Annotated in this window: 48 protein-coding genes and 3 pseudogenes; 40 read left to right on the top strand and 11 right to left on the bottom strand. The window is 73.1% G+C overall.

Annotation, left to right across the window (positions count from 1 at the left end):
* From CHB94_RS26400 to CHB94_RS26390, 3 genes and pseudogenes are all read right to left on the bottom strand, one after another.
* Positions 1 to 421 (bottom strand): transposase (locus CHB94_RS26400; protein ID WP_254920826.1); only part of this gene is annotated, 421 nt, incomplete at its 3' end.
* Between the two features lie 17 nt (positions 422 to 438).
* Positions 439 to 627 (bottom strand): annotated as a pseudogene (locus CHB94_RS26395) (IS1380 family transposase); the annotation flags it as partial.
* Positions 584 to 1,153: a transposase gene (locus CHB94_RS26390; RefSeq protein WP_254920825.1), complete on the bottom strand. Its 570-nt coding sequence runs from the start codon at positions 1,151 to 1,153 to the stop codon at positions 584 to 586. The pseudogene CHB94_RS26395 and the gene CHB94_RS26390, both read right to left, overlap by 44 nt.
* Before the next feature lie 602 nt (positions 1,154 to 1,755).
* On the opposite strand from CHB94_RS26390, the gene CHB94_RS26830 reads away from it, so the two are divergent.
* The 7 genes and pseudogenes from CHB94_RS26830 (at position 1,756) to CHB94_RS21130 (ending at position 10,809) form a co-directional block, all read left to right on the top strand.
* Positions 1,756 to 2,358, top strand: a complete 603-nt coding sequence (locus CHB94_RS26830) for an SRPBCC family protein (protein ID WP_368073874.1) — start codon at positions 1,756 to 1,758, stop codon at positions 2,356 to 2,358.
* 625 nt (positions 2,359 to 2,983) lie between these two features.
* Positions 2,984 to 5,587, top strand: coding sequence for a hypothetical protein (locus tag CHB94_RS21155; protein ID WP_141137591.1), 2,604 nt, complete (start codon positions 2,984 to 2,986; stop codon positions 5,585 to 5,587).
* Between the two features lie 237 nt (positions 5,588 to 5,824).
* Positions 5,825 to 7,096, top strand: a pseudogene (locus CHB94_RS21150) (YifB family Mg chelatase-like AAA ATPase); the annotation flags it as partial.
* Positions 7,093 to 8,349 (top strand): DNA-processing protein DprA, encoded by a 1,257-nt coding sequence (dprA, locus tag CHB94_RS21145; protein WP_089338531.1) that lies wholly within the window; start codon positions 7,093 to 7,095, stop codon positions 8,347 to 8,349. The pseudogene CHB94_RS21150 and the gene dprA, both read left to right, overlap by 4 nt.
* 31 nt (positions 8,350 to 8,380) lie before the next feature.
* A complete protein-coding gene (locus CHB94_RS21140; RefSeq protein ID WP_089338530.1) occupies positions 8,381 to 9,316 on the top strand; it encodes a tyrosine recombinase XerC in 936 nt (311 codons plus the stop codon).
* A gap of 91 nt (positions 9,317 to 9,407) precedes the next feature.
* Positions 9,408 to 10,223, top strand: a complete 816-nt coding sequence (gene whiG / locus CHB94_RS21135; protein ID WP_089338529.1) for an RNA polymerase sigma factor WhiG — start codon at positions 9,408 to 9,410, stop codon at positions 10,221 to 10,223.
* A 28-nt stretch (positions 10,224 to 10,251) separates the two neighbouring features.
* Complete coding sequence (locus CHB94_RS21130; RefSeq protein ID WP_089338528.1) at positions 10,252 to 10,809, top strand: GrpB family protein; 558 nt, start codon at positions 10,252 to 10,254, stop codon at positions 10,807 to 10,809.
* 157 nt (positions 10,810 to 10,966) lie between these two features.
* On the opposite strand, the gene CHB94_RS21125 is transcribed toward CHB94_RS21130, so the two are convergent.
* A complete protein-coding gene (locus tag CHB94_RS21125) occupies positions 10,967 to 11,479 on the bottom strand; it encodes a M23 family metallopeptidase (RefSeq protein ID WP_089338527.1) in 513 nt (170 codons plus the stop codon).
* A gap of 300 nt (positions 11,480 to 11,779) precedes the next feature.
* On the opposite strand from CHB94_RS21125, the gene rpsB reads away from it, so the two are divergent.
* The 5 genes from rpsB (at position 11,780) to CHB94_RS21100 (ending at position 16,338) form a co-directional block, all read left to right on the top strand.
* A complete protein-coding gene (gene rpsB, locus CHB94_RS21120; RefSeq protein ID WP_089338526.1) occupies positions 11,780 to 12,712 on the top strand; it encodes a 30S ribosomal protein S2 in 933 nt (310 codons plus the stop codon).
* A gap of 96 nt (positions 12,713 to 12,808) precedes the next feature.
* Positions 12,809 to 13,624, top strand: coding sequence for a translation elongation factor Ts (tsf, locus tag CHB94_RS21115; protein WP_089338525.1), 816 nt, complete (start codon positions 12,809 to 12,811; stop codon positions 13,622 to 13,624).
* A 174-nt stretch (positions 13,625 to 13,798) separates the two neighbouring features.
* Positions 13,799 to 14,569: a UMP kinase gene (pyrH, locus tag CHB94_RS21110; RefSeq protein WP_254920824.1), complete on the top strand. Its 771-nt coding sequence runs from the start codon at positions 13,799 to 13,801 to the stop codon at positions 14,567 to 14,569.
* Positions 14,570 to 14,658: 89 nt separating this feature from the next.
* Positions 14,659 to 15,216 (top strand): ribosome recycling factor, encoded by a 558-nt coding sequence (gene frr, locus CHB94_RS21105; RefSeq protein ID WP_089338524.1) that lies wholly within the window; start codon positions 14,659 to 14,661, stop codon positions 15,214 to 15,216.
* Between the two features lie 21 nt (positions 15,217 to 15,237).
* Positions 15,238 to 16,338, top strand: coding sequence for a phosphatidate cytidylyltransferase (locus CHB94_RS21100; protein ID WP_089338523.1), 1,101 nt, complete (start codon positions 15,238 to 15,240; stop codon positions 16,336 to 16,338).
* A 2-nt stretch (positions 16,339 to 16,340) separates the two neighbouring features.
* On the opposite strand, the gene CHB94_RS21095 is transcribed toward CHB94_RS21100, so the two are convergent.
* A complete protein-coding gene (locus tag CHB94_RS21095; protein WP_089338522.1) occupies positions 16,341 to 17,477 on the bottom strand; it encodes a GNAT family N-acetyltransferase in 1,137 nt (378 codons plus the stop codon).
* A 28-nt stretch (positions 17,478 to 17,505) separates the two neighbouring features.
* Between CHB94_RS21095 and CHB94_RS21090 the strand changes: the two genes are divergently transcribed.
* Positions 17,506 to 18,477, top strand: a complete 972-nt coding sequence (locus CHB94_RS21090) for a DUF2332 domain-containing protein (RefSeq protein WP_217899418.1) — start codon at positions 17,506 to 17,508, stop codon at positions 18,475 to 18,477.
* A 1-nt stretch (position 18,478) separates the two neighbouring features.
* Here the strand turns inward: CHB94_RS21090 and CHB94_RS21085 are convergent, their stop codons facing one another.
* On the bottom strand, positions 18,479 to 19,252 hold the full coding sequence (locus CHB94_RS21085; protein ID WP_089338521.1) for a polyphosphate kinase 2 family protein: 774 nt from the start codon (positions 19,250 to 19,252) through the stop codon (positions 18,479 to 18,481).
* Positions 19,253 to 19,410: 158 nt separating this feature from the next.
* Complete coding sequence (locus CHB94_RS21080; RefSeq protein WP_089338520.1) at positions 19,411 to 20,058, bottom strand: TrmH family RNA methyltransferase; 648 nt, start codon at positions 20,056 to 20,058, stop codon at positions 19,411 to 19,413.
* Between the two features lie 33 nt (positions 20,059 to 20,091).
* Between CHB94_RS21080 and rlmN the strand changes: the two genes are divergently transcribed.
* Together rlmN and CHB94_RS21070 are read left to right on the top strand one after the other, a co-directional pair.
* Complete coding sequence (gene rlmN / locus CHB94_RS21075) at positions 20,092 to 21,267, top strand: dual-specificity RNA methyltransferase RlmN (protein ID WP_176445679.1); 1,176 nt, start codon at positions 20,092 to 20,094, stop codon at positions 21,265 to 21,267.
* 73 nt (positions 21,268 to 21,340) lie between these two features.
* Positions 21,341 to 22,057, top strand: a complete 717-nt coding sequence (locus tag CHB94_RS21070; RefSeq protein ID WP_089338518.1) for a VIT1/CCC1 transporter family protein — start codon at positions 21,341 to 21,343, stop codon at positions 22,055 to 22,057.
* Between the two features lie 60 nt (positions 22,058 to 22,117).
* On the opposite strand, the gene CHB94_RS21065 is transcribed toward CHB94_RS21070, so the two are convergent.
* Positions 22,118 to 22,405 carry a DUF2631 domain-containing protein gene (locus CHB94_RS21065; RefSeq protein ID WP_089338517.1) on the bottom strand — a complete coding sequence of 96 codons (288 nt, stop codon included), beginning with the start codon at positions 22,403 to 22,405 and terminating at the stop codon, positions 22,118 to 22,120.
* Between the two features lie 176 nt (positions 22,406 to 22,581).
* On the opposite strand from CHB94_RS21065, the gene dxr reads away from it, so the two are divergent.
* The 5 genes from dxr to CHB94_RS21040 all read left to right on the top strand — a co-directional run bounded on the left by dxr (position 22,582) and on the right by CHB94_RS21040 (position 29,268).
* Positions 22,582 to 23,778, top strand: a complete 1,197-nt coding sequence (gene dxr / locus CHB94_RS21060) for a 1-deoxy-D-xylulose-5-phosphate reductoisomerase (RefSeq protein ID WP_089338516.1) — start codon at positions 22,582 to 22,584, stop codon at positions 23,776 to 23,778.
* Position 23,779: 1 nt separating this feature from the next.
* Entirely contained in the window at positions 23,780 to 25,138 is a 1,359-nt protein-coding gene (locus CHB94_RS21055; protein ID WP_089338515.1) for a M50 family metallopeptidase, read from the top strand.
* 112 nt (positions 25,139 to 25,250) lie between these two features.
* Positions 25,251 to 26,411 carry a flavodoxin-dependent (E)-4-hydroxy-3-methylbut-2-enyl-diphosphate synthase gene (gene ispG, locus CHB94_RS21050; protein ID WP_089338514.1) on the top strand — a complete coding sequence of 387 codons (1,161 nt, stop codon included), beginning with the start codon at positions 25,251 to 25,253 and terminating at the stop codon, positions 26,409 to 26,411.
* 22 nt (positions 26,412 to 26,433) lie between these two features.
* A complete protein-coding gene (locus CHB94_RS21045; protein ID WP_089338513.1) occupies positions 26,434 to 27,285 on the top strand; it encodes a GNAT family N-acetyltransferase in 852 nt (283 codons plus the stop codon).
* Positions 27,286 to 27,363: 78 nt separating this feature from the next.
* A complete protein-coding gene (locus CHB94_RS21040; RefSeq protein ID WP_254920823.1) occupies positions 27,364 to 29,268 on the top strand; it encodes a penicillin-binding transpeptidase domain-containing protein in 1,905 nt (634 codons plus the stop codon).
* A 155-nt stretch (positions 29,269 to 29,423) separates the two neighbouring features.
* On the opposite strand, the gene CHB94_RS21035 is transcribed toward CHB94_RS21040, so the two are convergent.
* Together CHB94_RS21035 and CHB94_RS21030 are read right to left on the bottom strand one after the other, a co-directional pair.
* Positions 29,424 to 29,897: a ferritin-like domain-containing protein gene (locus CHB94_RS21035; protein ID WP_089338512.1), complete on the bottom strand. Its 474-nt coding sequence runs from the start codon at positions 29,895 to 29,897 to the stop codon at positions 29,424 to 29,426.
* Between the two features lie 12 nt (positions 29,898 to 29,909).
* Positions 29,910 to 30,398 (bottom strand): hypothetical protein, encoded by a 489-nt coding sequence (locus CHB94_RS21030; RefSeq protein WP_089338511.1) that lies wholly within the window; start codon positions 30,396 to 30,398, stop codon positions 29,910 to 29,912.
* 286 nt (positions 30,399 to 30,684) lie between these two features.
* Here CHB94_RS21030 and rimP point away from each other — a divergent pair, with 286 nt between their 5' ends.
* From rimP to larE, 12 genes and pseudogenes are all read left to right on the top strand, one after another.
* A complete protein-coding gene (rimP, locus tag CHB94_RS21025; protein WP_089338510.1) occupies positions 30,685 to 31,344 on the top strand; it encodes a ribosome maturation factor RimP in 660 nt (219 codons plus the stop codon).
* Positions 31,341 to 32,459: a transcription termination factor NusA gene (gene nusA, locus CHB94_RS21020; protein WP_089338509.1), complete on the top strand. Its 1,119-nt coding sequence runs from the start codon at positions 31,341 to 31,343 to the stop codon at positions 32,457 to 32,459. The genes rimP and nusA overlap by 4 nt, the downstream gene beginning before the upstream one ends.
* Before the next feature lie 8 nt (positions 32,460 to 32,467).
* A complete protein-coding gene (locus CHB94_RS21015) occupies positions 32,468 to 32,815 on the top strand; it encodes a YlxR family protein (RefSeq protein WP_089338508.1) in 348 nt (115 codons plus the stop codon).
* Between the two features lie 154 nt (positions 32,816 to 32,969).
* A pseudogene (locus CHB94_RS26385) lies at positions 32,970 to 33,113 on the top strand (translation initiation factor IF-2 N-terminal domain-containing protein); the annotation flags it as partial.
* A gap of 1,056 nt (positions 33,114 to 34,169) precedes the next feature.
* The gene (infB, locus tag CHB94_RS26380) at positions 34,170 to 36,005 is read left to right on the top strand and encodes a translation initiation factor IF-2 (RefSeq protein WP_254920827.1); all 1,836 of its coding nucleotides are present in this window, start codon (positions 34,170 to 34,172) and stop codon (positions 36,003 to 36,005) included.
* A gap of 107 nt (positions 36,006 to 36,112) precedes the next feature.
* The gene (locus CHB94_RS21005) at positions 36,113 to 36,409 is read left to right on the top strand and encodes a DUF503 domain-containing protein (RefSeq protein ID WP_089338506.1); all 297 of its coding nucleotides are present in this window, start codon (positions 36,113 to 36,115) and stop codon (positions 36,407 to 36,409) included.
* 180 nt (positions 36,410 to 36,589) lie between these two features.
* Positions 36,590 to 37,105: a 30S ribosome-binding factor RbfA gene (gene rbfA / locus CHB94_RS21000; protein ID WP_089338505.1), complete on the top strand. Its 516-nt coding sequence runs from the start codon at positions 36,590 to 36,592 to the stop codon at positions 37,103 to 37,105.
* Positions 37,106 to 37,172: 67 nt separating this feature from the next.
* Positions 37,173 to 37,418, top strand: coding sequence for a hypothetical protein (locus CHB94_RS20995; RefSeq protein WP_089338504.1), 246 nt, complete (start codon positions 37,173 to 37,175; stop codon positions 37,416 to 37,418).
* A gap of 3 nt (positions 37,419 to 37,421) precedes the next feature.
* The gene (locus CHB94_RS20990; protein ID WP_089338503.1) at positions 37,422 to 38,429 is read left to right on the top strand and encodes a DHH family phosphoesterase; all 1,008 of its coding nucleotides are present in this window, start codon (positions 37,422 to 37,424) and stop codon (positions 38,427 to 38,429) included.
* Positions 38,426 to 39,727, top strand: a complete 1,302-nt coding sequence (locus tag CHB94_RS20985; protein ID WP_254920822.1) for an MATE family efflux transporter — start codon at positions 38,426 to 38,428, stop codon at positions 39,725 to 39,727. The genes CHB94_RS20990 and CHB94_RS20985 overlap by 4 nt, the downstream gene beginning before the upstream one ends.
* Before the next feature lie 31 nt (positions 39,728 to 39,758).
* Positions 39,759 to 40,697: a tRNA pseudouridine(55) synthase TruB gene (truB, locus tag CHB94_RS20980; RefSeq protein ID WP_089338501.1), complete on the top strand. Its 939-nt coding sequence runs from the start codon at positions 39,759 to 39,761 to the stop codon at positions 40,695 to 40,697.
* Positions 40,694 to 41,530 carry an ATP-dependent sacrificial sulfur transferase LarE gene (larE, locus tag CHB94_RS20975; RefSeq protein WP_089338500.1) on the top strand — a complete coding sequence of 279 codons (837 nt, stop codon included), beginning with the start codon at positions 40,694 to 40,696 and terminating at the stop codon, positions 41,528 to 41,530. Before truB ends, larE begins: the two co-directional genes overlap by 4 nt.
* A gap of 10 nt (positions 41,531 to 41,540) precedes the next feature.
* Here the strand turns inward: larE and larB are convergent, their stop codons facing one another.
* Complete coding sequence (gene larB / locus CHB94_RS20970; protein WP_089338499.1) at positions 41,541 to 42,215, bottom strand: nickel pincer cofactor biosynthesis protein LarB; 675 nt, start codon at positions 42,213 to 42,215, stop codon at positions 41,541 to 41,543.
* Between the two features lie 59 nt (positions 42,216 to 42,274).
* Between larB and CHB94_RS20965 the strand changes: the two genes are divergently transcribed.
* From CHB94_RS20965 to dapB, 8 genes are all read left to right on the top strand, one after another.
* Positions 42,275 to 42,613: an antibiotic biosynthesis monooxygenase family protein gene (locus CHB94_RS20965; protein WP_089338498.1), complete on the top strand. Its 339-nt coding sequence runs from the start codon at positions 42,275 to 42,277 to the stop codon at positions 42,611 to 42,613.
* 114 nt (positions 42,614 to 42,727) lie between these two features.
* A complete protein-coding gene (locus tag CHB94_RS20960; RefSeq protein WP_089338535.1) occupies positions 42,728 to 43,867 on the top strand; it encodes a branched-chain amino acid aminotransferase in 1,140 nt (379 codons plus the stop codon).
* Positions 43,868 to 43,889: 22 nt separating this feature from the next.
* On the top strand, positions 43,890 to 44,852 hold the full coding sequence (locus CHB94_RS20955; RefSeq protein ID WP_089338497.1) for a bifunctional riboflavin kinase/FAD synthetase: 963 nt from the start codon (positions 43,890 to 43,892) through the stop codon (positions 44,850 to 44,852).
* A gap of 261 nt (positions 44,853 to 45,113) precedes the next feature.
* Complete coding sequence (gene rpsO / locus CHB94_RS20950) at positions 45,114 to 45,383, top strand: 30S ribosomal protein S15 (protein ID WP_089338496.1); 270 nt, start codon at positions 45,114 to 45,116, stop codon at positions 45,381 to 45,383.
* A 279-nt stretch (positions 45,384 to 45,662) separates the two neighbouring features.
* The gene (locus tag CHB94_RS20945; protein ID WP_176445678.1) at positions 45,663 to 47,915 is read left to right on the top strand and encodes a polyribonucleotide nucleotidyltransferase; all 2,253 of its coding nucleotides are present in this window, start codon (positions 45,663 to 45,665) and stop codon (positions 47,913 to 47,915) included.
* On the top strand, positions 47,912 to 49,273 hold the full coding sequence (locus CHB94_RS20940; protein WP_089338495.1) for a M16 family metallopeptidase: 1,362 nt from the start codon (positions 47,912 to 47,914) through the stop codon (positions 49,271 to 49,273). The genes CHB94_RS20945 and CHB94_RS20940 overlap by 4 nt, the downstream gene beginning before the upstream one ends.
* Before the next feature lie 13 nt (positions 49,274 to 49,286).
* The gene (locus CHB94_RS20935; protein ID WP_141137590.1) at positions 49,287 to 49,652 is read left to right on the top strand and encodes a VanZ family protein; all 366 of its coding nucleotides are present in this window, start codon (positions 49,287 to 49,289) and stop codon (positions 49,650 to 49,652) included.
* Positions 49,653 to 49,700: 48 nt separating this feature from the next.
* Positions 49,701 to 50,504, top strand: coding sequence for a 4-hydroxy-tetrahydrodipicolinate reductase (gene dapB, locus CHB94_RS20930; RefSeq protein ID WP_217899417.1), 804 nt, complete (start codon positions 49,701 to 49,703; stop codon positions 50,502 to 50,504).
* The last annotated feature ends 374 nt before the right edge of the window (positions 50,505 to 50,878 follow it).

Below are 50,878 nucleotides of genomic sequence, written 5' to 3'. Positions count from 1 at the left end.
TCTGGTTCTGCGCGAAGTCGTGCAGCGGCAGGTTGGAAAGCCCGGTGTCCTTGGCGCAGCGGATGCGGTCCTCGGCGCGGGCGCGGCGGCGGTGCTGCAGCTCGAGGTCGGCCAGCTGGCCCCGGGTGGTGTTGGTGACGAACGCGGTGATCCGCATGCCGTCGAGGTCGGTGATCCGCAGCTGCGCGCCCGGGTGCGGCCGCTCCTTGCGGACGATCAGCCGCATGCCCGGCGGCCACCCGGAGGGGTCGAACAGGCCGGTGACCTCGGCGACCCAGGCACCGGGGCGGACCTGGCCGTCGGCGTCGTAGGCCGGCGACCAGGCCCCCGCCGGAATGCCGGCAAGGGTCTTCTGGATCGAGGCCAGGTCGCAGGGAGCGAGAATCCGACCGAGTAGGACAGCCGGCGGCGGGTGAGCCACTCGATCAGGCCGTGGGTGCCGCCGGCCCCGTCCACCCGGACCAGCACGTTCTTCCCCGGCCGCCGAGCGCCGTCATAACCGGGCAGCTGGGCGAGCGCGGCGCGGATGACCGCCTTGTGGTCGGCCACGGTGTTGCCCGCGCGCAGCAGGAACGCCGGCGGCTCACCGGTGCCCTCGGCCCCGTGATCGACGAACGCCCACAGCGGATGGTGTCCGAACCCGCGCTTGAACGTCGGCGCGGCCTCTTCCTTCTCCGAGTGCGCGGTTTCCCAGGGTGGCGTCCACGTCGATCACCAGCGGTGCGGCCGCGCCACTGTCGTGATCTGGGGCGTGCGCGCCGGCCAGCGCCCACGCCTTCCCGCGGGCGACGGCACGGGCGGCGCCGATCGCGGCCAGCGCCTCGGTCGCATCACCAGCGAGGGTGTCGACCAGCCGGGACACCGTCGGGTCCGACGCCACCGGGGCCGAACAGCTCCGGTGCGGCGCGCAACTGGCCGATGTCGGCCAGGCAGTCCCCCCGATCGCCAAGGCGACGGCCAGGTTCAGCAGCACCTTGCCCGGTCGATGCCGAGCCAACGGCCGCTGCCACGGCCCCAGCGCTTGGGTCAGGGCCAAGATCAGACCAACCGTCTCCGCGTTACGCAGCAGCAGTACCGCGCCGGCGTTCGGCACCACGCTCGCGCCGTGCTCGTCGACGACCAGAGGCGGGTAGAGCCCAGTGGTCTTCTTCACCAGAAAGGTGCTCCCGGCTCCGCGTTGATCAGGACCTAGACAACCCAGATCCTCGCAGGTCAGGAGCACCTTTCGCGTTCCCGATCAGCCTCAACCGATCACGCGGCGTGAAAGCCCCGGGCTAGAGCTGGGCTACATGCTCGGCCGGCGGAAGCGCTGCGTGATCCTCAAGGAACAGCGCCTTCCCAACTTGCCTGCCGACGTCATCCATCGCCTCTACAAGCCATTTGACGTCTTCGACATCAAGTGGGACTGCCCCCAGTTCGGTTGACTCCTCTGTCTGTGAGGCTGCGGCCTCGCTGGCAGGGCGAGATGCGCGCGGGCACGAAACGTTCCTGTGGCGGTGGGGCCAGCCAGTTCTAGACGTGTCCTGATCATCACTTTGGCCTCGCGTTGGCCGCCCGCGGTGCTCGCGGCCTCACTGAACCTGGGCTCCGGTCGCCGTTCTGGACGCCGCGGATTCTGCAGGGAGTCGCCGTGTCCGTCGCCTTAGTTCTCGGCCTTCCCTCACCGGCCGGCGAGCCGGAGACTTCCTCCCCTGCACCCGCGGTGGGAAGGGCGAGGGCCGGTTCTCGTCCCGGTGCGGCGGGCCGCGCCTGGAGGTGGCCGTGCATACGGACTTCACGGTGGATATCAGCGCCGCGCCGGAGGTGGTGTGGGCGGTCATCTCCGACGTGGAGTCCTGGCCGGAGTGGACGGCGTCGGTCACCTCGGTGCGCCGGTTGAGCTCCGCGCGCCTGCAGGTGGGCTCCCGTGTGCGCCTCCAGCAGCCCCGGCTGCCGGCGACGGTGTGGACCGTCGCCGACCTGGTGGCGGGGGAGCAGTTCACCTGGACCGCCGACAGCCCGGGGGTGCGGACCCGCGCCTTCCACCGCGTCGTCGGACGGGCCGACGGGCCGACGGGTCGCAGGCGACGCTCCGGATTGATCAGGGGGTGTCCTCGGGTCGGTGGTGGGGCTGCTCTGCGGGGGCCTCGCCCGGCGCTACCTGCAGAGGGAGGCTGCCGGCCTCAAGCAGCGCTCCGAGGAGTCCGCAGCGCGCCAGCGGGTCTGAGCCGCCCCAAATCCCTTACGCGGCTGCCCGAGCCGCGGACGAGCGTGACGGGATCCTGGGCGGGGCGTTGCCGGACGAGAGTCGGGAGGTCAGCCCCCCCGGTGACCACGCGAGACCTGAAGTCCGGGGGATGGCGAGTATCGCGGAGCTGACCGAGTGTGCGCGGTGCAGCGCGATGGTCGATCGCCTGGCCCGGCATGAGCGGTGGCACCGGCAGGTCGAGGGGACCAGCGACCGCTGCCGCCGGATCCCGGCGACACGGCGGGAGAAGGTCTACTCGTACCCCTGACGCCCCTGAGACACGCCGTCGTGGTGACCGGCTGACGATCCGCGTCGGGCGTGTCCGCCGGACCGTAGGAAGGCCGACGGCGCGGAGCGCGGTCGATGTCTGCGCGCCGTCTCCGCGCGCCGACGTGCCGGAGACCGACGAGCCCCGGGACACATCGGCCAACTGTTGTCCTCCCGGTGACGACGATGGACCGATGAGCTCATGTGGTCGCGAGGCTGCCCGCGCCGTGCTCGGCCACGTCGCCCCCGGCGGCACCCAGACCGGGCAGACGACCCCCGCTATCTGCCTAGCGCAGATAGCGGGCCGACCTGTCCATCACCCTCATCGTCAGCGCATGACATGTCCGCGCGGCACCGTCCCGCCCACGCTCCGGTTCACTGGACCGCCCGGCTGTCCGCAGTCCGCTCGCGCACTGAACGTACGGCGGTGCAGATCCCCGCCGTTACCGTGGCACGGGCGAATGCCTCTAGCTGTCCTGCGGGGTCGACGTGCCTGTACAGCGCTTCAACACCGGACCGGTGGACCGGCCCTCGGGCCTGGTGGAGCCCGGGGTGCCGCTGAGCGGAGTGACCGAGCTCCGGGTGCATGGAGTGGGCGGGGCAACTCCGGAGGACTTGCTGGGAGACCTCGCACCGCAGCAGGTGTCCGGCGATCGCATCGCCGGCTTCTACCGCACCGCCGACCTGCCCAGGACCTGCCAGCGGCGGCGCCGCCACGTGGAGGCGTACTCCTGGGGCGGGCTGACCTCGCGCAGCGGATCGCGGGCACTGTGGGTGCTGCTTTTCCCGTTCGCCTTGGCCAACATGGCTGGCTGGATGTGCAGTCAGTGGACCCACCGGTGGCCGCAATGGTTTCGGTGGCATCGGGCGGCGGTGCGGTGGGCCGCGCTCGGCCTGACAGTGAACCTGGTGCTGTTCACCGCGATGACCTCGATGGACCTGATCGCCTACCAGTGTGGCGGCCAGCCGGCCTGTGCCGGGAACACGTGGGCGCTGCGGCTGCTACGCGCCTCGCCGTTGGCCGAGTTTCCGGCCCGGCGGATCCTTCTCGGTGCACTTCTGCCACTCGCGGCCATCGCTATCCTGGCGCTGTTGACCGGACGCTCGATCGGCCGCTATGAGCGGGTCCGCCCGCCATTTCGGGGCCAGCGTGAGCCTGACCAGCTCTCGTCCAGTGCTGCCTCGGCGAACGTCGGCCTGACGGAGCCCACCTTCTGGGACGGCCAGCGCAGCGCCGCGAATCTCGGCGTGGCGCACCTGGCCGCGGGCCTGGCGTTTGTCGCGCTCGCCATGGTCCACACCGTTCAGACCACTTTGCACGCGGCCGGGACGGACAGCGCCAACCCGTGGAACACCCGCCAGGTGGCCTGGCTTGCGGCAGGCCTCGCGATAGCCGCCGCCCTTGTCTGCGCCGCCCGCAACTCCTTCGGCAAGCTGTGGTTCTGGCTGCTGCCCCTCTTGGCGCTCGTCGGCTGTGTCGCCGCGGCGGGGTTCGCCTGGGCGCAACCGCTGGTCCCCGGCCCCCAGGCGGTCGGTCCGCTGCCCGGCATGCGCAACACGATCAACGTCGCCTTCGTCGGCATCCTCGCCCCCGTGGTGCTGGTGCTGGTCGTGTCGGTGCTGGCGCTGATCGCGTCGGCTCGGCACGACCGCAGAGCCGACCCGCGCCCGAAGGAGGCCACGTTCCGCTGGGTCGGCCCGTTGGCCGCGCTCATCGTGGCCGTGCTCGCGCTCAACGCGGTCATGTTGGGTGTCATGATCCGGCTCGCCGACTGGTTGGGCGAGGTGTCCACCGCGACTCCCAGCGGCGCGCCGAAGACCCCCACGCTCTACCTCTTTCCGGTGGTCAGTGACCTCACGTCGTACCTGACCATCGGGCCCCTCGCGTTCGTGGTGCTGGTCGCGGCCATCGAGGGGACCACCTGGTGGGTGGCCGGCCGCCGGCAGGCCGCCAGGGACATCCGAAGGCACTACCAGGACCGCGAGGCCTTCCCCCGCCCGGACACGGAGACGGCGTGGCAGTACACCGCCGCCCCTGCCACGAACGCCGCTGCCGGCGCGGAGCCCTCCGCGGAGAGGGTCGTGAAGCGGTGGGCGGGCCGGGTGGCACGCGCCCGCCGGGCCGCTCGTATCCCCCGCGAGACGGACCTGGTGCTCAGTGCCGCCGCCGCGGTCGCGCTCGTGCTGCTCGGCTGGGTGCAGTTCCGCGTCTGGGTTCAGCACGAGGAGCCGTGGAACGAGCCGTGGATGATCACAGCAGGGAGCTGGATCGCCGCGTGGCTGCCGGTCGTGTTGATCGTGCTGCTGCGCCGCGGGTGGCGTGATCTGTCCGCCCGACGCCGCATCGGGATTCTCTGGGACGTCCTCACGTTCTGGCCGCGCGCCTACCACCCGCTCGCCCCACCCTCCTACGCCGAACGGGCCGTGCCCGAGCTGCGGCGGCGTCTGTGGCGCGTGTACGACAGCGACGGCTCGATCGTGATGGTCGCGCACAGCCAGGGCACAGTCCTCGCCGCGGCCGCTCTCCTGCAACAGCTGGCCCCGCCGTCCCCACAGCCCGGTCAGTGGTCCGACGTGGCGGTGTCGGACGAGACGACACCAAAGAAGGGATCGGCGCCGCAGGCGGCAGCGCAACAGGCAGCGTTGCTGAACAGGGTGGCTCTGGTCACCTTCGGCTCGCCGCTGCGCACCCTCTACAGCTGGGCGTTCCCCGCCTACTTCAACAGCACTGTGCTCAGCCGGTTGCGGCCCGCCACCGCATCTGGGACCGGCATTCGTGCGTGGCGCAATCTCTACTACCAGACCGACTACATCGGCCGGGAGATAGGCACCGCCGCCGCGGATCAGGAGCTTCCGGACCCGATCACCTGCTGGTACGTCTACGGCCAGCCCGAACCTGCCCCCGGCCGACACTCCGGCTACTGGACCGATCCGAAAGTCTGGGTCAACGTCGACGAAGTCGCCGAGCAGTTGGTCGACGCGGCGGCTCCCGTTGACGATTGCGATACCGCCACACCGGCGCCAGACACTGCTCTACCGGCTATCCCTGCGCCGGTGAAGGAGCGGCACCCGAGGGAAACCCCTCGGTCGTAGCCGGCCGGAGCTGGAGCAGCGCCTGCCGCGACGCCTTCGGGCTCCTTCGGCATCGCTGAGCCCCGGCTGATCCTCCAGCAGTGGCCCTGTGCGCTGCCGCGCTGGTTTCCCACCGACGCGTCGGTGTCCTGGTTCGAGCGTATGAGCGTCGCTGGGCGCCGCGGCTCCCGGGAAGTCACCGAGGCAAGCAGCTCGGCTGGTCAGCTCTAGACGTGTCCTGACCGTTGCTTTGACCTCGCGCTCGCCGCGGCGGTGCTCGCGGCCTCGGGCGCGGTACCCCAGCAGTCGATCGACCAGCTGGTGCTCCTGGGCGAGCTCGGGCTCGACGGATCGGTGCGGGGCATCCGCGGGGTGTTGCCGGCGGTGTTGGCGGCTACCCGCGCCGGACATCGGCAGGTCGTCGTGCCGACGGCCAACGCCGAGGAGGCCGCGCTGGTCGACAGCGTCGACGTTCTCCCGGCGCGCACTCTCGGCCAGGTCCTCGCCCACCTGGCCGGACGCGAGCCGCTGACCCGGCACGTCCGGGGCCCACTGCCCGAGCCGGCGCCACCTCCCGACCTCGGGGACGTCGTCGGCCAGGCCGCGGGGCGCCGGGCCGTCGAGGTGGCGGCCGCGGGAGGGCACCACCTCTTCCTGGCCGGCCCGCCGGGGGCAGGCAAGACGATGCTCGCCGAGCGGCTACCCGGTCTCCTCCCGCCCCTGGACGAGCAGGCGGCGCTGGAGGTGACCGCCATCCACTCCGTCGCGGGCACGCTGCCCTCAGGGGCGCCACTGGTCACCCGGCCGACGTTCGAGGCTCCCCATCACTCGGCCACCATGGCCGCGCTGATCGGTGGCGGCTCCGGTCAGATCCGGCCGGGCGCGGTGTGCCGGGCCCACCGCGGGGTGCTCTTCTTGGACGAGGCTCCCGAGTTCCCGCGCGCGGTGCTCGACACGCTGCGCCAACCGCTGGAGCGCGGACAGGTGACCATCCATCGCGCGGCCGGTTCGGCGACCTTCCCGTGCCGGGCGCAGCTCGTGCTTGCCGCCAATCCGTGCCCGTGCGCCAGCGCCGCCGGCGACACCGCGTGCACGTGCAGCTCGCTCGAGCGGCGCCGGTACCGATCGCGGTTGTCGGGGCCACTGCTGGACCGCATCGACCTCCGGGTGGACCTCCCACCGGTGACGCGCGCCGCGTGGCTCGACGGCCTGGGGCCACCCGAGACGACCGCGGAGGTGGCCCGTCGGGTGGCCGTGGCGCGCGCCGCGGCGGGGGAGCGGCTGGCGGGCACCGGGCTCACGGTCAACAGCCAGGTTCCCGGGCGGCTGCTGCGCGAGCGGTGGGCGGTGCCGCGCTCTGCCCTGGGGCTGGTGGAGCGGGCGTTGGAGCGCGGGGCGCTGTCGGTCCGGGGATTCGACCGCGTCATGCGCGTGGCCTGGACGCTGGCAGACCTGGCCGGGCACTCGGTGCCCGGCAGCGACGAGGTCGCCGAGGCGCTCGGCATGCGCCTGCAGAGGACGGCGGCATGAGCCTCGACGAGGATCTCGAGGAGGCGGCCGGCGGGCCGGCGACCGGCCTGCCGGTCCACCCCGGTCTGCGGCGCGCGCGGGCCTGGCTGAGCCGCGCGGTGGAGCCGGGCACGATCGACCTCTGGCGCTACGTGGAGGACGTCGGCCCCGTCGAGGCGGTGCGCCGGTTGCGCTCCGGCCGGGCGCCCGAGCGGGTCCGGTCCCTGGTCGGGGCGCGCGCCGAACAGGACGCCACCCTGGCCGACCTGGCGCGGGCCGAGCGCTGCGGAGCCCGGCTGGTGATCCCGGAGGACGACGAGTGGCCGGCGCTGCCGCTCCATGCCCTGACCGTCGCGGTGAGTGCCGAGCCCGGGAACCGCAGGGATCAGTCGGACCGCACGAAGGCCCCCGTCCCGCCGATGGGGCTGTGGGTGCTGGGCGCCCAACGGCTCGACGAGCTGGTCGACCGGTCGGTGGCGATCGTGGGGTCACGGGCGTCCACGGCCTACGGCGAGCACGTGGCCGCGGAACTGGGCCACCAGCTGGGGGAGCGGGGCTGGACGGTGGTCTCGGGAGGGGCCTTCGGGATCGACGCCGCCGCCCACCGCGGAGCGCTGGCAGCCGGGGCGCCGACGCTGGCGGTGCTGGCCTGCGGGGTCGACCGGCCCTATCCCGCCGCCCACGGCGCGCTCTTCCACCGGATCGCCGAGACGGGGCTGCTGGTCAGCGAGTGGCCACCGGGCTGTGCGCCGCTGCGGCACCGCTTCCTCGTTCGCAACCGGCTGATCGCCGCACTCACCCGGGGCACCGTCGTCGTCGAGGCCGCGGCGCGCTCGGGGGCGCAGGCGACTGCTCAGCGGGCCCGTCGGCTGGGCCGCGGGGTCCTGGTCGTGCCGGGCCCGATCACCAGCGCCATGTCGGTGGGTTGCCACGAGCTGCTGCGCGACGAGCAGGCGGGCGCGACGTTGGTCGCGTCGGCCGACCACATCATCGAGGCGGTGGGTGGGATCGGCACGGATCTGGCCGACCTGCCGGAGCGGCCGTCCGGGCCGCGGGACGGGCTCAGCGACCTCGCGGCACGGGTGCTGGACGCCTGCCCCGTGCGCAGCGGGGTGACTCCTGAACGGCTGGCCGCGATCGCCGGCTGCGACGTCCTGGAGGTGCTGCGGGTCCTTCCCGCGCTCGAGCTGGCCGACCTCGTCGAGTGGACCGGCACCGGCTGGCGGCTCCATCCACCTCCCCGGCGGCCCGGAGGCCCCGGCGCGGCGGCTTGACGGTCGGGAAACGCCGTCGGACGGTTCCGGGGTGACCGCGGGGACAGCAGACGTGCGTGCGGCGCTGCCGTCGCCGCTGGCCGCTGCCCTCGACGGGTACGAGGAGCACCTGCGCACCCAGCGGGATCTGTCGGACCACACCGTGCGCGGATACGTCAGCGATGCGGTCGGCCTGCTCGACCACCTGGCGCGGCGGGGCGGCGGGCAGGTGCACGACCTGGACCTCGCCGCGCTGCGCAGCTGGCTGGCCCAGGGCCGGACCAAGGGACACAGCCGGGCGACCATCGCGCGGCACGCCGCGTCGGCGCGGTCCTTCACCGCGTACCTGCGCCGCGCCGGGCTCAGCCCGGAAGACGTCGGCCAGCGGCTGGTCAGCCCCAAGGCGCACCGCGTCCTGCCGGGAGTGCTCGCCCCCGACCAGGCGCGCGCGCTGGTCGAGGCCGCCGCCGGCGCCGAGGAACCGGTGGGCCTCCGCGACGCCGTGGTGCTGGAGCTGCTCTATGCCAGCGGCATCCGGGTGAGCGAACTCGTCGGCCTCGACGTCGACGACGTGGACCGCGGCCGGCGGTTGCTCCGGGTGCTCGGCAAGGGGCGCAAGGAGCGCAGCGTCCCCTACGGCGTCCCCGCGGACCGCGCGCTCGATGCCTGGCTGACCCGCGGCCGGCCCGCGCTGGCCACGCCGGACTCCGGCCCGGCCCTCCTGCTGGGTGCCCGGGGACGACGGCTGGACGCGCGGGAGGCCCGGCGGACCGTGCACGCCGCCGTCGCCGGCACGCCGGGGGCCCCCGACATCGGACCGCACGGGCTGCGGCACTCCGCAGCCACCCACGTGCTGGAGGGCGGCGCGGACCTGCGCTCCGTCCAGGAGTTGCTCGGCCACGCTAGCCTCGCGACGACTCAGATCTACACGCACGTGACGGTCGAGCGGCTCCGTGCGGTCCATGCGCAAGCGCATCCGCGCGCCTGAGAGGGTGGCTGCGTGCCGGGACGACCAGCCGCAGCAGTCACGGGGCAGGACCACAGGGCGGGACCGACCATCAGCACCGAGGAGCGCGAGCGTGCCTGAGGCCACGATCGACCGGCTGGACGAGTACGACGAGGAGTCCCGTGCGGACGCCGACGCACTCCTGGCGCAGTTGTGGGCCGACTACGTCGCCGACCGTGACCCCGGACTGCGGGACCGGCTGATCCTCCACTACGCGCCGCTGGTCAAGTACGTCGCCGGCCGCGTGGGCAGCGGTCTGCCGGCCCACGTCGAGCAGGCCGATCTGGTCTCGTACGGCACCTTCGGCCTGATCGACGCGATCACCCGCTTCGAGCCCACCCGCGAGGTGAAGTTCGAGAGCTATGCGATGGCCCGCATCCGCGGTGCGATCATCGACGAGCTGCGCAACACCGACTGGATCCCGCGCTCGGTCCGCATGAAGGCCCGCCAGTTCGAGCGCACCGTCGCCGACCTCGAGGCCAGGCTCCACCGCAGCCCGACCGACGAAGAGGTCGCGGACGAGATGGGCATGGACGTCGAGGAGATCCGCAAGTTCCTCGGCCAGCTGTCCCTGGTCAACGTCGTGGCCCTCGACGAGCTGCTCACCGACGACGACGGCGGCGCCTCGCCGCGACTGGGCGACACCCTGCAGGACTCGAGCGCGCTCGACCCGCAGGCCATGGCCGAGCACGGCGAGGCGCGCCAGCTGCTCGCCCGTGCCGTCGAGCAGCTGCCGGAACGGGAGAAGGTGGTCGTGAGCCTCTACTACTTCGAGGGGCTCACCCTGGCCGACATCGGCCGGGTGCTCGGGGTGACCGAGAGCCGCATCTGCCAGCTGCACACCAAGGCCGTCCTGCACCTGCGCACCAAGCTCGCCGACATCGCGTGACGGTGTGCCGGGACGCGGTCGTCGAGCCATGGGCACCGAACGTGATCACTGTCTCGACTCCGTCCTGATCGGTGGCCGGGAGCCCGTAAGGGTGGTCGTGTCGAACTACGAGCCGGCCTGGCCGGCACGGTTCGCTGCGGTGAAGGCTCGTATCCACGCGGCCCTGGGGGAGACTGCTCTCGCAGTCGAGCACATCGGGAGCACCGCCGTGCCGGGGCTTGCCGCCAAGCCGATCATCGACGTGCTCGTTGTCGTGTCGGACGTCGAGGACGAGTCGTCATACGCCAGCGCGCTGGAAGGCGCCGGCTTTGCCTTGCGGGTCCGTGAGCCAGGTCATCGGATGCTGCGCACGCCCGGCAAGGACGTGCACGTCCATGTCCACGAGCCCGACGCCCAGGCCGTGACGGACTACGTGGACCTGAGGGACTGGCTGCGAGTGGACCCGGCCGACCGGAGTCGGTACGCGGCTGTGAAGCGCGACCTGGCCCAGAGGCCGTGGCCCGACATGAATCACTATGCGGACGCCAAGTCAGAGGTGATCCAGCAGATGCTCGGCAGAGCGAGGGTCTGGCGGGCCGAACACTGACGCGGAAGGCACCTGGCTTACGCGAGGGCGGAATGCATCCGCGATGTCGTCCTGAAGCGGCCCGAGCGGCCCTGACCGACCTACAGGACGCCGACTCCGCCGGGGTCGCCGACGACCTCCGCGAGCGATGCGTGGCAACCATCCGCAACACGTCCGATCATCGCGCCGGGAGCAGTCGGACCCGGGGCGGGCGCAGGAGCAGCAGCGGGTCCAGGTAGGTCTCGTCCCGCCGCAGCCCCCAGTGCAGGCAGGCCTGGACCGGGCACCCCGGATGGCCGGCCTGCAGCGTGCCGATGGGAGAGCCGCGTGCCACGGTCTGCCCGGCGGCCACGGAGGGGTCCACCGGCTCGTACGTCGTCCGCAGGCCGCCGGGATGGTCGATGCTCACCACGGGCCGGCCCGCGACCATGCCCGCGAACACGACGATCCCGTCCCCAGCGGAGAGCACCGGGCTCCAGGGCATGCCCTGCAGGTCCGTCCCGCGATGCCCTGCCGCGAACCGGTGGGGGAGCTGCTCGAAGGCGCGGGTCACCGTGAGGCCGCCGGCCATCGGCGCAGTCCAGTGGGCGGTCGACGGCGTCGGGGCGGGAGGAGCTTCCGCAATGGCCGGCGCTGGTGCGAACGCGACGGTCACGGCGAGGAGCAGCAGGGCCAGGAGTCGGGCACGCATGCGGGCAGAGTCGGCTCGCGCGGGTGCCGGTGGAGCCGGGTGGGCGGATCTGTGGACGGCCTCGACCGCGGGGGAAAGCCGCCGCCCGGCCTGGCGTATGCTGTCCGGTGCGGCCCGTTCCGATGGGTCGACTTCGCGCGTCCTCCTCCCGCCGGATCAGGCGGGGCAGTCGCCACCTCGGTCCCGACGGGCAACCGCCGGGGGTGTGGCGCCGTCGGACGCCAGGGCGGTGCACCACCCGGTGCCCGCGACGAACCGAGAAGCGCGGCCGGTGGCCGCGCGCACACGAGAGAGGCTGCAATGGCAGTCGTCAGCATGAAGCAGCTGCTCGACAGCGGCGTCCACTTCGGGCACCAGACCCGCCGCTGGAACCCGAAGATGAAGCGATTCATCTTCACCGAGCGCAACGGCATCTACATCATCGACCTGCAGCAGACGCTGGGGTACATCGACAACGCCTACGAGTTCGTCAAGCAGACGGTCGCGCACGGCGGTTCGATCCTGTTCGTCGGCACCAAGCGTCAGGCGCAGGAAGTCGTCGCCGAGCAGGCCACGCGCGTGGGCATGCCCTATGTCAACCAGCGCTGGCTGGGCGGCATGCTCACCAACTTCCAGACCGTGCACAAGCGCCTCCAGCGCCTCAAGGAGCTCGAGGACCTCGAGCAGACCGGCGCCCTGGTCAGCCTCTCCAAGAAGGAGCAGCTGGTCCTCAGCCGCGAGAAGGCCAAGCTCGAGCGCAGCCTCGGCGGTATCCGCGACATGCAGAAGGTGCCCAGCGCCATCTGGATCGTGGACACCAAGAAGGAGCACATCGCCGTCGGCGAGGCCCGCAAGCTGAACATCCCGGTGGTGGCGATCCTCGACACCAACTGCGACCCCGACGAGGTCGACTACAAGATCCCGGGCAACGACGACGCGATCCGCAGCATCACGGTGCTGACCCGGGTCATCGCCGACGCCGTCGCCGAGGGCCTGATGGCCCGCTCGGCCGCTCAGGCCGACGCCGGCCGTGGCGACGCCGCCGAGCCCGTCATCGGTGGCGACGAGCCGCTGGCCGACTGGGAGCGCGAGCTCCTGACCGGTGGGGACGCCCCCGCCGCGCCGGCTGCCGATGCCACCGCCACCCCGCTGCCGGAGACCCCGGCCGAGCCGCCCACGGTCACCGCGGGCGAGGTCGCCCCGGTCGAGGGCGTGCCCGCCACCACCGGTGGCAAGGACCGTCCCGCGGTCTGATCGGAGCGCGCCGCATCTCCCGTGGCCGGGAGGTGCGGCGCACCCGCATGTCCGCACCGCACGCCAGCACCACCGACAGACCACAGAGGAAGTGACATGGCTGAGTTCACTGCAGCCGACGTCAAGCGTCTCCGCGACGCCACCGGCGCCGGCATGATGGACTGCAAGAAGGCGCTCACCGAGGCCGACGGCGACTACGACAAGGCCGTCGAGTTCCTGCGCGTCAAGGGCGCCAAGGATGTGGGCAAGCGCCTCGAGCGCTCCACGACCAACGGTGTCGTCGTCAGCAAGGACGGCGCGCTGCTGGAGCTCGACTGCGAGACCGACTTCGTCGCCAAGAACGCCGACTTCGTGACGCTCGCCGAGCGCCTGCTCGACGTCGTCCTCGCGCAGAAGCCGGCCGACGTCGACGCGCTGCTGGCCGCCGACGTCGACGGCCAGACCGTCGCCGCGCTGGTCGAGTCCGAGTCCGCCCGCATCGGCGAGAAGCTCGTGCTCAGCCGGTTCGCCGCCTTCGAGGGCACCACCGCGACCTACCTGCACAAGCGGGCGACCGACCTGCCCCCGGCCATCGGTGTCGCCGTGCAGTACACCGGCGGCAGCGAGGAGGCCGCGCGCAGTCTGGCGATGCACATCGCCGCCGCACGTCCGCGCTTCCTCACCCGCGAGGAGGTCCCGGCCGAGGCGGTCGAGACCGAGCGTCGCGTCGCCGAGCAGACCGCGAAGGAGGAGGGCAAGCCCGAGCAGGCGATCGCCAAGATCGTCGAGGGTCGCGTCAACGCCTTCTACAAGGACTTCGTCCTGCTCGAGCAGCCGTCGATCACCGAGCCCAAGCGCACGGTGAAGCAGATCGTCGACGAGGCCGGCATGACCGTCGAGCGGTTCGCCCGCTTCGAGGTCGGCCAGGCCTGAACTGGCCCGCCTGCAGGGTCCCGCCGCGAGCGTGCGAGCGGTGGGGGGCAGGGGGTCCTTGGTGTCGCGGCGGCCCCGCTCCCTTCCCGGGAGCGGGGCCGTTCGTTCGTCCGCATGGGCTCATCGACCCATGCGGCAGGATCAGACAACCGATGTCGAGCGAGGGATGACGCGTTGACCGACACCACACCGCCGCTGTCCGCCCCCACTGCCTTCCAGCCGGCCGACGGCAACGGCTACCACCGGGTGCTGCTCAAGCTCTCCGGCGAGACCTTCGGGGGCGGCAAGGTCGGCGTCGATGCCGACATCGTCCGCGGCATCGCCGAGCAGCTGGCCGAGGTGGTCGCCAAGGGCACCCAGGTCGCGGTCGTCATGGGCGGTGGCAACTTCTTCCGCGGTGCCGAGCTCAGCCAGGCAGGCATCGACCGCACCAAGGCCGACTACATGGGCATGCTCGGCACCGTCATGAACTGCCTGGCGCTGCAGGACTTCTGCGAGAAGGCGGGCCTGGAGACGCGCGTGCAGTCGGCGATCACCATGGGTCAGGTCGCCGAGCCCTACATCCCGCGCAAGGCGATCCGGCACCTGGAGAAGGGCCGGCTGGTGATCTTCGGCGCAGGCGCCGGCATGCCGTACTTCTCCACCGACACCGTCGCCGCCCAGCGGGCGCTCGAGATCGAGTGCCAGGTCCTCCTGATGGGCAAGAACGGTGTGGACGGCGTCTACGACGACGACCCTCGGAGCAACCCCGACGCGGTCATGTACGAGGACCTCGACTACGCCACCGTGCTGGCCAAGCAGCTGAAGGTCGCCGACGCGACGGCCATCAGCCTGTGCATGGACAACCGGATGCCGATCGTGGTGTTCAACCTGTTGCGCGACGGCAACATCGCGCGGGCCACCGCAGGTGAGAGGATCGGCACGTTGATCAGCCAGCCGTCGTGAGCACGGACTGACCGGCCAGCACACCGAGACGACAAGCAGTTGAGCCGACGGCCGATGAATCGGGCCGCCTGCCGATGGAAGGAAGACCCGTGATCGACGACACCCTGCTCGATGCCGAGGAGCGGATGGACAAGGCTCTGTCGGTCGCCCGCGAGGATCTCGGCTCGGTGCGCACCGGCCGCGCGGCCCCGTCGATGTTCAACAAGATCATGGTGGACTACTACGGCGCGTACACCCCGGTGCCGCAGATGGCGTCGATCACCGTGCCCGAGGCGCGGATGGCCGTCATCAAGCCGTACGACATGAGCCAGCTGTCCGCGATCGAGCGGGCCATCCGCGACAGCGACCTGGGCGTCAACCCGACCAACGACGGCCAGATCCTGCGCGTGGTGTTCCCTCAGCTCACCGAGGAGCGGCGCCGCGACCTGGTCAAGCAGGCGCGGGCCAAGGGCGAGGACGCCAAGATCGCCATCCGCAACATCCGCCGCCGGGCGAAGGACGAGCTGGACCGCATCGCCAAGGACGGCGAGGCCGGCGAGGACGACGTGCGTCGCGCGGAGAAGGAGCTCGACCACCTCACCGAGCAGCACGTGCACGGCATCGACGAGGCCATGAAGAACAAGGAGAGCGAGCTGCTCGAGGTCTGACCCCGACGGCCCGTCCGCCCCATGACCACGCCCTCCGCCGCCGACCGTCCCGGGATCTCCGGGCCGGGCACCGAGCCGTTGCCCCGCTACGGCTCGCGGGCGGCACAGACCTCCGACACCGTCGGTCCACCCGGGCCGGCGGGGCAGCATCCCGTCGCGTGGTCCGACCGCACCGACGGCGACACCGGTCCGGTGCCGATCGTCGGCGACCGGCCGTCCCCGCCGCCGCCTCCCGCGGACCAGGTCCCCACCGCGACGGCGATGCCCCTTCCCGGCGAGGTCGAGGAGCTGCCCACGACGGAGCGCCCGGCCGGGGGCCGTGCCGGCCGTGACCTCCGGGCCGCGATCGGGGTGGGCGTCGGCCTGGTGGCCGTCATCGTGGCTTCCCTCCTGCTGTGGCGCCCGGCCTTCCTCGCCGTCCTCGTCACCGCGATCCTCGTCGCGGTCGTGGAGCTCACCCGGGCCCTGCGCGCCGGTGGGTTCAGCGCCCCGCTGGTCCCGCTGCTGGTCGGCGCGCTCGTCATGGAGGGCCTGGCCTGGAGCCGAGGGCCCACCGGGCTGGTGGTCGGGTTCCTGCTCACCGCGCTGGCCGTCCTGCTGTGGCGGCTCGGGCACGGCCCGGCCGGCTACCTCCGGGACGCCGCGTCCGGCGTTCTCGTCGCGATCTACGTCCCGCTGCTGGCCGGCTTCGCCGTCCTGCTCCTGGTGCCGGACGACGGCGCGGCGCGGGTTCTGGCGTTCATCGCCACCGTCGTGGCCAGCGACGTCGGCGGTTACGCGGCGGGCGTCCTCTTCGGCAAGCACCCGATGGCGCCCTCGATCAGCCCGAAGAAGTCCTGGGAGGGCATGGCCGGCTCGGTGCTGGCCTGCATGCTGGTCGCCACCCCGTTCGTCGTGCTCTGGCTCGACGGTCCCTGGTGGGGTGGGCTCGTCTTCGGCGCGGCCCTCGCGGCCTCGTCGACGATCGGCGATCTCGGGGAGTCCCTGATCAAGCGCGATCTCGCCATCAAGGACATGGGCAACCTGCTGCCGGGCCACGGCGGGATCATGGACCGGCTGGATTCCCTACTGCCCTCGGCGGCGGTGGCCTACCTGCTGCTGTCGGTCCTCGCGCCGGTCTGAAGTCACGCCGGCCGGTGGGCCCACCAGGTCGACCCCACCACCTCGAAGCCGCGCCGGGCGTACCAGTGCCGGGGCCAGTCGTCGGCCGCCGCCTCCAGCATCACGAGGTCGCAGCCTGCCTCCGTGGCCAGGCCCAGCGAGCGCGCCAGGACGGCATCGGCGTACCCGCGGCCCCGGGCCGCCGGATCGGTCATCACCGACTCCACCGCGGCGGTCGCACCGTCGACCCGGAGCTGGCCGGCGGCCACCACCCGGCCGTCCTCCCGGACCACGATGTCACTGACCGCGACGACCCGGTCGTTGAGCTGCTCGCGGCCGATCAACTGGGGCACCACCTGATCCAGCCGAGGGCCGAGGGCCGCCAGGTCCGTTCGCCAGGAGCGGTCCCAGAGCTCGTGCACCTCGCGCTGCTCGACCACCTCGGCCCGCTCCCCGCCCGGCAGCGGCCCCACGGGACGGGCCATCAGGAGCTGTTCCTCGATGTCGTAGCCGAGCCGGGCCAGGTCGGCGGCCACCTCCGCCGCGCCCGGCCACATCAGCGTGGCGACCCGGTCGGGCAGGCCCGCGTTGCCGGCGACCTCGTCGGCGGTGGCCGTGATGGTGGCGGCGTCCACGGGCTCGGTCAGGACGAGCCGGTTGTTGTCCCGGGAGTGCGGGAAGTCCGGGTCCGGCACGGCCACGCCGCCGGGGACGTCACCCACTCGCACGGCCCGCCGAACCGGCAGCGACGAGTAGAAGGCGATCGCCCGGCCGAGGACGCCGTCGGCGGCCGGGAGCACCGGTGCGACCGGCGGCCGGTACGGCACGACCGCCACGACCGCGCTCGTGGGGAGCGGGCCGTAGAGAAGGACCCCGTCCTCCCCACCCTTCGCAGGCTCAGGACGGGACCCGGGACGGGGGCCGGCCGGTACCCCGGCCTCCATGCGCACCGGGCCGGTCAGGCGGCCCGGGTCGACCACGAGCAGCACCAGGTCGCGCCGTCCGGGATGGAGCCGCTCGGCCGAGAGGTGAACCTGCCCAGGCGGGGAGGGGCGGACGAACCCGACGGCGTCCAGGGACGGCGGTCGGACGGCGCCGAGGGACAGGGCCCTCCGCCACTCCGCCGGCTCGATGAGGTGCAGGAGCACGGCCTCGGTCATGTCACAAAACTTCCTGCACGATGGGTGAGTGACGGGCGACAAGGTGCTCGTACGGACCGCCCAGCGCTACCGGGCATTCGTCGACGAGGCGGCCGAGGAGTCGCCCACCTATTCCACGCTGGCGGCTGCGGTGGCGCAGGACCGCGACATCCTGCGCTTCCTGGTGGGCCTCCCCGAGGCCAAGCGCCAACCGAACCTGCTCCTCGCGGCCGTCCGGTTCCTCGGGGGCGTGCCGGCGGACGGCGCGGAGCTGCACGACCGGGTCCTGGCCGGCGCCGACCTGCTGCGGGACACCATGCTGGCCCGCGCGACGCAGACCAACGAACCGGCCGGGTGCGCCGCCCTCCTCCCGGCCCTGGCCGTGCTCGACGGTCCACTGGCGCTGGTGGAGGTGGGTGCCTCCGCGGGGCTCTGCCTGTACCCGGACCGGTACAGCTACGAGTTCGATGGGCAGCCGGTCGGGCCCCGGCAGCCGGTGCACCTGCGGTGCAGCACCAGTGGCGGCGTGCCGGTGCCGTCCCGGCTGCCGGAAGTCGTCGCGCGCATCGGCATCGACCTCAACCCCCTCGACGTCACGGACTCCGACGACCTCGCGTGGCTGCGCGCCCTCGTCTGGCCGGGCCCCGCCGAGGCCGGGCGGCTGCAGCGCCTGGACACGGCCGCCGCAGTCGCCGTGCAGGAGCCGCCGACCATGCTGGCCGGGGACCTGGTGGAGCGGCTGCCCGACGCCCTCGACCTCGTCCCGGACGGCGCCACGCCCGTGGTTCTGCACACCGCCGTCCTGCCCTACGTCCCCGAGCCCCACCGCAGCACCTTCGTGGAGCGGGTGCGGAGCCTGCCGGTCCGCTGGATCGCGCAGGAGAGCGCCGGCATGGTGCCGGGCACCGGCCGGACGCACGCGGGCGGCTGGTCCCCCTCCTTCGTGCTGTCGCTGGACGGGCGGCCGCTGGCGCACACCGCGCCGCACGGCGGCCGCGTCGAGTGGCTCGCCGGGAGGTGAGTCAGGCTCCGGCCGCCAACGGGGGATCGGCGTCGATGCCGCGAGCTCGGAGGGCCGACTCGATCGCTTCGCACACCGTACGGACCACCGCGACGCGGGCCCACCGCTTGTCCTCCGCCGCGACGACGTGCCATCGACCGGCGGGATGGTCGGTGCGGTCGAGCATGTCGTCGACGGCGTCCTCGTAGGCCGGCCGCCTCTCCCGGTTGCGCCAGTCCTCAGCGGTGAGCTTCCACGCCCTGTACGGGTCGGCCTGTCGCGACTCGAACCGGCGGAGCTGCTCCTCGGGGGAGAGGTGCATCCAGAACTTGACCAGGATCGTGCCCTCGGCGGCCAGGGTCGTCTCCAGGTCCACGATCTCGGCGTAGGCCCGCTGCCATGCCTCCTCGGGGGCGAAGCCCTCCACCCGCTCGACCAGCACCCGGCCGTACCAGGTGCGGTCGAGCACGGCCATGCCTCCCCACCCCGGCAGCACCGGCCAGAACCGCCAGAGGAAGTGGTGCCGCTTCTCGTCGAACGTGGGTGCGGCGAACTGTGCGACCCGGACGTGCCGGGGGTCCAGCTCGCCGACGAGACGTTTGATCGCCCCGCCCTTGCCCGAGGCGTCCCAGCCCTCGAACAGCACGAGCAGCGGCGGACCGAGCTCACCGGGGCCGATCTGCCCGCCGAGCAGCAGACGTAGGTGCACCAGCCGCTGCTGGGCCTCGACCAGCTGCTTCTTGGCGTCTTTCTTCGACAGGCTGACGGAGAGGTCGGCGTCCGCGAGACGGCTCATGCGCGAAGCCTGGCCGGGTTGCGGCGAAACCGCAGCTCGGCGGGCGCTCAGCGAGCCGGACCCGCCCCGCCGCCGCTCGACCGAGCAGTTGTGGTCGTCCGCGTCGGCGTGTCCGGGCGTGTCGTTGACCGCAACTGCTCAGTCGACCCCAGGGCGGGTCATTCGCCCATCCCGTGCTGCCTCACCCAGGCGTGCATGGCGATGCCGGCGGCCACCCCGGCGTTGATCGACCGGGTGGACCCGAACTGAGCGATGGACAGGACCCCGTCGGCGGCGTGGCGTGCCTCGTCCGACAGGCCGCTGCCCTCCTGACCGAAGAGGAACACACAGGCCCTCGGGAGCTCGGCCGTCTCCAGCGGCCGGGCTCCCGGCAGGTTGTCCACGGCCAGCAGCGGGAGGCCCCGCTCCCGCGTCCAGGTGACCAGCTCGGAGATCCCGGGGTGGTGCCGCACGTGCTGGTAGCGGTCGGTGACCATGGCGCCCCGCCGGTTCCAGCGCTTCTTCCCGACGATGTGCACGGCCTCGGCCAGGAACGCGTTCGCGGTCCGGACGACGGTGCCGATGTTCAGGTCGTGCCGCCAGTTCTCGATGGCCACGTGGAAGGGATGCCGTCGGCGGTCGAGGTCGGCGACGATCGCCTCGACGGTCCAGTACCGGTAGCGGTCGACGACGTTGCGCCGGTCGCCGTGCGCCAGCAGCTCGCGGTCGAACCGCGGGTCGGCCGGCCACGGACCGGGCCAGGGACCCACCCCGACGGAGTCGAGGACGGCCTCCGGCGAGGTGAGTTCGCTCTCCGTGTCGGCCATCGCAGCCAGGCTAGTGGGACCATGGACGACGCCATGACTGCCCTCCCGCTCGTCTTCGACGCCCCCCGCCGGGGGATGCCCCCGCGCCACCTCGCCGACCTGACCCGCGAGGAGGCCCGCGCGGCAGTCACCGAGCTCGGCCACCCGGCGTTCCGCGCCGACCAGCTGGCCCGGCACTTCTACCGCGGCGTGACCGACCCCGCACAGATGACCGATCTCCCGGCCGGGGCCCGCGAGGCGCTCACCGAGGCGCTGCTGCCCGGCCTGCTCACCGTCGTCCGGCACCAGACCGCCGACAACGGGCGCACGCGCAAGACGCTGTGGCGGCTGCACGACGGCGCGCTGGTCGAGAGCGTGCTGATGCGCTACCCCGACCGTGCGACGGTGTGCATCTCCAGCCAGGCCGGCTGCGGGATGGCCTGCCCCTTCTGCGCGACCGGGCAGAGCGGCCTGACGCGCAACCTGTCCGCTGCCGAGATCATCGGCCAGGCGGTCGCCGCCGCCGCGGCCATGGCGAACGGCGAGATCGAGGGTGGGCCGGGGCGGCTGTCCAACGTCGTCTTCATGGGCATGGGGGAGCCGCTGGCCAACTACGCCCGCGTCCGCAAGACCCTCGACGCCCTGCTTACCCCGGCGCCGCACGGGCTCGGCCTCTCGCAGCGCTCGGTGACGGTGTCCACGGTGGGCTTGGTGCCGGCCATCCGGCGGCTGACCGACGAGGGCCGCAACGTCACGCTCGCCGTCAGCCTGCACGCGCCGGACGACGAGCTGCGCGACACGCTGGTGCCGATCAACACCCGCTGGAAGGTCGGCGAGGTCATCGACGCCGCCGACGCCTACGCACGGAAGACCGGCCGCCGGTACTCGGTCGAGTACGCCTTGATCCGCGACGTGAACGACCAGCCGTTCCGTGCCGACCTCCTCGGCACGCTGCTCGCGGGCAAGCTCGCGCACGTCAACCTGATCCCGCTGAACCCGACGCCGGGCAGCCCCTGGGACGCCAGCCCGCTCCCGGCGCAGCGCGAGTTCGTCGCGCGGCTGCGCGCCGCCGGGGTCGCGACGACGGTCCGCGACACCCGCGGTCAGGACATCGACGGTGCCTGCGGTCAGCTGGCCGCCGCCGACCGGGTCGAGGGCGTCCCCAGCGTCGCCGTGCCGGTGCCCTCCGTCGAGCCCCCGGTCGAGCTGGGCGCGGAGGGCGATTCGTGAGCCGGCTCGCGAGCTCACGCCTGGGTACGGCAGTTCCGCGACCGGGGTCGACGAGCGGCGGCGAGGAGGACTCGTGAATTCGGCTCCGCCGGAGGCCGAGGCGCACGAGCACAGTCACGCCGACGTCTCCGGCGGGTGGCTGCGGGCGGCCGTCTTCGGAGCCATGGACGGCCTGGTCACCAACACCGCGCTCGTCGCGGGCGTGGGCGGCGGCGGTGCGCCCCCACGGGCGATCGTGCTGGCCGGTGGCGCCAGCCTCGTGGCCGGGGCCATCTCGATGGCGCTCGGCGAGTACACGTCGGTCAGGACGCAGAACGAGCAGCTCGACCTCGAGGTCGAGAAGGAGCGCCGGGAGCTCGAGCGCAACCCCGAGGGAGAGCTCGCGGAACTGGTCCAGATGCTGCGGGTGCGCGGTGTGGACGAGGCCCTGGCCCACGACGTCGCCGTGCAGTTGTCGCGCGATCCCGCGACGGCGCTGCGGCTGCACGTCGTCGCCGAGCTCGGGCTCAACCCGGAGGACAAGCCGTCCCCGCGCGTCGCTGCGGTCTCCTCGTTCCTGACCTTCGCGACGGGTGCCCTGATCCCGTTGCTGCCCTACCTCTTCGGCGTCTCGCTGCTGTGGGTCGCGCTCCTCTGCGGCGGGCTGGGACTGCTGGTCGCCGGTGCGCTGTCGGCGCGGTTCACGCCGCGGCCGTGGTGGTACGCGGCGCTGCGCCAGCTGCTGTTCGGCGTGGCCGCGGCGGGGATCACCTATGCCGTCGGCTCACTGATCGGCGTCACGGTCGCCTGAGGACGGACCTCCTCCTCCCCACCCCTCGCAAGCTCGGGGCGGTGCCCTGGAGGAGGCCGGTCAGCGGCTGCGCCAGGCGTTCTTCCGGCGACGGATGTCCCACAGCAGGATGAGCACCATGATCAGGGCGATGCCGAACAGCCAGAGATCCTCCATCCGGCCCTCGTGGTTGCCGTAGAGGTAGCTCAGGAGGATCACCACCGAGATCCACGCGCCGATCCGGCCCTTCCTGCCGGTCTCGCCGTGCCAGCCCCAGTCCTCGGGCCGCTCGTGCTCCACCGGGTGGTCACCGACGCGGACGACGCCCTCTTCACGACCGGGCTGGTTGACCCGCTGCGTCTCGCTCACGCGTTACTCCTCGCTGGCGCTCGTCGACCGCCTTCGCGGCGCTGCCCTGTCCTGTCCTGTCTCGCGCGTTCGCGAGCAGCGACATTCTGGCAGCAGCCGGCGTCGAGCACCGGAGGAGGTGGCCGAGCTACGGCGTGCCGTGATGCGGGCGAGCGGCCTCGGGAAGGATGCAGCGCGTGAGTTCACCCCGCCAGGTCACGCTCCTCGGCTCCACCGGCTCGATCGGCCGGCAGGCGATCGCTGTCGCGGAGCAGAACCCCGACCGGCTGCAGATCACCGGCCTGGCCGCCGGGGGCGGGGATGTCGGGCTGCTCGCGGAGCAGGCGCTGACCCTCGGCGTCCGCACGGTCGCCGTCGCCCGCGCCACGGCCGCGCAGGATCTGCAGCTGGCCTTCTACGCCGCCGCCAGCAAGCGCGGCTGGTCGAAGGGGGAGTACTCGCTGCCGGAGATCCTGGCCGGGCCCCGGGCGGCCGAGGAGCTCGCCGCCCGCCCCGCCGACGTCGTCCTCAACGGCATCACCGGCTCGATCGGGCTGCGTCCCACGCTCTCGGCACTCGGGGCTGGGCGCACCGTGGCGCTGGCGAACAAGGAGTCGCTGATCGCCGGCGGCGCCCTGGTGACCGCGGCCGCCGCCCCGGGCCAGCTGGTGCCCGTCGACTCCGAGCACTCCGCCCTGGCGCAGTGCCTGCGCAGTGGTGCCCGTGGCGAGGTGGGGCGGCTCGTCCTCACCGCCAGCGGCGGTCCCTTCCGCGGCCGCACCGCCGAGCAGCTCACCGGCGTGACCGTGGAGGAGGCGATGGCCCATCCCACGTGGGACATGGGGCCGGTGATCACCATCAACTCCGCGACCCTGGTCAACAAGGGCCTGGAGCTGATCGAGGCCCACCTGCTCTTCGACGTGCCCTACGCCGACATCGACGTCGTGGTCCATCCGCAGTCGATCGTCCACTCGATGGTGACCTTCGTCGACGGCGCGACGATCGCCCAGGCGAGCCCCCCGGACATGCGCCTCCCGATCGCCCTCGCCCTGGCCTGGCCCGACCGCCTGCCCGTCGTGCAGCCGGCCCTGGACTGGACGGCCGCGAGCACCTGGGAGTTCGCCCCGCTCGACGAGGTGGCGTTCCCCGCGGTCCGGCTCGCGCGCCTCGCGGGCGAGGCCGGCGGCGTCGTCCCGGCGCTGTACAACGCGGCCAACGAGGAGGCCGTCGCCGCCTTCGTGGCGGGTCGGCTGTCCTTCCGCGGCATCGTCGACCTCGTCGCGCGTACCCTCGACGACGCGCCGGACTTCGGCGTACCGACCTGCGTCGAGGACGTGCTGGCCGCCGAGAAGTGGGCCCGGGAGCACGCCCGGGGCGTCATCTCCGGAGGCTGAGCTGAGCGCGACCCTGCTGACCGTCCTCGGCGTCGTCGCCTTCGCGATCGGCCTCCTCTTCTCCATCGCCTTCCACGAGGCCGGCCATTTCTTCTGGGCGCGGAAGTTCGGCATGCGCGTGCCGCAGTTCATGGTCGGCTTCGGCCCGACGGTGTTCTCCCGGCGACGCGGTGAGACCGAGTACGGCATCAAGGCGATCCCGCTGGGTGGCTACATCCGCATCGTCGGCATGATCCCGCCGGTCGAGGAGGGCGAGAGCAAGCGCGCCACCCGCATGCGCAGCTTCATCGCCGAGGTGCGCGGCCAGGCGCTCGACGACGTCCTGCCCTCGGACGACGGCCGGGTCTTCTACGCCAAGCCCTGGTGGCAGCGGGTCATCGTGATGTTCGCCGGCCCCTTCCACAACCTGGTGCTCGCGGTCGTGTTCTTCACGGTCCTGCTGACCACCGTGGGGCCCGCGGTGTCCACCACCACGCTGCGGACGGTCCCGGAGTGCGTGCTCCCCGCCGGTGCGGCCCAGGACGCCACCTGCAGCACGCCGGTCGACGAGCAGGGCCAACTGTGCGAGGCGGGCGCCGATGCGTGTGCCCGTCCCGAGCAGAGCCCGGCGGCGAAGGCCGGCCTGCGCCCCGGGGACACCCTCGTCGCCATCGACGGACAGCCGCTGGACCGTACGGCCTACGACAGCTGGACCCTCGTGCAGGAGGCGATCCGGGGTTCGGCCGGCGAGCCGATCGACCTGACGATCGAGCGTGACGGCGAGCGGCGCCAACTGACCGTCACCCCGATCGAGAACACCGTCTACACCGACGCGTCCGGCCGGGAGACCGCCACTGCCGGCTACCTCGGCATCAGCCCGGTCCAGGAGTTCGCCCGCCAGTCCGTGAGCGACGTGCCCGGCTACTTCGGCATGGTCGTCGCGCAGTCGGTGGCGCGGTTGGTGGAGATTCCCGAGCGCATCCCGCAGCTGTTCCGGGCGGCGTTCCTCGGGGAGGAGCGGGACGTGAACGGGCCGATCGGCGTCGTCGGCGTCGGCCGGATCTCCGGTGAGGTGTTCGCCCTCGAGGACTTCTCGACCGAGCAGAAGCTGAGCATGTTCCTCAGCCTGCTGGCGAGCATCAACCTCGTGCTGTTCCTCTTCAACCTGCTGCCGATCTATCCGCTGGACGGCGGGCACATCGCCGGGGCGCTGTACGAGAAGGCCCGCTCCACGGTCGCCCGACTGCGGGGCCGGCCGGACCCGGGCCCCTTCGACATCGCCCGGTTGATGCCGGTGGCCTACCTAGTCGCCGGTGTGTTCCTGGCCCTGTCCGCGCTGCTGTTGGTCGCCGACATCGTCAACCCGATCACCCTGGGCTGACGCCGCAGCCGGTCGGGAGAGGGATCCCCGGTCCGACGCCGCCCGCCGTTCCCCGGCGCACGTCACAGCCGGGTCACCGGCACGGTCGCGGGCGCAGGGGATACTGGCTGGCATGGCGATCCCCGTCGGTCTCGGCATGCCGGCTGCACCCCCTCCCGTCCTCGCCCCCCGGCGGAAGACCCGTCAGCTCGACGTGGGCGGGGTGGGCGTGGGCAGCGACTTCCCGGTGAGCGTGCAGTCGATGTGCACCACCAAGACCGCCGACATCAACGCCACGCTGCAGCAGATCGCCGAGCTCACCGCCTCCGGCTGCCAGATCGTGCGCGTCGCGGTGCCCGACACCGACGACGCCGAGGCGCTGCCGATCATCGCCAAGAAGTCGCAGATCCCGGTGATCGCCGACATCCACTTCCAGCCGCGGTACGTGTTCGCCGCCATCGAGGCCGGCTGTGCGGCCGTCCGGGTGAACCCGGGCAACATCAAGAAGTTCGACGACAAGGTCGGCGAGATCGCGCGGGCGGCCAAGGCCGCCGGGACCCCGATCCGGATCGGGGTCAACGCCGGCTCACTCGACAAGCGGCTGCTGGCCAAGTACGGCAAGGCGACGCCGGAGGCCCTGGTGGAGTCGGCCCTGTGGGAGTGCTCGCTCTTCGAGGAGCACGACTTCCGCGACATCAAGATCTCGGTCAAGCACAACGACCCGGTGGTCATGGTGCGCGCCTACGAGCTGCTGGCCGCCCAGTGCGACTACCCCCTGCACCTCGGCGTGACCGAGGCCGGCCCCGCCTTCCAGGGCACGATCAAGTCCGCGGTCGCCTTCGGCGCGCTGCTGTCGCAGGGCATCGGCGACACGATCCGGGTCTCGCTGTCCGCCCCGCCGGTCGAGGAGGTGAAGGTCGGCAACCAGATCCTGGAATCGCTGAACCTGCGCCGGCGCGGGCTGGAGATCGTCAGCTGCCCCTCGTGCGGGCGCGCGCAGGTCGACGTCTACAAGCTGGCCGACGAGGTCACCGCCGGGCTGGAGGGGATGGAGGTCCCGCTCCGTGTCGCCGTCATGGGCTGCGTCGTCAACGGCCCCGGTGAGGCGCGGGAGGCCGACCTCGGCGTCGCCTCCGGCAACGGCAAGGGCCAGATCTTCGTGAAGGGCGAGGTCGTCAAGACCGTCCCCGAATCGCAGATCGTGGAGACCCTGATCGAGGAGGCCATGCGGATCGCCGAGGAGCAGACGGCGGCGGGAACGCCCGCGGGGTCGCCCGTCGTGAGCGTCAGCTGACTCCGGGCAGCCGGACCCGACCGTGCTCCGAACGCCCACCGCCCGCGTCCTCGACGAGGGCGACGAGGCCGCCGTCCACCGGTTGCTGGCCACCGACCCCGTCGCGGCGTGCGTCCTCGCCGGACGGATCGAGACGGCCGGCACCGCTGCGGCCTCGCTCGGCGCGCCGCTGTGGGGCTTCGGTGCGGGGAACGAGCTCGAGGCGGTCTGTCTGGCCGGAGCCAACCTGATCCCCTTCGCGGTGCCGGGGGCCGAGCGCGCCGCGGCAGCCGCCTTCGCGGAACGCGCCCGGCGCGCCGGGCGACGCTGCTCGACGATCGTCGGCCAGGCCGCATCCGTATCGCCCCTCTGGGACCTGCTCGCGCCGTACTGGGGGCCCGCCCGCGACCACCGGCCCCGCCAGCCGCTGATGGCCATCGACGGCCCGGCCGCCGTGGCCGCCGAGCCCCGGGTCCGGCCGGTGCTGCCCACCGAGCTCGAGACCCTCCTCCCGGCCGCTGTCGCGATGTTCACCGAGGAGGTCGGCGTGAGCCCGCTGCGCGTCGACGGCGGTGCCGGCTACCGCGCCCGGGTGGCGGAGATGGTGCGGGCCGGGCTGTCGCTGGCCTGGATCCAGCACGGCGAGGTCCTCTTCAAGGCCGACATCGGCGCCGTCTCCCGAGCGGCCTGCCAGGTGCAGGGCGTGTGGGTGGCGCCGGCCCACCGCGGCCGCGGCATCGGGACGGCGGGAACGGCAGCGGTCGTCGAGTACGCGCGCGCCGCGATCGCACCCGTCGTCAGCCTGTACGTCAACGACTTCAACACCGCCGCCCGCGCGGCCTACCGCCGGGTGGGCTTCCGGGAGGTCGGGCAGTACGCCAGCGTGCTCTTCTGAGCTGCCCCGTCCGGAGGCTCGCGTCGAGCGCAGCGAGGCGCGAGGGGGACGGGGTCCTCTTTCTGACAGTCTGTCGCCGTGCCGCCGTGGACACCACCTCGCCCCACCCTCGCCCTCGCCACCGCGCTCCTGGTGGTGAGCGTTCCCGTCCTCGGGGCCTGCTCCCGGAACTCGGAGGGCGACGTCCGCGACGCGGCGAAGAGCTTCCTCGACGCGTGGGCCGGCGGTGACACCGCCGCCGCCGCGCGGGCCACGACCGACCCCGACGCGGCCACCGCGCTCCTGGAGCAGACCGCGACGGACCTGCCCGACGCCGTGCTCAGCACCGAGCTCGGGTCCGTCACCGTCGACGGCGGGACCGCCACCGTCGGCTGGACCGCCACCTGGGACCTCGCGGCCGCACCCGAGTGGAGCTACGAGTCGACGCTCCGCCTGGCGGAGGGCGACGAGGAGTGGCAGGTCGTCGCCGAGCCCGCGCTGGTGCATCCCGAACTGGGGGAGGGACAGCACCTGGAGCTCACCCGCAGGCTGCCGGACCGGGCGGCGATCACCGATGCCACCGGAGTGCCCCTGTTCACGCCCACGGAGGTGGTGAACGTCGGTATCGATCGCGCCCAGGTCACCGATCTGGCGACGCTCGCCGCCGGGCTGTCCGCGGCCACCGGCGTGGCGGCGGACGAGATCGTCGCCGACGTCGAGGCCGCTCCGGAGGGGCAGTTCGTACCCGTCATCACACTGCGCCGGCCCGACTTCGAGGCGATCCGCGCCCAGGTGTTCGACCTGCCCGGCGCGGTCTTCCCGACCGACACCCGCCTGCTGGCGCCGACCCCACGGTTCGCCGTCGCCCTGCTGGGTCGTGTGGGCGCGGCCACGGCGGAGGTCATCGAGGAGTCCGAGGACGACGGGTCCCCGCGCTACGTCGCCGGTGACCAGCTGGGCCTCTCCGGGCTGCAGCGCGTCTTCCAGGAGCAGCTCACGGGCACCCCCGGTTTCACCGTCTCGGTCGTCAGCACCGACGAGGGCACGGCCGACACCGGCGTGGAGATCGGGGGGGTCGAGCCCGCGCCGGGCGAGCCGCTGCGGACGCCGCTGGTCCCTGCTCTGCAGAACGCGGCCGATGCCGCCGTGGCAGGGCAGCAGCTGCCCACCCACCTGGTCGTCGTCCGCCCGGGTTCCGGCGAGATCCTGGCGGTCAGCTCGAACGAGGTCGCGGACGCGAGCAACGCGCTCGGGGGCCAGTTCCCGCCGGGTTCGGCCATGAAGACGATCACCGCCACGGCGCTGCTGTCCGCGGGCGCGGTCACCCCGGGCACCCCGGTGCCCTGCCCGGGGACCACGACCGTCGACGGCCGGGAGTTCGAGAACCAGGACCAGTTCGACCTCGGCACGGTGCCGTTCACCGAGGCGTTCGCGCAGTCGTGCAACACGACGTTCATCCAGCAGGCCCTCGAGCTGCCCGACGGGGCGCTGGCCGAGGCAGCCGGCGCCTACGGCGTGGGAGCGGACTGGAAACTGCCGGTCGGCATCTTCAGCGGCAGCGTGCCCGCCGACAGCACGGGGACGACGAAGGCGGCGAACGCGATCGGCCAGGGCGAGGTGCTGATGAGCCCTGCCCAGCTGGCGCTGGTCGCCGCGGGCATCGCCAGCGGCACCCCTGCCGCGCCCGTCGAGGTTGACGGCGCCGATCCGGCCGGCCCGGCCCCGGCCGGACCTGGTCAACCCGTGCTCGACTCGCTGCGCCCGCTGATGCGGCAGGTCGTGGTCTCGGGGACCGCGTCGGACCTGGCAGACCGAGGCGACGTCTTCGGCAAGACCGGGACCGCCGAGTACGGGAGCAACACCCCGCCGGACTCGCACGGCTGGTTCATGGGGTACCAGCTCGCCGGGCCCCAGGGCGACATCGCCTTCGCCGTCCTGGTCGAGGGCGGTCAGTCCAGCAGTGCGGCGGTCGCCGTCACGGACGCCTTCCTCGGCGGACTCTGAGCACGGCCCCGTCCCGGGTCCCACCCTGAGCTTGCGAGGTCGCATGGCCCCGTCCCGGGTCCCGCCGCGAGCGTGCGGGGGTCGCATGGCCCCGTCCCGGGTCCCGCCGCGAGCCTGCGAGTGGTGGGAAGGACGGGGTCCTTCTGGGGGTCCTTCTACTGCTGCGGCAGGCCGGGGAACGCACGAGTCGCCGGCGTCTGGCCGGCGGTGGCCCGCCAGCCCACGGCGCGCACCTCGGCCGCGGTCAGCGCGCCGACCGCGAGCTCGCGCGTCGTGCGCTCGACGGCCTGGTCGAGCACCCGTACCCACGCCGCGGCGACGCCGTCCTCCAGGACCACGGCGAGCGCGGCCGCGTCGGTCCCCGACAGCACCGGGAACGGGACGGCGTAGCCGCCCGCGGTGTGCACCGGGTCGGCGCCTCGTTCGGCCAGGAGGTCGACGACCCGGTCGCGGGTGTCGCGGTGGGCCGTCTCCGACACCGCGGCGAGGCCCTGTGCGCTCGCGTCGAGCGCCGCACCCACGACGCCGTAACCCCACACCGCGGCGTGCTCGGCCGCGAGGGCCGAGCGGAGCGCCGCGTTCTCGGTGCGCGCGTCGAGCGCACCCGTGTCGGAGGTGTCGTCAGCCATCGTGCGACCTCGTCATGCCAGTCTCCCGTCCTGCCCGGCGAGCCCCGCAGCGATCGATCCCAGCAGCGCCGCGCGGGCGCCGGACTGGTCCACGCACGCCGCGGCGTGGGAAGCCGCCGCCGTCGCCACCTGGGTCCGCAACCACGCGCGGGTCTCCGGCGCCGGAGGCGCGTCACCGGCGGCGGGGGGTGCCGACGACGAGCTGCCCGGTGCCGCCGCGCGCAGGCGGGCCAGCTGCTCGTCGGCCTGTGCCGCGAGGTCAGCGACCTCCGCGGCGAGGGCCGGGTCGGCCGCACCCGCCGCGACGAAGGCGGAGACCACGGCCTCCTGAACCGCCACCTGCGCGCTGAGCTCGTCGGCCTGCCGGCTGGTGACCTTCTCGCGCTCATCGGCGGACGAGGAGGTGCAGCCGGTGGCCAGGACCGCCAGCCCCGCCGCGGAGGCCGCCAGCAGGGTGCGCCGGGAGAAGCCCGGGGGGCAGGAGGGCAGCGGAGGAGACATCGCTGTCATTCTCGCAGCCGGGACGGCTCGGTCCCGGTACTGCGGTCCAGGCGCGTCCGCGTCCGGCACGGACGGACCGTGCGAACCCCGTGCCCGCGTCCGACGGCGCGGGATCGGGGGCCGGCGGCCCGCTCCAGGTGCGTGGTCGGATCACTGTCCTGCGGGCGGTAGCCTGAGCACTTGCCCTCCATCCGGGTCAGACCAGCGCCGAAGGCCGGTCGGTGACCGGATCGGGGGGTCATGGCGTTCCGCACCAGGCGGCCGCTCGAGCCCGGAGGAGGAGACCGTGTCCACCTCTCACGGCACCCAGCGCAGCGACCCGGCCACCGCGCGACTGACCGGCTGGATCGAGCCCGTCGTGGCAGCGGCGGGCTACGACCTGGAGGAGCTCGTCGTCACCCCGGCGGGGCGGCGCAGCGTGGTTCGGGTCGTGGTCGACCGGGACCAGGGGGTCAGCCTCGACGACATCGCGGAGGTCAGCCGGGCGGTGTCGGAGGTGCTGGACGAGAACGACGACGGGATGGGGCGCACGCCGTACGTGCTCGAGGTGAGCAGCCCGGGCGTGGACCGGCCGCTGACCGACCAGCGGCACTGGCGACGCAACATCGGCCGCCTGGTGACCGTGGCCGTCGGCCCTGCCGGCCACACCACCGAGGTCACCGGCCGGATCACTGCGGTGGACCACGCGGGCGTGACCCTCGCCGTCGAGGCGCAGGGCAAGCCCGGCGCGAAGAAGCGTCCCCCGACCCCCCGGCAGGTGCCGTGGGGCGAGCTGGGCAGTGGCCGGGTGCAGGTCGAGTTCGGCCGGCCCGGTCCCGGTGAGGACGAGCTCGCCGGTGACCGGGACGACGACGAGCCGACCGACGACGAGCTGACCGACGACCCGGGGTCCGCCGACGACGACGAGTCCGGCAGCATCCCGCAGGCGCGAGGAGGAGCACAGTGAACATCGACGTCACCGCGCTCAAGGCGGTGGAGCGGGAGAAGGGCATCCCCGCCGACACGGTGATCGAGGCCATCGAGACGGCGCTGGTGACCGCGTACCGGCACGCCGACGGGGCGGCGAAGCACGTGCGCGTCCACGTCGACCGCAAGAGCGGCGAGGTCGCCGTGCTGGCCCAGGAGATCGGCCCGGACGGTGAGGTCGTCCGCGAGTGGGACGACACCCCCTCGGACTTCGGCCGCATCGCGGCCAGCACCGCCAAGCAGGTCATCGTCCAGCGGCTGCGCGACGCCGAGCACGAGCAGACCTTCGGCGAGTACGCCGGCAAGGAGGGCGACATCGTCAGCGGTGTCGTGCAGGCGCACGACCGCCGCAACGTGCAGGGCACGGTGCTCATCGACATCGGCAAGGTGGAGGCGGTCCTGCCGTCGGCCGAGCAGGTGCCCGGCGAGCAGTACACCCACGGCAGCCGGATCAAGGCCTACGTCGTGTCGGTGGCGCGCACCTTCCGCGGTCCGCAGGTCACCGTCTCGCGCACCCACCCCCACCTGGTTCGCAAGCTCTTCGCCCTCGAGGTCCCCGAGATCGCCGACGGCAGCGTCGAGATCGTGGCGGTTGCCCGGGAGGCCGGCCACCGCTCGAAGATCGCCGTGCGCACGAAGGTGCCAGGCCTCAACGCCAAGGGTGCCTGCATCGGCCCGATGGGCCAGCGGGTGCGCAACGTGATGAGCGAGCTGCACGGCGAGAAGATCGACATCGTCGACTGGTCCGACGACCCGGCGTCCTTCGTCGCCTCCGCACTGAGCCCGGCGCGGGTGAACAGCGCCCGCGTCGTCGATTCGCAGGCCAAGGCCGTCCGCGTGATCGTCCCCGACTTCCAGCTGTCGCTGGCGATCGGCAAGGAGGGGCAGAACGCCCGTCTGGCCGCCCGGCTCACCGGCTGCCGGATCGACATCCGCAGCGACGCCCAGCCCGACGACGACGCCGCGACTCCCTCGCCCGGGGTGGGTCGTCCGCCGCTGCGTTCGGGTGCACCGGCGGGCTCGACGGGCGGCCGGACGCCGGCACACCGCCCCCCACCGCGACGCGCGGAACATCCCGGGCCCGCCACGCGCTAGAGTGCGGGGTGGCCGAAACGTCGAAACCGGTACGCACCTGCGTGGGGTGCCGGCAACGCGCTCCGGCCAGTGATCTGCTGCGCGTCGTCGCCCGATCCGGGGCCCTGGTCCCGGATCCCCGGCGGCGGCTCCCCGGCAGGGGAGCATCGGTGCACCCCACTCCGGAGTGTCTGCGCGCAGCGGAGCGACGCCGGGCGTTCACACGGGCGCTCCGCCTCCCAGGAGGCGGCAGCACCCCGCTGGAGGCCGGTCCGCTCCGCGCCTACGTCACCGGTCCTTCCGCGGAGGGATCCGGAGCGCGGGCCGGGACGGGCAGCACGACAGAGGTGGGGCATCGCAGCAGCGCTGCGGAGTGACCACCAGCAGTTCCGAGGTCGGATCGGCACCAGGCCGGTCCGCATGTCGACAGGACGTCGTCGGATGACTCAGCCGTGAAGTTCTCACGATGACCATGCGCCACTAACGACGAGGTCGAGCGGGCAAGCCGCCGGCCTCACCAAGAGGAGACCCGTGCCAGGCAAAGCCCGCGTACACGAACTCGCCAAGGAGTTCGGTGTCGACAGCAAGACCGTGCTCGCCACGCTCAAGGAGCAGGGCGAGTTCGTGAAGTCCGCGTCCTCCACCGTCGAGGCCCCCGTGGCCCGTCGGCTCCGGGAGGCCCTCGGCAGCAGGACCGGTGCCGGTAACGGCTCCCCGGCCCCCAAGCCCGCCCCGCGTCCCAGTGCCCCCGCACCCGCCGCTCCGGCTCCCGCCGCCCCGGCTGCAGCAGCGCCGGCTCCGGCTGCGCCCGCTGCTCCGGTGGCCCGTCCGGCCGCGCCCACGCCGGGTCCGCGTCCGGCCGCACCCGCGCCGCAGGCCCCTGCCGCGAGTGCTCCGACCCAGCAGCCGACCGCCCCGCGGCCGGCCGGTCCCCGTCCGGCAGCTCCCGGTGGGGGCGCTCCCCGCCCGGCCGCTCCCGGTGGGGCCGCTCCCCGTCCCGCAGCTCCCGGCGGAGCCGCTCCCGGCGGTGCCGCTCCCGGCGGTGCCGCTCCCGGCGGTGCCGCTCCCGGCGGTGCCGCTCCCGGCGGTGCCGCTCCCGGCGGTGCCGCTCCCGGTGGTGCACCGGCTCCGGGCCCGCGGCCGGGTCCGCGCCCGGCGCCCCGTCCGGGCAACAACCCCTTCAGCAGCGCGCCACGCCCGCCGGCGGCCGGTGGCCCGGCTCGCCCCGGTCCGGCCGCACCCGGCGCTCCTGGCGCGCGTCCGGCGCCCGGCGGCCCCCGCCCGGGTCCGGGCGGACCTCGTCCCGCTCCGGGTGCCGGTGGTCCGCGTCCGGCTCCCGGTGCCGGCGGTCCCCGCCCGGCTCCCGGTGCCGGTGGTCCGCGTCCCAACCCGGGGATGATGCCCCAGCGTCCCTCGCCGGGCATGATGCCCGGCCGCGCCGCGGGCGCCGGGCGCCCCGGTGGCGGCCCCGGCGGTCCCGGTGGCCGTGGCCGACCCGGTGGTCCCGGCGGCGGCGGTGGCGGTGGCTTCCGTCCCGGTGGCGGCGGCGGTGCCCCCGGTGCGGGAGCTCCCGCGGGCGGTGGCTTCCGCGGCGGCGGCGGCGGTGGCGGTCGCGGTCGTGGCCGTGGTGGCTCGGGTGCCGGCACTGCCGGTGCCTTCGGCCGTCCCGGCGGCCGTGGACCGGTCCGGGGCCGCAAGAGCAAGAAGCAGCGGCGTCAGGAATTCGACTCGATGGCGGCGCCCAGCATGGGCGGCGTCCAGCTGCCCCGCGGCAACGGACAGACCGTCCGGCTGCCCCGTGGCGCCTCGCTGACCGACCTGGCCGAGCGCATCGGCGCCCAGCCGGCCGCCCTGGTCACCGCGTTGTTCCACCTCGGCGAGATGGTCACCGCGACCCAGTCGGTCAACGACGAGACGTTGCAGCTGCTCGGCGCCGAGATCGGCTGGAACATCCAGGTCGTCAGCCCCGAGGACGAGGACCGCGAGCTCCTCGAGACCTTCGACCTCACCTTCGGTGACGAGGAGGGCGACGAGGAGGACTGGTCGTCCCGTCCGCCGGTGGTGACCGTCATGGGTCACGTCGACCACGGGAAGACGAAGCTGCTGGACGCGATCCGCGACGCCAACGTCGTGGCGCGCGAGGCCGGCGGCATCACCCAGCACATCGGTGCCTACCAGGTCGTCACCGAGCTCGAGGGTGTCGAGCGGCCGATCACCTTCATCGACACCCCGGGTCACGAGTCGTTCACCGCGATGCGTGCCCGTGGCGCGAAGGTGACCGACATCGTCGTCCTGGTCGTCGCGGCCGACGACGGCGTCATGCCGCAGACGGTCGAGGCGCTCAACCACGCCCAGGCCGCCGACGTGCCGATCGTGGTCGCGGTGAACAAGGTGGACAAGGAGGGGGCCAACCCCGCCAAGATCCGCCAGCAGCTCACCGAGTACGGCCTGGTCGCCGAGGAGTACGGCGGCGAGACGATGTTCGTCGACGTCTCGGCGATCACCCGGCAGGGCATCGACGACCTGCTCGCGGCGATCCTGCTGACCGCCGACGCCGAGCTGGACCTGCGCGCCAACACCGAGCAGGACCCGCAGGGTGTCGTCATCGAGGGCAAGCTGGACAAGGGCCGCGGCCCCGTCGCCACGGTGCTCGTCCAGCGCGGCACGCTGCGCCAGGGCGACTCGATCGTGGCCGGCGACGCCTACGGCCGCGTCCGGTCGCTGCTCGACGAGCACGGCAACAAGCTCAAGGAAGCCCTCCCGGCCCGCCCCGTGCAGGTCGTGGGGCTCACCTCGGTGCCCCGTGCCGGCGACACCTTCCTGGTCGTCGAGGAGGACCGGGTGGCACGGCAGATCGCCGACCGCCGCCAGGCCCGCATCCGCAACGCGCAGAACGCCTCCATGCGCAAGCGGATCAGCCTCGAGGACCTCGACGCCGCGCTCAAGGAGAACCGCCAGCTCAACCTGATCATCAAGGGCGACAACTCGGGCACCGTCGAGGCGCTCGAAGAGGCGCTGATGAAGATCGAGGTGAGCGACGACATCTCGCTGCGGGTCATCCACCGCGGCGTCGGCGGCATCACCAAGAGCGACATCGACCTGGCGCTGGCCGACGACGTCATCGTCCTGGGCTTCAACGTCCGGGCCGAGGGTCAGGCCACCGAGCTCGCCAACCGCGAGGGCGTGGACGTCCGGTACTACACGGTCATCTACCAGGCCATCGACGAGATCGAGGCCGCTCTCAAGGGCATGCTCAAGCCCGAGTACGAGGAGGTCCAGCTCGGCACGGCGGAGGTCCGCGAGGTCTTCCGGGTGCCGAAGATCGGGAACGTCGCCGGTTCGCTGGTCCGCAGCGGGACGATCGTCCGGAACTCGAAGGCACGCCTTCTCCGCGACGGTGCCGTGGTCGCCGACAACCTGACGGTGGAGTCCCTCCGCCGGTTCAAGGACGACGCGACCGAGGTCCGCGAGGGCTACGAGTGCGGTATCGGCCTCGGGTCGTTCAACGACATCAAGGTCGACGACGTGATCCAGACCTTCGAGATGCGCGAGATCCCGCGCACCTGAGAAGGGACCCGCTGCCCCCTACCGTGAGCGGGTGACGCGCTGGAACGGCCCTCCTGCAGGGTCCCGGCGCGAGCTCGCGAACGGTGGGGGGCAGGAGGGTCCTTCGAGTGTTCACGGGCACGCTCACCGCTGACCTCCTGCTGGGCGACGTGCATTCGCTCAAGGGCAAGAGGGCTGTGGTCCGGCCGATCGTGGCCGAGCTGCGGCGCCGGTTCGCCGTGGCCGCCGCCGAGGTGGGGGACCAGGACCTGCACCGCCGTGTGCAGGTAGGGATCGCCACCGTTTCGGGGGACGTCGGCCAGGTGACCGACGTCCTGGACGCGTGCGAGCGGTTGCTGGCCGAGCGGCCGGAGGTGACCCTGCTGTCGACGCACCGGCAACTGTTCGCCGACACCGACGACTGAGAGGGGCCCGTCCGCCCCGTCCCTGGCAGGCTCGGGGCGGGACCCGGGACGCCGGCCACCGTCCCCCCACCTCGCAGGCCGGGGGCGGGATCGGGGACGGGGCCACCCGGGCCGTGCCCGTCGGCCCGCCGACCTTGACCGAACGGTGCCGGGACCCGGCACCCTGACAGAGGAGCTCCGATGGCCGATCCGGCCCGCGCACGCAAGCTGGCGGTGCGCATCCGTCAGATCGTCTCTGCCGCGATCGAGAACCAGATCAAGGACCCTCGCCTCGGGATGGTGACCGTCACCGACGCCCGGGTGACCGGTGACCTCCGCGAGGCCACGGTCTTCTACACCGTCTACGGCGACGAGACCCAGATCGCGGACTCGGCTGCGGCGCTCACCAGCGCCACCGGAATCCTGCGCTCCACGGTCGGCAAGCAGACGGGCATCAAGTTCGTGCCGACGTTGACCTTCGTCGCCGACATCGTTCCGGACACCGCCCGTGAACTCGAGGACGCGCTCGAGCGCGCCCGGCTCGCCGACGCCGAGCTGGCACGTGCCCGCGAGGGCGCCCAGTACGCCGGCGAGGCCGATCCCTACAAGAAGCCCGTCGAGGACGACGACGCCCTCGACGGCGACAGCAGGGTCGGGGCCGACACTGCCGATGACAGTGCCGACGACCTCTCCGCTCGGAGCAGGAGCGCGCTGTGAGCGGGCGCGCGGGCGAACCGGTCGACACACCAGCGTCGGTCCCGTGGTCGACGAGCGAGGAGAACGTGTGACCGAGAGCGACCCGGATCCCCACGAGCCCGACGAGGGCCAGGGCACGTCGGTCCTGGGTGGCCGGAAGGCGCCCGACGCCGGCGACCCCACCGACGGCGGCAAGCACGGTCAGATCGGGAACGTGCCGAGCATCGCGTCCGACGAGCCCGACGACGGCGGACCGGGATACCCGGTCGGTGGGGGCTCGGTCGAGGAGGAGAAGCACGCGCCTCCCGCCGCCGACCCCGGACCGGAAACCTGACCGGTGACCGTCATCTCTCCGCGTGCGGCAGCCTTCCCGCTCCGCACCGCGGCCTCGGTGCTGGCCGAGGCGGCCGACGCCCGGGCCACCGTCGTCCTCTCCGGTCACGTGCAGCCCGACGCGGACGCGCTCGGCAGCACGTTGGCCCTCGCCGAGGGCCTGCGGCGTCGGGGCGCCCGCGTCCTCCCCACCTTCCCCGATCCCTTCACGCTGCCCGCATCGCTGGGCTGGCTGCCCGGCGCGGAAGGACTGGTGCCCTCCTCGGCGGTCCCGTCCTCGCCCGACGTCTTCGTCAGCCTGGACGCGGCCTCGCCCGGACGCCTCGGTGAGCTCTCGGTCCTGCTCGACGCCGCGGGGACCTCGGTCGTGGTCGACCACCACGCCAGCAACCCCGGCTTCGGCGACGTCCAGCTCGTCGACGGCAGCGCGCCGGCCACCGTCACCCTGGTCGCGGGCCTCCTCGACGAACTCGGCGTCAGCCTGGACCCGCAGCTGGCCACCTGCCTCTACGCCGGTCTGGCCGCCGACACCGGCTCCTTCCGTTTCGGCAACACCCGCCCCGACACCCATGAGCTGGCGGCCCGCATGCTGGCCACGGGCATCGACCACTCCGCCGTCAGCCGCCGGCTGTTCGACACCGCCCCCTTCGGCTGGCTCGGCCTGCTCTCGGTGGTCGCCGGACGCGCCGTGCTGGAGACCGACGTCGCCGCCGGTCTCGTGTGGACCTGGTCGAGCACTGCCGAGGCCGCCGAACACGGTCTACCCGGCGAACAGCTCGAGGCCTTGGTCGACGTCGTCCGCTCCACGCAGGAGGCCGACGTGGCGTGCGTGCTCAAGGGGCAGGACGACGGTTCGTGGTCGGTGTCCCTGCGGTCCCGTGGCGCCACGGACGTCGCCCGGGTGGCCATGGCGCTCGGCGGCGGCGGGCACGTCGCCGCGGCGGGTTACAGCTCCTACGTCGACCGTGAGGCGACGATCGCGGCCTTGCGACGGGAGCTCGCCGCGGAGTGACCCGTAGTCCCTCGGTGCTCTCCCTCGCACTGCCCGCGCTCGTCGTCCTCGCCGCGGAGCCGCTGTACCTGCTGGTCGACACCGCCGTCGTCGGGAACCTCGGCACCGTCCCGCTGGGCGGTCTCGCGGTCGGCGGCGCGCTGCTGGCGTGGGCTGCGGGGTTGCTGAACTTCCTCGCGTACGGCACGACCGCGCGTGCCGCCCGACGCGCCGGTGCCGGTGACCGGACCGGCGCCGTCGCGGAGGGCGTGCAGGCCACGTGGCTCGCCCTGGCCCTCGGCCTGACCGTCCTCGTCCTGTTCCAGCTCCTCGCCGGACCGCTGACCCGCCTGCTCGCCGGTGGGCCCGGTGCGGTGGCCGTGGCGGGGGAGCAGTGGTTGCGCGTGGCCTCCTTCGGCGTGCCCCTGCTCCTCGTGTCCCTCGCCGGCAACGGTTGGCTGCGCGGCGTCCAGGAGCTCCGCCGGCCCGTGCGTTACGTGGTCACCGGCAGCCTGGTCAGCCTCCTCCTGTGCCCGTTCCTCGTGCACACCGTCGGCCTCGGGCTGATCGGCTCGGCGTTCGCCAACGTCACCGGGCAGGCGTTGACCGCGGCGCTGTTCGTCCGGGCCATCGCGCGCGAGGGCGTCGGCTGGCGACCTCGGCCGGCGGCCGTCCGCGCACAGTTGTTCATCGGCCGGGACCTGCTGCTCCGTGCGGTGGTGTTGCAGGTCTCCTTCCTCGCCGCGGCCGGCGTGGCCGCCCGCGCCGGCACGGCGCAGCTCGGGGCCCACCAGATCGCGCTGCAGCTCTTCTTCTTCCTCGCCCTGGTGCTGGACGCCTATGCCATCGCCGCGCAGACGCTGGTCGGCCACGCGCTGGGCGCCAACCGGCCGGCGGACGCACGCTCGACCGCCACTCGGGTCGGCCTCTGGGGGCTCGGCACCGGGCTGCTCGTCGCGGTGCTGCTGCTCGCCCTGCGGCCGATGCTCCTCCCGCTCTTCACCGACGACCCCGCCGTCCTGGCGCAGGCCGAGGTCGTCTGGTGGTTCCTGGCCGGGATGCAACCCGTGGCCGGCGTGGTGTTCGCGCTCGACGGCGTGCTCATGGGCGCGGGGGACGTCGGCTACCTCCGTACGGTGACGATCGGTGCGGCCGTCCTGGGTTTCCTGCCGCTGTCGCTGCTGGCGGGCCCGCTCGACTGGGGCCTCGCGGGCGTGTGGACCGGACTCTGCCTGTTCGTCGCGCTGCGGCTGGTCGGCGTCCTCGTCCGGGTGGCGGGTGACCGCTGGCTGACGGCGCCTGCAACGGTGGGCACGTGAGTCCCGCGCGAACGACGGTCGGAGTCCAGCCATGAGCCGGCGGCCGGACGCCGACGTCCCCCCTGGCCTGCTCCTCGTCGACAAGGCCGGTGGCATGACCTCGCACGACGTCGTCGCCCGGGCCCGGCGGGTGCTCTCGGTCCGCAAGGTGGGCCACGCCGGCACGCTCGACCCGATGGCCACGGGCCTGCTGGTGCTGGGCGTCGGGGCGGCCACCCGCCTGCTGGGGTACGTCGGCGGCCACGACAAGACCTACGAGGCCACCATCCGGCTCGGCCAGAGCACGGTGACCGACGACCGGGAGGGCGAGGTCCTGACCACGTCGTCCACGGCGCACCTGGGTGACGACGCGGTCGTGGCTGCGCTGGCCACGCAGACGGGACCGCTGCAGCAGGTGCCGTCGTCGGTGAGCGCCGTGAAGGTCGAGGGACGCCGTTCCTACGACCGGGTGCGGGCCGGGGAGGCGGTGGAGCTCGCCGCGCGGTCGGTGACCGTCCACCGGCTCGACGTGCGCGACATCAGACGCCCGCAGCCCGAGCTGATCGACGTCGACGTCACCGTGGCCTGCACGGCCGGGACCTACATCCGGGCGATCGCCCGCGACGCCGGTGCCGCGCTCGGTGTCGGCGGGCACCTCACGGCGCTGCGACGCATCGCGTCCGGACCCTTCTCGGTCGAGCGGGCGGCGCCGGTGGAGGAGGCCGGGGCCGCCCTGGCCGCCGGCGGAGGGGACGGGTTCCTGCCGCTGACACAGGCCGCCACCTCGGTCTTCCCGACCCGGCAGGTCACGGTCGAGGAGGCCCGCGCGCTGTCCTACGGACAGCGGATCCCGGCGACGGGGACGCCGGGCCCCCACGCGGCGGTCGACCCGGACGGTCGCCTGGTCGCCCTGCTCGAGGACTCCGGCACCGCTGCCCGGGTGGCGGTCGGCTTCCCGCCGGGAGGGGCTGTGGCAGCCTCACCGACGTGAGCCTCGATTCCCGGCTGGCCGCTCTCGACGCCGAGCTGGCCGCCGTCCCCGGCGTGCTGGTCGCGTTCTCGGGCGGTGTCGACTCCGGCGTGGTCCTGGCCGCTGCCGTGCGCGCCCTGGGTGCGCAGCGGGTCGTGGCCGCCACCGCCGTGTCGCCGAGCCTCCCGGCCGCGGAGCGGCGCGGAGCCGTCGCCTTCGCCGAGTCCCTGGGGGTCCGCCACGAGCTGCCGCGCACCGACGAGCTCTCCCGCGAGGGCTACCGGGCCAACGCCGGGGACCGGTGCGCGTTCTGCAAGGCCGAGCTGGTCGACGTCCTGACACCGCTGGCCGCCCGCCTCGGCATCGCCGACGTCGTCACGGGCACCAACGCCGACGACCTGCGCGCCGGCTTCCGGCCGGGCATCCGCGCCGCCGCGGAGCGGGGTGCCTGGGCGCCGCTGGCCCGCGCCGGCATGACCAAGGACGACGTCCGGGCTGCCGCCCGCCGCTGGGGTCTGCCCCTGGCCGACAAGCCGGCCGCCGCGTGCCTGGCCAGCCGGATCGCCTACGGCGTGCCCGTGTCGGCCGAGGCGCTGGCGCGCGTGGAGGCGGCGGAGACCTCGTTGCGCGCGGCGATGACCGGCGCCGGGCTGGCGGTCCGGGACCTGCGGGTGCGTGATCTCGGCGGGGACACCGCGCGCGTCGAGGTCGACGCCGCGCTCGTCGACGAGTTGGTCGCGCGACCTGACCTGCTCGCCTCGGTCACCGGCTTCGGCCGGGTCGAGGTCGATCCCCGCGGATTCCGCTCGGGCTCGATGAACGAGCTGCTGCCGGACCCCGTCCGCTACCGCTGAGGCCTCGCCGTCACCGCTGGGCCGACCGGACGATGCGGGCGGCGGCGACGCCCGCCCCGAATCCGTTGTCGATGTTGACCACCAGCACACCCGGCGCACAGGCGGTGAGCATGGTCAGCAACGCGGCCAGCCCCTCGAACGCGGCGCCGTAGCCCACGGAGGTGGGCACGGCGACCACCAGCCGGTCGGTCAGGCCGGCGACCACGCTGGGCAGGGCGCCGTCCATCCCGGCGACGACCACGACGGCGTCGGCGGCCGCCAGGTCGGGAGCGACCGCGAGCACCCGGTGCACGCCGGCCACCCCGACGTCGTCGACCCGGGTGCAGCCGACGCCGCTCGCCGCGAGGGTGGCGGCGACCTCGGCGGCGACCGGCCCGTCCGACGTCCCGGCGGTGAGGACGAGGACGTTGCCGACCGGGGCAGGCAGCCCGCCCACGAAGGCGCACCTCGCCTCCTGGTCCACGACCGCGTCGGGCCAGCGCTCGAGGATGGCGGATGCGGTGGCGTCGTCCACCCGCGTGGCCCAGGCCGGTCGGGCGCCGCCGTCCAGGAGGGCGGCGAGGCAGGCCACGGTCTGCGTCGGCGTCTTGCCGGCGGCGTAGACGACCTCCGGTGTGCCGGTACGGCCGGCCCGGTCGAGGTCCAGCCGGGCGAACCCCAGGTCGGCGGTGCGATTCGACGTCACGCCGTCCAGGGTGCCGTATCGCGCGATTGGCCAGCGGGCGAGGCGGGAAGGGGAGGTCCATGAGCGTCGTCAAGATCAACGCGATCACGGTTCCCCCGGACAAGCAGCAGCGGTTCGAGGAGCGCTTCCGCGGACGGGCCGGGGCCGTCGAGAAGACCCCCGGATTCGAGTGGTTCGAGCTGCTGCGTCCCGTGGAGGGGACCGACCAGTACCTGGTGTACACGCGGTGGACCAGCGTGGAGGACTACGAGGCCTGGCAGTCGAGTCAGGACTTCGACCGGGCCCACGACGGCGGCGGCGACACCTTGGCGTCGGCCGCTCCGCACTCCGCTCACGTGTGGACCTACGAGGTGCTCGAGTACGCGGGCCCGACGGCCAACCAGGAGAACCAGGCCTGAGTCGCCCCCGGGGTGGCGGTCGGCTCACGGCCGCCGCCCGCGGCGGGGATAGTGTGACGACGCTTCCCGGTGGTCGCCGGGACGCCCGGGCACGCGCACATGCAGGTGGGAGCCATGACCGACACGCTCGCCGACAGCCGTACGTCCTCGCGGAAGTTCACCGAGGGTGTGCCGCTCGTGGTGGAGGACGTGCCGCGTCGCCCGGCCGCCGAGCGCGCCGCGATGCTCGCCGACCCCGGCTTCGGCCGGTACTTCACCGACAGCATGTTCGTGGCCCGGTACCGGGCGGGGGAGGGCTGGTACGACGCCCGGCTGACCGCCTACGCCCCGCTGCAGCTGGACCCCTCCACGGCGGCCCTGCACTACGCGCAGTCGATCTTCGAGGGTCTCAAGGCCTACGCCCAGCCCGACGGCAGCGTGGCCACCTTCCGTCCCGAGGCGAACGCCGCCCGTTTCGCCCGCAGCGCCCGGCGGCTGGCCATGCCTCCGGTGCCCGAGGACGCCTTCATCGCTGCCGTCGACGCGCTGGTCGACGCCGACCGCGACTGGGTGCCCACCGGCCCCGACCAGACCCTCTACATCCGGCCCTACCAGCTGGCCAGCGAGCCGTTCCTCGGCGTGCGGCCGGCGTCGGAGTACCTCTTCCTGGTCATCGCCAGCCCGGCCGGCGCCTACTTCCCGCGCGGGGTCCACCCCGTGTCGGTCTACCTCTCCGAGGACTACATCCGCGCGGCTCCCGGCGGCACGGGCGACGTCAAGTGCGCCGGCAACTACGCGGCCAGCCTGCTACCTCAGCAGGAGGCGAGCGCGCTCGGCTGCGACCAGGTGGTCTACCTCGACGCCGTGGAGAAGAAATTCATCGAGGAACTGGGCGGGATGAACCTGTTCTTCGTCCTCGGCTCCGGGGACGACGCCGAGCTGGTCACCCCCGAGCTCTCCGGCACCCTGCTGCCGGGCATCACGCGCGACTCGCTGATCGAGCTCGCCCGGACGATGGGTCACACGGTCACCGAGCGGCGGTTCTCCGTCGACGAGTGGCGCCAGGGCGTGGCCGACGGCACCGTCACCGAGACCTTCGCCTGCGGGACCGCCGCGGTGATCACCCCGGTCGGCCAGGTCAAGGCCCGCACCGGGGACTTCGTCGTCGGCGACGGCACCCCCGGCCCCCTGACCATGAAGCTGCGCGAGTCGCTCCTGGACATCCAGCACGGGCGGGTCGCCGACACCCGCGGCTGGCTGCACCGGGTCGCCTGAGCGGCGCGGGACGAGCTGTCGCGTGTTGCGCTGGCGTGGGCTGGACGTCACCCCCGGTGACCTCGGCCGGACCGTCGTCACCGTCGGCATGTACGACGGGGTCCACCGGGGTCATCAGGAGCTCATCGGCACCGCCGTCGCCCGGGCCCGCGCGATGGGCCGTCCCTGCCTCCTGCTGACGTTCGATCCGCACCCGGCGGAGGTGATCCGTCCCGGCTCGCACCCGGCGATCCTCACCTCGATGGACCGCAAGGCGGAGCTGGTCGCCGGGCTGGGGGTCGACGCGATGTGCGTGCTGCCCTTCACGCCCGAGTTCATGCGGCTGTCCTCGGAGTCGTTCACGCACACGGTGCTCGTGGAGCACCTGCACGCCGCCCGGGTCGTGGTGGGGGAGAACTTCACCTACGGGCACAAGGCAGCCGGCAATGTCGGCACGCTCACCCAGGAGGGGCGGAGGTTCGGTTTCGCCGTGGAGGGGGTGGCGCTCGCCGCCGCCGAGTCCGACGGCGGCGAGGTCACGATCTCGTCGACCTACATCCGCGCCTGCATCGCGGCCGGTGACATGGCGTCGGCCGCGCGGGCGCTGGGCCGGCCGCACCGGGTGGACGGGGTCGTCGTGCGGGGCGACCGCCGGGGCCGTGACATGGGGTATCCGACGGCAAACGTGGAGAGCCCCCCGTTCACCGCCGTCCCCGCCGATGGCGTGTACGCCGGACACCTGGTCACCCGCGACCCGCGTACCGGCGCGAGCAGGGAGCGGTTCCCGGCGGCGATCTCGGTCGGCACCAACCCGACGTTCCAGGGCAGCCGCCGCACGGTGGAGGCCTACGTCCTCGACTACGACGGCGACCTCTACGGCGAGCACGTCGGCGTCGAGTTCGTGCAGCGGCTGCGCCCCATGGCCGCCTTCCCCGACGTCGACGCCCTGCTCGCCGCCATGGCCAAGGACGTCACCGACACCCGAACGATCCTCGGACTGACCTGAGGGGTCGCTCTGAGCGGGGGCCCGGAGGGTCCCCCCGAGGAGCGACGGGGAGCAGCCGCGGAGCGGTCACGCCGAGCGGGGGCCCGGAGGGTCCTCCGAGGTGGGACGGGGAAAGGCTTCGAGCAGCGGGGGAACGGCACCTGGCCGCGGTTCCGTCCGGAGGACGGGTAGGCTGGCAGGGCCGGGGCAACCCGGCGTGTGTGAAACCTGCCCCCGTGACCCAGACCGGGGGCCACACGTGACCCGCCCCGGAGGCGATACATGGCGCTGGAGAGCGCGCTCAAGAAGCAGATCATGACCGAGTACGCCACGGTCGAGAACGACACCGGTTCGCCCGAGGTGCAGGTCGCGATGCTGACCCGCCGGATCAGCGACCTCACCGAGCACCTCAAGGCGCACAAGCACGACCACCACAGCCGGCGGGGCCTGCTCCTGCTGGTCGGTCGTCGCCGCCGTCTCCTGAACTACCTGGCCAAGACCGACATCACGCGCTACCGCTCGCTCATCGAGCGGCTGGGCCTGCGCCGCTAAGCACGACGAGGGGGCCGCTCCCGGGACATCCCGGGACGGTCCCCTTCCTCGTGCGGCACCCGTCGCACGGGGAGAACCGGCCAGCCGCCGGACGCGTCCCAGAAGGGGCCGGTCCTCGGTAGTGGCCCCCGGGACGTATCAGTTCTCCGCAGGAGGGGAACGGCACCGCCCGAGGGCTTCGATCGAGCACCGGTCGCCCCGGACGCAGGACGGCACGAGGCCGTCAGAGGAGTCGCACGCCGGCACGAGGCCGCTGCGACGAAGAAGAGAGAAGGACACGTGTCCGCACCCACCATCACCGCTGAGTTCGACGCCGAGGACGGCGTCACGACCGCCACGGCGGTCATCGACAACGGCAGCTTCGGCAGCCGTTCCATCACCTTCGAGACCGGCCGGCTCGCCCGCCAGGCCGCCGGCTCCGTCGTCGTCACCATGGGCGACACCATGCTGCTCTCGGCCACCACGGCCGGTCGTCAGCCCAAGGAGCAGTTCGACTTCTTCCCGCTGACCGTCGACGTCGAGGAGCGGATGTACGCCGCCGGGCGCATCCCCGGCTCCTTCTTCCGTCGTGAGGGCCGCCCCTCCGAGGACGCCATCCTCACCTGCCGGCTGATCGACCGCCCGCTGCGCCCGACCTTCGCCAAGGGCCTGCGCAACGAGGTCCAGGTGGTCATCACCGTCATGGCGCTGGACCCGGAGCACCTCTACGACGTGCTCGCGATCAACGGCGCCTCGGCGTCCACCCAGCTCTCCGGCCTGCCGTTCTCCGGGCCGGTCGGCGGCACTCGCGTGGCCCTGATCAACGGCCAGTGGGTCGGGTTCCCCACCCAGACCGAGCTCGAGGACGCCGTCTTCGACATGGTCGTGGCCGGCCGCGTCCTCCCGGACGGCGACGTGGCGATCATGATGGTCGAGGCCGAGGCGACCGAGAAGACGATCGCCCTGGTCGCCGGTGGGGCTCCGGCTCCCACCGAGGAAATCGTGGCGCAGGGCCTCGAGGCCGCCAAGCCGTTCATCAAGGCGCTCTGCGACGCGCAGGCCGCGCTGGCCGAGAAGGCCGCCAAGCCCGTCGCCGACTTCCCCCGCTTCCTGGACTACCAGGACGACGTCTACGCCGCGGTCGAGGCCCAGGTCGGCGACAAGCTGGCCCAGGCGCAGCAGATCGCCGGCAAGCACGAGCGCGAGGACGCCACCGACGCGCTCAAGGACGAGGTCAAGGCCGCGCTGGCCGGCCAGTTCGAGGGCCGCGAGAAGGAGATCTCCGGTGCCTTCCGCGCGCTGACCAAGAAGGTCGTCCGCCAGCGCATCCTGCGGGACAAGGTCCGCATCGACGGCCGCGGCCTGACCGACATCCGGCCGCTGTCGGCCGAGGTCGAGGTCATCCCGCGAGTGCACGGTTCGGCGCTGTTCGAGCGCGGCGAGACCCAGATCCTGGGTGTCACCACGCTGAACATGCTCCGCATGGAGCAGCAGCTGGACACGCTGTCGCCGGTGACCCGCAAGCGCTACATGCACAACTACAACTTCCCGCCGTACTCCACCGGCGAGACCGGCCGCGTGGGCTCGCCCAAGCGCCGCGAGATCGGGCACGGCGCGCTCGCCGAGCGGGCGCTCGTCCCGGTCCTGCCCGACCGCGAGGAGTTCCCCTACGCGATCCGGCAGGTCTCCGAGGCGCTGGGCTCCAACGGCTCGACGTCCATGGGCTCGGTCTGCGCCTCGACGCTGGCCCTGCTCAACGCCGGTGTGCCCCTGAAGGCGCCGGTCGCCGGCATCGCCATGGGCCTGGTCTCCGACGAGGTCGACGGCAAGACCGAGTACGTCGCGCTGACCGACATCCTCGGAGCCGAGGACGCCTTCGGTGACATGGACTTCAAGGTCGCCGGCACCAAGGACTTCGTCACGGCCCTCCAGCTCGACACGAAGCTCGACGGCATCCCCTCCGACGTCCTCGCCGGTGCGCTGACCCAGGCCCGCGCGGCCCGGCTGCACATCCTCGACGTCATGGGCGAGGCCATCGACGGCCCCGACGAGATGAGCCCGTACGCCCCGCGGGTGACCACGGTCCGCATCCCGGTCGACAAGATCGGCGCGGTCATCGGCCCCAAGGGCCAGATGATCAACGCGATCCAGGACGAGACCGGCGCGGACATCACCATCGAGGACGACGGCACGATCTACGTCGGCGCCTCCGACGGCCCCTCGGCCCAGGCCGCGGTGGACCGGATCAACGCGATCGCCAACCCGACGCTGCCCAAGGTCGGCGAGCGCTTCCTCGGCACGGTCGTCAAGACCACCCCGTTCGGCGCCTTCGTCTCCCTGCTGCCCGGCCGTGACGGTCTGGTGCACATCAGCAAGCTGGGTGGCGGCAAGCGCATCGGCAAGGTCGAGGACGTCGCGAACGTCGGCGACAAGATGCAGGTGGAGATCACCGACATCGACGCCCGCGGCAAGATCAGCCTGGTGCCGGTCGTCGAGGGTGACGCCGGCGGTGCCGAGGCTCCGGCCGAGGCCGCTGCCTCCGCGGGTGAGTGAGCACGCCTGACATCACGGGAACCGGGGCGGGTGCTGATGCACCCGCCCCGGTTCCCGTCGGCCAGACCCACCTGCTCGACCTCGACGAGGTCGGCGGCCGGGTGGAACGAACCGAGCTGCCGGGCGGCCTGCGCGTCCTGACCGAGACGATGCCGGGTGTCCTCTCGGCCACCCTCGGCATCTGGGTCGGCGTGGGCTCCCGGGACGAGGGGCCGGCCGTGGCCGGGTCGTCGCATTTCCTCGAGCACCTGCTGTTCAAGGGGACGACCACCCGCAGCGCCCTGGAGATCGCGACGGCGATGGATGCCGTCGGCGGTGAGATGAATGCCTTCACCGCCAAGGAGCACACCTGTTACTACGCCAACGTCCTTTCCAGCGATCTCCCGCTGGCCGTGACGTTGCTGTCGGACCTGGTCACCGAGGCCTGCAACACCGCCGCGGACCTGGAGTCCGAGCGCACCGTGGTGCTCGAGGAGATCGCCATGCGCGACGACGAGCCCGCAGACAGCGTGCACGACCTGTTCGCCGAGACGCTGTTCGGCGACACCCCGCTCGGCCGGTCCGTGCTCGGCACCGTCGAGTCGATCGAGGGGCTGACTCGGGACGACGTCGACGGCTGGTACCGCAGCCGCTACACCGTGCCCTCGATCGTCGTGACCGCCGCCGGGCGAGTGGATCACCAGCAGGTGCTCGATCTCGTCACCGCCGCGTTCGGCGACCGGCTGGCCGGTGACACCCGGCCGGCACCGCTGCGCACGGGGGAGGGAGCGGTGCACAAGCCGGCCCGCTCGGCCGGCCTCATCGCCCGGCGCACGGAGCAGACGCACCTGCTGCTGGGAGCCCCGGCCATGGGCCGGCTCGACGAGCGCCGGTACGCCGCCGCCGTGCTGGACGCCGCGGTCGGCGGCGGCATGAGCTCGCGGCTGTTCCAGGAGATCCGTGAGAAGCGCGGGCTGGTCTACAGCGTGGGCTCGTCCCTGTCGCACTACGCGGGCACCGGGTCCTTCTCCGTCTACGCGGGGTGCTCCAAGAAGCGCGTCCCCGAGGTTCTCCGGCTGATCCGGGCCGAGCTGGACGGAGTGGCCGCCGAGGGCATCACCCCCGAGGAGGTGGCCCGCAGCCGCGGCCAGCTCAAGGGCGGCATGGTGCTGGGCCTGGAGGACACCGGCTCCCGGATGAGCCGGCTGGGCAAGAGCGAGCTCTCCTACGGGGAGTACCTGCCCGTGCGGGAGGTACTGGCCCGGCTCGACGCCGTCGACGAGGACCAGGTACGGGCGGTGGCGGCGGAGGTGTTCGACCGCGAGACGTGCCTGGCCGTGGTGGGGCCCTACCGTGAGTCCGACCTCGACCGGCTCTGAGCGCAGGCGAGTGATGCGCGCAGCGCTCCGGGTGCACGGCGCCCTCTCCCGGGGCGCCTTCGCCGTCGCCGTCCTCGTCTCCCTGGCGGTGCTCTTCACACCCGCGGACGGCGTGCCGTTCGCGCCCCCCGGTGTCGACAAGCTCGTCCATGCCGGGCTGTTCGCTCTGCTCGCGCTGACCGGCCGCTGGGCCGGCATCGGCCGTAGCTCCCTGGGCGTCCTCCTGGTGTTCTACGCCGCGCTCAGCGAGGTCTTCCAGGGCATGGCACCGCTGGACCGGTCGGCGTCCGTCGCCGACTGGATCGCGGACGTCGTCGGCGTCCTCCTCGGCCTCCTGGCCTGGGAGAGGCTCGCTCGCGGGCAGCGCCGGACGCGCTGACGTGGCAGCCGTCTTGCATCGCGGGCCTCGGACGGGAAGCCTGACCGCGTGACGAGCACCTCCACACCGGACCAGCAGACCGCACCGACGCCGACGGCCGACGCCCCCCTCATCAACGTCGGGGTGCTCGGCGCTCGCGGGCGGATGGGCACCGAAGTGGTCAAGGCAGTCAACGCCGCCGACGACCTCGAGCTCGTCGCCATGGTCGACGACGGCGACTGGCTGTTCGACCTCGCCAACGCCGGTGCGCAGGTGGTCGTGGACTTCACCCGGCCCGACGCGGTCATGGACAACATCCGGTTCTGCATCGACAACAACATCCACTGCGTCGTGGGGACGACGGGCTTCGACGAGGCCAAGCTCGCGACGGTCGCCGAGTGGCTCGAACCGAAGCCGGACGTCGGCGTCGTCATCGCCCCCAACTTCGGCATCGGTGCGGTCCTGCTGATGAAGTTCGCGCAGGAGGCGGCCCGGTTCTTCCCGTCGGTCGAGGTCGTGGAGTTGCACCACCCCAACAAGGTGGACGCCCCGTCAGGGACGGCGGTGCGCACGGCCCGCCTGGTGGCCGCCGCGCGCCGGGCCGCAGGCCTGCCGGTCTCGCCGGATGCGACCACCGACGCGCTGCCGGGTGCCCGGGGTGCCGACGTCGAGGGGGTGGCGGTGCACGCCGTCCGGCTGACCGGACTGGTGGCGCACCAGGAGGTGTTGATGGGCGCGGCGGGGGAGACCCTGACCCTTCGTCACGACTCCTACGACCGCGCCTCCTTCATGCCAGGTGTCCTGCTCGCGGTCCGGGAGATAGCCCGGCGCCCGGGGCTGACCGTGGGCATCGAGAGCTTCCTGGGCCTCTGAGGAAGGACTCTCCTGCCCCACCGCTCGCAGGCTCGCGTCGGGGCCGTGCAGGAGGGCGGCCCAGATCTCTCGCCCTTCGCAGGCTCGGTAGAAGGACCCCGTCCTCCGCACGCCCCGTAGAAGGACCCCCCCCGCCGTTCGCACGTTCCCGTCGGGACCCTGCGGGGGGACGGCCTCGGGGCGCGGCCGCATGGGATCGCCGTCCTCCTACGCGTCGCCGGCTCCGGGCGGATCCGGGACGGCCCGCCTCCGAGGACCCCCCGTGCACGCCCCCGAGATGTCGTGTACTGTTCTCCATGCGCCGCGCGGACCGGGAGGTTCGCCGGACCAGGGGCCCGGGATCGGGTGGACTGGAGACCGGCGTAGTGTTGGAC

It is taken from the genome of Blastococcus mobilis (assembly GCF_900188025.1).
GTDB classification, from domain to species: Bacteria; Actinomycetota; Actinomycetes; order Mycobacteriales; family Geodermatophilaceae; genus Blastococcus_B; species Blastococcus_B mobilis.
This window is presented reverse-complemented; position numbering and strand designations above follow the sequence as displayed.

What these genes read in the sequence shown, in the direction of transcription:
- dprA (WP_089338531.1), top strand. Translation starts at nt 7,093, where the DNA reads ATGAGCCTCGACGAGGATCTCGAGGAGGCGGCCGGCGGGCCGGCGACC.
- CHB94_RS21130 (WP_089338528.1), top strand. Translation starts at nt 10,252, where the DNA reads ATGGGCACCGAACGTGATCACTGTCTCGACTCCGTCCTGATCGGTGGC.
- CHB94_RS21125 (WP_089338527.1), bottom strand. Translation starts at nt 11,479, where the DNA reads ATGCGTGCCCGACTCCTGGCCCTGCTGCTCCTCGCCGTGACCGTCGCG.
- rpsB (WP_089338526.1), top strand. Translation starts at nt 11,780, where the DNA reads ATGGCAGTCGTCAGCATGAAGCAGCTGCTCGACAGCGGCGTCCACTTC.
- tsf (WP_089338525.1), top strand. Translation starts at nt 12,809, where the DNA reads ATGGCTGAGTTCACTGCAGCCGACGTCAAGCGTCTCCGCGACGCCACC.
- CHB94_RS21100 (WP_089338523.1), top strand. Translation starts at nt 15,238, where the DNA reads ATGACCACGCCCTCCGCCGCCGACCGTCCCGGGATCTCCGGGCCGGGC.
- CHB94_RS21095 (WP_089338522.1), bottom strand. Translation starts at nt 17,477, where the DNA reads ATGACCGAGGCCGTGCTCCTGCACCTCATCGAGCCGGCGGAGTGGCGG.
- CHB94_RS21085 (WP_089338521.1), bottom strand. Translation starts at nt 19,252, where the DNA reads ATGAGCCGTCTCGCGGACGCCGACCTCTCCGTCAGCCTGTCGAAGAAA.
- CHB94_RS21080 (WP_089338520.1), bottom strand. Translation starts at nt 20,058, where the DNA reads ATGGCCGACACGGAGAGCGAACTCACCTCGCCGGAGGCCGTCCTCGAC.
- rlmN (WP_176445679.1), top strand. Translation starts at nt 20,092, where the DNA reads ATGACTGCCCTCCCGCTCGTCTTCGACGCCCCCCGCCGGGGGATGCCC.
- ispG (WP_089338514.1), top strand. Translation starts at nt 25,251, where the DNA reads ATGGCGATCCCCGTCGGTCTCGGCATGCCGGCTGCACCCCCTCCCGTC.
- CHB94_RS21035 (WP_089338512.1), bottom strand. Translation starts at nt 29,897, where the DNA reads ATGGCTGACGACACCTCCGACACGGGTGCGCTCGACGCGCGCACCGAG.
- CHB94_RS21030 (WP_089338511.1), bottom strand. Translation starts at nt 30,398, where the DNA reads ATGTCTCCTCCGCTGCCCTCCTGCCCCCCGGGCTTCTCCCGGCGCACC.
- infB (WP_254920827.1), top strand. Translation starts at nt 34,170, where the DNA reads ATGGCGGCGCCCAGCATGGGCGGCGTCCAGCTGCCCCGCGGCAACGGA.
- rbfA (WP_089338505.1), top strand. Translation starts at nt 36,590, where the DNA reads ATGGCCGATCCGGCCCGCGCACGCAAGCTGGCGGTGCGCATCCGTCAG.
- truB (WP_089338501.1), top strand. Translation starts at nt 39,759, where the DNA reads ATGAGCCGGCGGCCGGACGCCGACGTCCCCCCTGGCCTGCTCCTCGTC.
- CHB94_RS20965 (WP_089338498.1), top strand. Translation starts at nt 42,275, where the DNA reads ATGAGCGTCGTCAAGATCAACGCGATCACGGTTCCCCCGGACAAGCAG.
- CHB94_RS20960 (WP_089338535.1), top strand. Translation starts at nt 42,728, where the DNA reads ATGACCGACACGCTCGCCGACAGCCGTACGTCCTCGCGGAAGTTCACC.
- rpsO (WP_089338496.1), top strand. Translation starts at nt 45,114, where the DNA reads ATGGCGCTGGAGAGCGCGCTCAAGAAGCAGATCATGACCGAGTACGCC.
- CHB94_RS20935 (WP_141137590.1), top strand. Translation starts at nt 49,287, where the DNA reads ATGCGCGCAGCGCTCCGGGTGCACGGCGCCCTCTCCCGGGGCGCCTTC.